At 57.7% G+C, this 57,671-nt stretch carries 51 protein-coding genes (2 of these 51 running past the window's edge); 34 read left to right on the forward strand and 17 right to left on the reverse strand.

Going from position 1 to position 57,671, the window contains the following annotated elements:
* A protein-coding gene (gene uvrA, locus AC07U5_RS07430) for an excinuclease ABC subunit UvrA (protein ID WP_494722653.1) crosses the window boundary here: on the reverse strand, positions 1-2,556 show its 5' portion. The gene continues 366 nt to the left of window position 1, outside the view; 2,556 of the gene's 2,922 nt are visible here — the first part of the coding sequence; its start codon is at positions 2,554-2,556; the stop codon falls past the left edge of the window.
* 322 nt (positions 2,557-2,878) lie between these two features.
* Between uvrA and AC07U5_RS07435 the strand changes: the two genes are divergently transcribed.
* The 3 genes from AC07U5_RS07435 to AC07U5_RS07445 all read left to right on the forward strand — a co-directional run bounded on the left by AC07U5_RS07435 (position 2,879) and on the right by AC07U5_RS07445 (position 4,951).
* A complete protein-coding gene (locus tag AC07U5_RS07435) occupies positions 2,879-3,421 on the forward strand; it encodes a single-stranded DNA-binding protein (RefSeq protein ID WP_062427384.1) in 543 nt (180 codons plus the stop codon).
* Positions 3,422-3,533: 112 nt separating this feature from the next.
* Complete coding sequence (locus tag AC07U5_RS07440) at positions 3,534-3,791, forward strand: RDD family protein (RefSeq protein WP_062427383.1); 258 nt, start codon at positions 3,534-3,536, stop codon at positions 3,789-3,791.
* A gap of 134 nt (positions 3,792-3,925) precedes the next feature.
* Complete coding sequence (locus AC07U5_RS07445; RefSeq protein WP_494722654.1) at positions 3,926-4,951, forward strand: NAD-dependent epimerase/dehydratase family protein; 1,026 nt, start codon at positions 3,926-3,928, stop codon at positions 4,949-4,951.
* Between the two features lie 124 nt (positions 4,952-5,075).
* On the opposite strand, the gene AC07U5_RS07450 is transcribed toward AC07U5_RS07445, so the two are convergent.
* Positions 5,076-5,483 (reverse strand): DUF2000 family protein, encoded by a 408-nt coding sequence (locus AC07U5_RS07450; RefSeq protein ID WP_113274001.1) that lies wholly within the window; start codon positions 5,481-5,483, stop codon positions 5,076-5,078.
* On the opposite strand from AC07U5_RS07450, the gene AC07U5_RS07455 reads away from it, so the two are divergent.
* From AC07U5_RS07455 to lipA, 10 genes are all read left to right on the forward strand, one after another.
* Entirely contained in the window at positions 5,455-6,369 is a 915-nt protein-coding gene (locus AC07U5_RS07455; protein ID WP_494722655.1) for an AraC family transcriptional regulator, read from the forward strand. The two genes, AC07U5_RS07450 and AC07U5_RS07455, sit on opposite strands and share 29 nt — an antisense overlap.
* 112 nt (positions 6,370-6,481) lie before the next feature.
* Positions 6,482-6,799: an FtsB family cell division protein gene (locus AC07U5_RS07460; protein WP_062427380.1), complete on the forward strand. Its 318-nt coding sequence runs from the start codon at positions 6,482-6,484 to the stop codon at positions 6,797-6,799.
* Between the two features lie 151 nt (positions 6,800-6,950).
* A complete protein-coding gene (pdhA, locus tag AC07U5_RS07465; protein WP_062427379.1) occupies positions 6,951-7,997 on the forward strand; it encodes a pyruvate dehydrogenase (acetyl-transferring) E1 component subunit alpha in 1,047 nt (348 codons plus the stop codon).
* A gap of 17 nt (positions 7,998-8,014) precedes the next feature.
* Positions 8,015-9,442 (forward strand): pyruvate dehydrogenase complex E1 component subunit beta, encoded by a 1,428-nt coding sequence (locus AC07U5_RS07470; RefSeq protein WP_062437398.1) that lies wholly within the window; start codon positions 8,015-8,017, stop codon positions 9,440-9,442.
* A gap of 15 nt (positions 9,443-9,457) precedes the next feature.
* Complete coding sequence (locus tag AC07U5_RS07475) at positions 9,458-10,852, forward strand: pyruvate dehydrogenase complex dihydrolipoamide acetyltransferase (RefSeq protein ID WP_494722656.1); 1,395 nt, start codon at positions 9,458-9,460, stop codon at positions 10,850-10,852.
* A gap of 60 nt (positions 10,853-10,912) precedes the next feature.
* Positions 10,913-11,560 carry an SGNH/GDSL hydrolase family protein gene (locus AC07U5_RS07480; RefSeq protein ID WP_494722657.1) on the forward strand — a complete coding sequence of 216 codons (648 nt, stop codon included), beginning with the start codon at positions 10,913-10,915 and terminating at the stop codon, positions 11,558-11,560.
* A 63-nt stretch (positions 11,561-11,623) separates the two neighbouring features.
* Entirely contained in the window at positions 11,624-13,069 is a 1,446-nt protein-coding gene (gene lpdA / locus AC07U5_RS07485) for a dihydrolipoyl dehydrogenase (protein WP_494722658.1), read from the forward strand.
* A 55-nt stretch (positions 13,070-13,124) separates the two neighbouring features.
* Entirely contained in the window at positions 13,125-13,379 is a 255-nt protein-coding gene (locus AC07U5_RS07490) for a GlsB/YeaQ/YmgE family stress response membrane protein (RefSeq protein ID WP_062598429.1), read from the forward strand.
* Between the two features lie 42 nt (positions 13,380-13,421).
* On the forward strand, positions 13,422-13,670 hold the full coding sequence (locus AC07U5_RS07495) for a GlsB/YeaQ/YmgE family stress response membrane protein (protein ID WP_062598428.1): 249 nt from the start codon (positions 13,422-13,424) through the stop codon (positions 13,668-13,670).
* 32 nt (positions 13,671-13,702) lie between these two features.
* Entirely contained in the window at positions 13,703-14,677 is a 975-nt protein-coding gene (lipA, locus tag AC07U5_RS07500) for a lipoyl synthase (RefSeq protein WP_062427372.1), read from the forward strand.
* A 185-nt stretch (positions 14,678-14,862) separates the two neighbouring features.
* Here the strand turns inward: lipA and parE are convergent, their stop codons facing one another.
* On the reverse strand, positions 14,863-16,938 hold the full coding sequence (parE, locus tag AC07U5_RS07505; RefSeq protein ID WP_494722659.1) for a DNA topoisomerase IV subunit B: 2,076 nt from the start codon (positions 16,936-16,938) through the stop codon (positions 14,863-14,865).
* Between the two features lie 183 nt (positions 16,939-17,121).
* Here parE and AC07U5_RS07510 point away from each other — a divergent pair, with 183 nt between their 5' ends.
* The 7 genes from AC07U5_RS07510 to AC07U5_RS07540 all read left to right on the forward strand — a co-directional run bounded on the left by AC07U5_RS07510 (position 17,122) and on the right by AC07U5_RS07540 (position 26,524).
* Entirely contained in the window at positions 17,122-18,003 is an 882-nt protein-coding gene (locus tag AC07U5_RS07510; protein ID WP_494722660.1) for a dienelactone hydrolase family protein, read from the forward strand.
* Between the two features lie 139 nt (positions 18,004-18,142).
* On the forward strand, positions 18,143-18,913 hold the full coding sequence (gene tpiA / locus AC07U5_RS07515; protein WP_153311477.1) for a triose-phosphate isomerase: 771 nt from the start codon (positions 18,143-18,145) through the stop codon (positions 18,911-18,913).
* 118 nt (positions 18,914-19,031) lie between these two features.
* Positions 19,032-19,517 (forward strand): preprotein translocase subunit SecG, encoded by a 486-nt coding sequence (gene secG / locus AC07U5_RS07520; protein WP_113274106.1) that lies wholly within the window; start codon positions 19,032-19,034, stop codon positions 19,515-19,517.
* Positions 19,518-19,761: 244 nt separating this feature from the next.
* Positions 19,762-21,390 carry a CTP synthase gene (gene pyrG, locus AC07U5_RS07525; protein WP_494722661.1) on the forward strand — a complete coding sequence of 543 codons (1,629 nt, stop codon included), beginning with the start codon at positions 19,762-19,764 and terminating at the stop codon, positions 21,388-21,390.
* A 78-nt stretch (positions 21,391-21,468) separates the two neighbouring features.
* Positions 21,469-22,107 (forward strand): VOC family protein, encoded by a 639-nt coding sequence (locus tag AC07U5_RS07530; protein WP_494722662.1) that lies wholly within the window; start codon positions 21,469-21,471, stop codon positions 22,105-22,107.
* A gap of 203 nt (positions 22,108-22,310) precedes the next feature.
* Positions 22,311-23,393 (forward strand): efflux RND transporter periplasmic adaptor subunit, encoded by a 1,083-nt coding sequence (locus AC07U5_RS07535; RefSeq protein ID WP_494722663.1) that lies wholly within the window; start codon positions 22,311-22,313, stop codon positions 23,391-23,393.
* A 2-nt stretch (positions 23,394-23,395) separates the two neighbouring features.
* A complete protein-coding gene (locus AC07U5_RS07540; protein ID WP_494722664.1) occupies positions 23,396-26,524 on the forward strand; it encodes an efflux RND transporter permease subunit in 3,129 nt (1,042 codons plus the stop codon).
* A gap of 172 nt (positions 26,525-26,696) precedes the next feature.
* On the opposite strand, the gene AC07U5_RS07545 is transcribed toward AC07U5_RS07540, so the two are convergent.
* Positions 26,697-28,091: a flagellar biosynthetic protein FliO gene (locus tag AC07U5_RS07545; protein WP_494722665.1), complete on the reverse strand. Its 1,395-nt coding sequence runs from the start codon at positions 28,089-28,091 to the stop codon at positions 26,697-26,699.
* A 512-nt stretch (positions 28,092-28,603) separates the two neighbouring features.
* Here AC07U5_RS07545 and cckA point away from each other — a divergent pair.
* From cckA to AC07U5_RS07575, 6 genes are all read left to right on the forward strand, one after another.
* Positions 28,604-31,213 carry a cell cycle histidine kinase CckA gene (gene cckA, locus AC07U5_RS07550; protein WP_494722666.1) on the forward strand — a complete coding sequence of 870 codons (2,610 nt, stop codon included), beginning with the start codon at positions 28,604-28,606 and terminating at the stop codon, positions 31,211-31,213.
* A gap of 303 nt (positions 31,214-31,516) precedes the next feature.
* Positions 31,517-31,870, forward strand: a complete 354-nt coding sequence (gene clpS / locus AC07U5_RS07555; protein WP_062427364.1) for an ATP-dependent Clp protease adapter ClpS — start codon at positions 31,517-31,519, stop codon at positions 31,868-31,870.
* Between the two features lie 10 nt (positions 31,871-31,880).
* A complete protein-coding gene (gene clpA, locus AC07U5_RS07560) occupies positions 31,881-34,379 on the forward strand; it encodes an ATP-dependent Clp protease ATP-binding subunit ClpA (RefSeq protein ID WP_062427363.1) in 2,499 nt (832 codons plus the stop codon).
* A gap of 299 nt (positions 34,380-34,678) precedes the next feature.
* Positions 34,679-35,434: an AzlC family ABC transporter permease gene (locus AC07U5_RS07565; RefSeq protein WP_062427362.1), complete on the forward strand. Its 756-nt coding sequence runs from the start codon at positions 34,679-34,681 to the stop codon at positions 35,432-35,434.
* Positions 35,431-35,772, forward strand: a complete 342-nt coding sequence (locus AC07U5_RS07570) for an AzlD domain-containing protein (protein ID WP_062598417.1) — start codon at positions 35,431-35,433, stop codon at positions 35,770-35,772. The genes AC07U5_RS07565 and AC07U5_RS07570 overlap by 4 nt, the downstream gene beginning before the upstream one ends.
* Before the next feature lie 59 nt (positions 35,773-35,831).
* Positions 35,832-36,782: a phosphatase PAP2 family protein gene (locus AC07U5_RS07575; protein WP_376784956.1), complete on the forward strand. Its 951-nt coding sequence runs from the start codon at positions 35,832-35,834 to the stop codon at positions 36,780-36,782.
* A gap of 51 nt (positions 36,783-36,833) precedes the next feature.
* Here AC07U5_RS07575 and AC07U5_RS07580 read toward each other — a convergent pair whose 3' ends face one another.
* Positions 36,834-37,103, reverse strand: coding sequence for a DUF982 domain-containing protein (locus AC07U5_RS07580; protein ID WP_111850728.1), 270 nt, complete (start codon positions 37,101-37,103; stop codon positions 36,834-36,836).
* A gap of 189 nt (positions 37,104-37,292) precedes the next feature.
* Here AC07U5_RS07580 and AC07U5_RS07585 point away from each other — a divergent pair, with 189 nt between their 5' ends.
* Positions 37,293-37,541, forward strand: coding sequence for a BON domain-containing protein (locus AC07U5_RS07585; RefSeq protein WP_062427358.1), 249 nt, complete (start codon positions 37,293-37,295; stop codon positions 37,539-37,541).
* A gap of 132 nt (positions 37,542-37,673) precedes the next feature.
* Here AC07U5_RS07585 and AC07U5_RS07590 read toward each other — a convergent pair whose 3' ends face one another.
* Together AC07U5_RS07590 and AC07U5_RS07595 are read right to left on the reverse strand one after the other, a co-directional pair.
* Positions 37,674-38,147, reverse strand: coding sequence for a DUF192 domain-containing protein (locus AC07U5_RS07590; protein ID WP_494722667.1), 474 nt, complete (start codon positions 38,145-38,147; stop codon positions 37,674-37,676).
* Positions 38,147-38,725 (reverse strand): cold-shock protein, encoded by a 579-nt coding sequence (locus AC07U5_RS07595; protein WP_062427356.1) that lies wholly within the window; start codon positions 38,723-38,725, stop codon positions 38,147-38,149. Before AC07U5_RS07595 ends, AC07U5_RS07590 begins: the two co-directional genes overlap by 1 nt.
* 229 nt (positions 38,726-38,954) lie before the next feature.
* Between AC07U5_RS07595 and gloA the strand changes: the two genes are divergently transcribed.
* Both gloA and AC07U5_RS07605 read left to right on the forward strand, forming a co-directional pair.
* Complete coding sequence (gloA, locus tag AC07U5_RS07600; protein ID WP_494722668.1) at positions 38,955-39,395, forward strand: lactoylglutathione lyase; 441 nt, start codon at positions 38,955-38,957, stop codon at positions 39,393-39,395.
* A 145-nt stretch (positions 39,396-39,540) separates the two neighbouring features.
* Positions 39,541-40,749, forward strand: a complete 1,209-nt coding sequence (locus AC07U5_RS07605) for a YcbK family protein (protein ID WP_494723272.1) — start codon at positions 39,541-39,543, stop codon at positions 40,747-40,749.
* 5 nt (positions 40,750-40,754) lie between these two features.
* Here the strand turns inward: AC07U5_RS07605 and AC07U5_RS07610 are convergent, their stop codons facing one another.
* Together AC07U5_RS07610 and AC07U5_RS07615 are read right to left on the reverse strand one after the other, a co-directional pair.
* A complete protein-coding gene (locus AC07U5_RS07610) occupies positions 40,755-41,936 on the reverse strand; it encodes an HPP family protein (protein ID WP_494722669.1) in 1,182 nt (393 codons plus the stop codon).
* A gap of 82 nt (positions 41,937-42,018) precedes the next feature.
* Complete coding sequence (locus tag AC07U5_RS07615) at positions 42,019-42,648, reverse strand: MarC family protein (RefSeq protein WP_062437434.1); 630 nt, start codon at positions 42,646-42,648, stop codon at positions 42,019-42,021.
* A gap of 254 nt (positions 42,649-42,902) precedes the next feature.
* Here AC07U5_RS07615 and gyrA point away from each other — a divergent pair, with 254 nt between their 5' ends.
* The gene (gyrA, locus tag AC07U5_RS07620) at positions 42,903-45,704 is read left to right on the forward strand and encodes a DNA gyrase subunit A (RefSeq protein WP_111850733.1); all 2,802 of its coding nucleotides are present in this window, start codon (positions 42,903-42,905) and stop codon (positions 45,702-45,704) included.
* 124 nt (positions 45,705-45,828) lie between these two features.
* Here gyrA and AC07U5_RS07625 read toward each other — a convergent pair whose 3' ends face one another.
* A complete protein-coding gene (locus tag AC07U5_RS07625; RefSeq protein ID WP_062427349.1) occupies positions 45,829-46,089 on the reverse strand; it encodes a hypothetical protein in 261 nt (86 codons plus the stop codon).
* Between the two features lie 90 nt (positions 46,090-46,179).
* Positions 46,180-47,640, reverse strand: coding sequence for an SPOR domain-containing protein (locus tag AC07U5_RS07630; protein WP_494722670.1), 1,461 nt, complete (start codon positions 47,638-47,640; stop codon positions 46,180-46,182).
* A 269-nt stretch (positions 47,641-47,909) separates the two neighbouring features.
* Between AC07U5_RS07630 and AC07U5_RS07635 the strand changes: the two genes are divergently transcribed.
* From AC07U5_RS07635 to AC07U5_RS07645, 3 genes are all read left to right on the forward strand, one after another.
* Positions 47,910-48,176 carry a hypothetical protein gene (locus tag AC07U5_RS07635; protein ID WP_062437439.1) on the forward strand — a complete coding sequence of 89 codons (267 nt, stop codon included), beginning with the start codon at positions 47,910-47,912 and terminating at the stop codon, positions 48,174-48,176.
* 26 nt (positions 48,177-48,202) lie between these two features.
* Positions 48,203-48,469: a hypothetical protein gene (locus AC07U5_RS07640; protein WP_494722671.1), complete on the forward strand. Its 267-nt coding sequence runs from the start codon at positions 48,203-48,205 to the stop codon at positions 48,467-48,469.
* Positions 48,470-49,127: 658 nt separating this feature from the next.
* Positions 49,128-49,496 (forward strand): hypothetical protein, encoded by a 369-nt coding sequence (locus tag AC07U5_RS07645; protein ID WP_062427346.1) that lies wholly within the window; start codon positions 49,128-49,130, stop codon positions 49,494-49,496.
* Between the two features lie 177 nt (positions 49,497-49,673).
* Here the strand turns inward: AC07U5_RS07645 and AC07U5_RS07650 are convergent, their stop codons facing one another.
* The 6 genes from AC07U5_RS07650 to AC07U5_RS07675 form a co-directional block, all read right to left on the reverse strand.
* On the reverse strand, positions 49,674-50,069 hold the full coding sequence (locus AC07U5_RS07650) for a response regulator (RefSeq protein ID WP_062598408.1): 396 nt from the start codon (positions 50,067-50,069) through the stop codon (positions 49,674-49,676).
* On the reverse strand, positions 50,041-53,469 hold the full coding sequence (locus AC07U5_RS07655) for a CheR family methyltransferase (RefSeq protein WP_062427344.1): 3,429 nt from the start codon (positions 53,467-53,469) through the stop codon (positions 50,041-50,043). The genes AC07U5_RS07650 and AC07U5_RS07655 overlap by 29 nt, the downstream gene beginning before the upstream one ends.
* 2 nt (positions 53,470-53,471) lie before the next feature.
* Complete coding sequence (locus AC07U5_RS07660; RefSeq protein ID WP_494722672.1) at positions 53,472-54,071, reverse strand: PAS domain-containing protein; 600 nt, start codon at positions 54,069-54,071, stop codon at positions 53,472-53,474.
* A gap of 148 nt (positions 54,072-54,219) precedes the next feature.
* Positions 54,220-55,053, reverse strand: a complete 834-nt coding sequence (gene fghA, locus AC07U5_RS07665) for an S-formylglutathione hydrolase (protein ID WP_494722673.1) — start codon at positions 55,051-55,053, stop codon at positions 54,220-54,222.
* Between the two features lie 26 nt (positions 55,054-55,079).
* Positions 55,080-55,754: a DUF1345 domain-containing protein gene (locus tag AC07U5_RS07670; protein WP_111850739.1), complete on the reverse strand. Its 675-nt coding sequence runs from the start codon at positions 55,752-55,754 to the stop codon at positions 55,080-55,082.
* Positions 55,755-55,760: 6 nt separating this feature from the next.
* Positions 55,761-56,207 carry a YaiI/YqxD family protein gene (locus AC07U5_RS07675; protein ID WP_062427341.1) on the reverse strand — a complete coding sequence of 149 codons (447 nt, stop codon included), beginning with the start codon at positions 56,205-56,207 and terminating at the stop codon, positions 55,761-55,763.
* A 162-nt stretch (positions 56,208-56,369) separates the two neighbouring features.
* On the opposite strand from AC07U5_RS07675, the gene AC07U5_RS07680 reads away from it, so the two are divergent.
* Positions 56,370-57,671 carry the 5' portion of a helix-turn-helix transcriptional regulator gene (locus AC07U5_RS07680; protein WP_111850741.1) on the forward strand. It continues 183 nt past the right edge of the window, so 1,302 of the gene's 1,485 nt are visible here — the first part of the coding sequence; it begins with the start codon at positions 56,370-56,372; its stop codon lies off the right edge, out of view.

The following is a 57,671-nucleotide window of genomic DNA, read 5'->3' on the forward strand; positions in this document are numbered from 1 at the left end:
TGACAGCGTATTCGCCTGCTGGCCGACCTTGATGTAGCCGAGCCCAACATCGAAAAGCGATTGCAGCTTGTCGCGCACCGCAGGCACGGCGGCAAAGAACTCGACGCCTTCTTCCACTGTCATGTCCAGCACGTCGGCAATCGACTTGCTCTTGAAGGTCACGTCCAGCGTCTCGCGATTGTAGCGCTTGCCGTGGCAGACATCGCAGGTGACATAGACATCCGGCAGGAAGTGCATCTCGATCTTGATCACGCCATCGCCCTGGCAGGCTTCGCAACGCCCGCCCTTGACGTTGAACGAGAAACGGCCCGGTGCGTATCCACGGGCCTTCGCCTCCGGCAGACCGGCAAACCAGTCACGGATCGGCGTGAAGGCGCCGGTATAGGTGGCCGGGTTGGAGCGTGGTGTACGCCCGATCGGCGACTGGTCGATGTCGATGACCTTGTCGATAAACTCGAAGCCATCGATACGATCGTGTTCCGCCGGAATCTCGCGCGCGCCCATGACGCGGCGTGCGGCGGACTTGTACAGCGTTTCAATGAGGAAGGTGGACTTGCCACCGCCCGACACGCCGGTAACAGCTGTGAAGACGCCGAGCGGTACGGAGGCTGTGACGTTCTTCAGATTGTTGCCACGCGCGCCAACGACCTTTATCTCCTTGCCCTTCTTTGGCTTGCGCCGTTCGGCTGGAACAGGAACGCCCATTTCGCCGGAAAGGTACTTGCCCGTCAGCGAGTTCGGGTTGGCCATCACCTCCTGCGGCGTGCCCTCGGCAATGACCTGGCCGCCATGGATGCCGGCAGCGGGGCCAATATCGACCACGTAGTCGGCCGTGAGAATGGCATCCTCGTCATGCTCGACGACGATGACGGTATTGCCGATATCGCGAAGATGCTTCAGCGTTTCCAGCAGCCGAGCATTATCGCGCTGGTGCAGGCCGATTGAGGGCTCGTCCAATACGTAAAGAACGCCGGTCAGGCCGGAGCCGATCTGCGACGCAAGCCTGATACGCTGGCTCTCACCGCCAGACAGCGTGCCGGAATTGCGTGACAGGCTGAGGTAATCGAGACCGACGTCATTCAGGAAGCGCAGACGTTCGCGGATTTCTTTCAGAATACGAACGGCGATTTCATTCTGCTTGGCGTTCAGCTTCTCCGGCAGGCCTTCGAACCAGTCGCGAGCGACCTTGATCGACATCTGCGTGACTTCGCCGATATGCAGCGTGTTGATTTTGACCGCGAGCGCTTCGGGCTTCAGGCGATAACCGGCGCAGGCCGGGCAGGGGGCTGCCGACATGTAACGCTCGATCTCTTCCCGCGCCCAGGCGCTGTCCGTTTCCTTCCAGCGGCGTTCGAGGTTGGGCACGATGCCTTCGAAATTCTTCACTGTCTTGTAGGAGCGGGCACCGTCCTGATACTGGAACTCGATCTTCTCGTCGGTGCCTTTCAGGATCGCTTTCTTGGCGGAATCCGTCAGGTCGCTCCAGCGGCTGGAGAGCTTGAAGCCGAAGGCTTTGCCGAGCGCTTCCAGCGTTTGGTTGTAATAGGGCGAGGAGGACTTGGCCCACGGCGCAATAGCGCCATCCTTCAGCGTGCGTGCAGGCTCCGGCACGATCAGTGCCTCATCCACTTTCTGCTGCGAGCCCAGACCATCGCAGGTCGGGCAGGCACCGAAAGGGTTGTTGAAGGAGAAAAGGCGCGGCTCGATCTCCGGAATGGTGAAGCCGGAAACGGGGCAGGCGAATTTTTCCGAAAACAGCACCCGCTCATGCGTTTCGTTGAGCGACTTGTTGGCGGAACCGCCGGCGGACGTTTCTTCCGCAGGCAGCGGCTTGTCGGCAAATTCGGCAACGGCCAGACCGTCGGCCAGCTTTAGGCAGGTCTCAAGGCTGTCGGCCAAGCGCGCGGCCATGTCTGGTCGCACTACGGCGCGATCCACCACCACATCAATATCGTGCTTGTACTTCTTGTCGAGGGCAGGAACGTCGGCGATCTCGTAGAACTGGCCATCCACCTTGACGCGCTGGAAGCCCTTCTTCATCAGTTCGGCGAGTTCCTTCTTGTACTCGCCCTTACGACCACGCACGATCGGCGCAAGAATGTAGAGGCGCGTGCCCTCCTCGAAGGCAAGGATGCGGTCGACCATCTGGCTCACGGTCTGGCTCTCGATCGGCAGACCGGTCACGGGCGAATAGGGAACGCCGACGCGCGCGAAGAGAAGGCGCATATAGTCGTAGATTTCCGTTACCGTACCGACGGTTGAGCGCGGGTTGCGCGAGGTCGTTTTCTGCTCGATGGAGATCGCCGGTGACAGACCTTCGATCTGGTCGACATCCGGCTTCTGCATCATCTCCAGAAACTGGCGTGCGTAGGCCGAAAGGCTCTCCACATAGCGCCGCTGTCCCTCGGCATAAATGGTATCGAAAGCCAGCGACGACTTGCCGGAACCGGAAAGGCCCGTCATGACGATCAGCTTATTGCGCGGCAAATCAAGGTCGATGCCCTTGAGATTGTGCTCACGCGCACCGCGGATGGAAATCGTCTTCAATTCACTCATGACAAGGCTCTGGATTTCAGCTGTTTGGACGGATCGGTTCTTATGTCATCATCTGGAACGGCGTGTCGAGACGATTGACGTTCCGGTATGGTCTTGCCCGGCGCGTTCTCGCCTGGGAATGCTTCTGGATATGCTTGACTCACTCATCACGCCTTAATAGAACAAAAAAGGAACATGTTGCAACTATGCCCGTTGGCAAGAACATTCCTTGTGGATTGTCGTTCCACTCGCTGCCCATCGCGGCGGGGGATGGTCTATGGTGCGCGGGACTTTTGAACAGGAAAAATGCCGTTCATGACGTTCGGCAGACAGGAAGATAAATATGGCTGGCAGCGTAAACAAGGTTATTCTGGTCGGAAATGTCGGCGCTGATCCGGAAATTCGCCGCACGCAGGATGGCCGACCAATCGCCAACCTGCGCATTGCGACGTCGGAAAGCTGGCGTGACCGCAATTCGGGCGAGCGCAAGGAAAAGACCGAATGGCACACGGTCGTGGTCTTCAATGAAGGCCTCTGCAAAGTCGTTGAGCAATACGTCAAGAAGGGCGCCAAGCTCTACATCGAAGGCGCGCTGCAGACCCGCAAATGGCAGGACCAGAACGGCAATGACCGTTACTCGACGGAAATCGTTCTCCAGGGCTTCAACTCGACGCTGACCATGCTTGACGGTCGCGGCGAAGGCGGCGGCGGTGGCCGTGGCGGAGACTTTGGTGGCGGTGGCGATTACGCCGGCGGCGGCTCCTATGGTGGGGGCAGCGGTGGCGGTTACGACCAGCAGCCCGCGCGTGGCGGCGGTGCGTCGCGCGGCGGCCAGCCCTCCGGCGGCAACTTCTCCAACGATCTGGACGACGATATCCCGTTCTGATGACGGCGGTTGAGGCACGGGTGTTTCGCGTGCACATGCCGATTGATAAGACAATATGAAGGGGTGGCGGTTACGCTGCCCCTTATTTCTTTAGTCATTGAAGGATACGCATATGCCAGACCAGACATCACCTTCCCCGCAACCCGCCACATGGCGGATCGTCCTGGCCTTCCTCCTCGATTTCTTCACGGCATTCTGGGTGCTGGGCTTCCTCGTCGCGTCGATCCTGGGCGGCCGCACGGAAAACGGCTTCGAGCTGAATGGCCTATCGGCCATCGTCTTCTTCGCCTCCATCGTCGCCTATTTTGTTGTATTCAACAAATATCTCGGTGGCACGATCTGGAAGCGTTTGCTGAAGGCGAAGCGGTGAGCGACAGGGCTGTCTGTCACCCCGAACCAAGTGATCGATAAGAACGAGCGCGTGCGGCCCGGGCTTGATGCGACGTTGGCGGACATGGCATCTTAGGCTCACTATCTTTGGAGCAAATCCAGGCGGGCAGTGGCATGGGCAAAAGAGCCTTCATACTGGGCGGAACGGGCCAGATCGGTCGGTCCGTAGGGTTGCGGCTTTTGAGAGAGGGTTGGACGGTCACCTATGCGAGCCGCCGAGGAAACCTCCCTGACAACGCTCGCAGCTTCGACGCGAACGCCGTTTCTCTAGATCGTGATCAAAACGGTGCTCTGGCACGCGCCATCGGCGATGGTGCCGACGCGGTGATTGACGCAGTGGCGTTTGACGGGAAGCATGCAGACCAATTGCTCGAAATCGAGCATAACGTCGGCCAGTTCGTCATTGTCTCGTCATCAAGCGTCTATCGCGATCATCTCGGTCGAACCCTTGATGAAGCCCGTGAAAACGGTTTTCCAGATTTTCCTGAATACATGACTGAAGATCAGCCCACGGTTGAGCTAGGTCCTGAAACATACTCTACGCGCAAGGTGGCGCTTGAGAGAAGGCTGCTTGATCACGCCAACCGCCCGGTGACAATTTTGCGTCCAGGCGCCATTCACGGCACTCACTCGACGCATCCGCGTGAGTGGTGGTTTGTGAAGCGGATGCTCGATGGGCGGGAAGCCATACCACTCTGCTTTAATGGCAGAAGCAGGTTTCACACGACCGCGGTGTCGAACATTGCGGAGGTCACTGCCCGCGCGCTCGAAAGACCGGAGACGCGCATTCTGAATGTTGCAGATCCATCCGCGCTGCCTGTTCTCGAGATCGGCGCGTTGATCGCGAAGACCATGGAATGGGAAGGAAGACTCATCCCAATTGATATGGGTGACCCTCGTTTCGGATCGCCTGTCGGCTGGACGCCTTGGTCCGTGCCTGCGCCATTCACGTTGAGCACCGAGGCGGCCCAGCGTATCGGCTATACTGCGTCCATGGATTACTCGCAGTCTGTCAAAGAGATATGCGCGTGGCTTAAACAATCTGCCGGCGCAGATTGGAGAATGCAATTTCCTGTTTTGGCACAGTATAACTTTCCTCTTTTCGATTACGATGCCGAGGACCAATTCTTTCGTGCGTGAACCACCCAATTGGTTTTCGGGGGGATTAGAAGGCGGTTGAGATTAGCCAAGACGCCGCCTAATGCGCAGTCCGCTATTTCGGTCAAGCTATTGCTGTCGCGTTCCGTTGAACGACGGAGCGGCATCAGGGATGCATCTTTGCACCCTTGCAAATCTTGTCGACGATCTTCTTATCGGACCGCAACGCGAGACCAACGAGCTTGGCATTGTCCGGAGTGAACCTGGCAAAGACCTCTCGATTGGCCGCATCGTGACCCGTTGCGAACATCTCTTCGATGTAAGCTGATGCCGTGACATTTCGCTCCAGCGTTCGCCGGTGAATGGTTCTCAGTGTCTCTTGGTCAGCGGTCAGAACCACGATTGGCTGGATGGACATCGGATTGTAGACGTTATCCGCGGCATCCCGATATGCTTCGCCGATGATCGCCGGCGCTTGAGCGATGATACCGCTTGTCAGAAAAGCGGTGACGTTTAGCTTTTGCCACGTAGCAAGGTCATCGCGAATGATGATCGCGATTTTGGTGTCGAACATGTCTTACTCCTTTGAAGGTATCGAGGACATCGAGCAACTAGCGGTGCAGCGGGCGCTGGGTCTTGAACGTTCGTGCGTGGAATTTCAGCCCGGCGTGCGCGTGGTGGCGGAAAGTCGAGGGATTGAGCGCACCGAGGTGCGGTTCCACGGCAACGGGTTTACACCGCATCGACACGACACCTACGCATTGGGGCTGACCTTGCACGGCGTGCAAACCTTTCGCTATCGCGGCGTCGAGCGGTTCAGCATGCCCGGAAACGTCATCGTGCTGCATCCAGATGAGGTTCACGATGGGGCTGCTGGAACGGATGCAGGGCTGATCTATCGCATGGTCTACATGCCGCCCGAGTTGATCGGCGCCATCGATGGTTACTCTCGCTCCTTGCCATTCGTGCCGGATCCCGTGGTCGCCAATGCCGAGTTGTCCAATACGCTTGCCTACATTCTGTCGGATCTTGATCACGAACCGGATGATCTTGCCAAGGATGATGCGGTCCAGCGGATCGGGACGATTCTCTCTCGTGAAGCAGGAGCACCTCGCAAGCGGGTTACCAAGGTCGCGCAATCGGCCGTCTTGCAGGCGCGGGATTTTCTTCTCAGCCATAGTGATGAGCCGGTGCGATCCGCGACGCTCGAAGACATCACAGGGCTGGACCGTTATGCCTTGGCGCGACATTTCAGGCAGTTGCTTGGCACCAGTCCGCACCGCTATCTCGTGATGCGCCGACTTGGCCAAGCAAAACAATTGCTGTTGGCGGGAAGCAGTCTGGCAGGCGCGGCAGTCGAATCAGGCTTTGCGGATCAAGCTCATCTCACGCGACACTTTCGCGATGCCTTCGGGATTACGCCGGGACGGTGGTTGGCATTGCAGGATCGCAAAGACTGAAAAGCGTTAACTTGCTTGCCCTGATGCGAGTGTCGAAAACACGGTCAACGGATGGTTAAGCAAATGCGGCTATTGTGATTCCAGTAGCGCGTTTGAAGGCTGTTTTCAGAGTATGTGGACGAAGCATCATAAGAAAAGACGGTTTGGCCGTCTTGTTGTTCCAGCGATCACGGTCGCCTTTCTTTCCTATTTCGGCTATCATTCCATTCATGGCGATTTCGGGCTGGAAGCCATGGAGCGCCTGGAGCGCCAGCGTATTGCCAGAACGGCCGAGCGAGACAAGATTGTCAAGACCCGCGTGGCGCTGGAGCGTCAGGTGGAGTTGATGAGCGATGGGTCGCTCGAGCGGGACATGATCGACGAGATTTCGCGTTATCAGTTGAACATGTCGAAACCGGACGAAATCGTCATCATGAACGGATATATGTGATTAACCTAATTTCGGTTAATCATGGAATTTATTTTTAAATACAGTCGTTTACTTAGAATATGTGCCATGCGTTTATGGCATTGCTGTGGCGACCTTTCTTGCATATGTTACGCGCCGATCCAACCATTCTAATTCAACTAGGGAGGGATGAATGGCGCCGCGCAAAAACGCGTCTGTATCCGGCCGCAAGACAACGGCAAAGACGCCTGCCAAGGAATTCACCGGCAAGAACGCCCCGGATTTCGGTAAGGACGAAGAACTCCACGCGTATCGCGAGATGCTGCTCATCCGCCGCTTCGAGGAAAAGGCCGGCCAGCTTTATGGCATGGGCTTCATCGGCGGTTTCTGTCACCTCTACATCGGCCAGGAAGCCGTTGTCGTTGGTATGCAGATGTCGCAGAAGGAAGGCGATCAGGTGATCACCGCCTATCGTGACCACGGCCATATGCTGGCTGCCGGCATGAGCCCGCGCGGTGTTATGGCGGAACTGACCGGACGTCGCGGCGGCCTTTCCAAGGGTAAGGGCGGCTCGATGCATATGTTCTCCAAGGAGAAGCATTTTTACGGCGGCCACGGCATCGTCGGTGCGCAGGTTTCGCTCGGTACGGGTCTCGCCTTCGCAAACAAGTATCGCGGCAACGACAATGTGTCGGTGACGTATTTCGGTGATGGTGCGGCCAACCAGGGTCAGGTCTATGAGAGCTTCAACATGGCTGCTCTCTGGAAACTGCCCATCATCTACATCGTCGAAAACAACCGTTACGCCATGGGCACCTCGACCAGCCGTGCTACGGCGCAGTCGAACTATTCGCTTCGCGGTTCCGGCTTCGGCATCCCTGGCGTTCAGGTGGACGGCATGGACGTTCGCGCCGTCAAGGCTGCTGCGGACGAAGCTCTCGAGCATTGCCGCTCCGGCAAGGGTCCGATCATTCTGGAAATGCTGACCTACCGCTATCGTGGTCACTCCATGTCCGACCCGGCCAAGTATCGTTCCAAGGACGAAGTGCAGAAGATGCGCTCCGAGCATGACCCGATCGAGCAGGTCAAGGCGCGGCTCATGGAGCAGGGCTGGGCGAGCGAAGACGAGTTGAAGGCGATCGACAAGGATGTCCGTGACATCGTGGCCGACAGCGCCGACTTTGCCCAGAACGATCCAGAGCCGGATGTATCCGAGCTTTACACCGACATTCTGCTCTGATCGGGAAAGGGAAAACAATGCCAGTAGAAATTCTTATGCCCGCCCTTTCCCCCACCATGGAGGAAGGCACGCTTTCCAAGTGGTTGAAGAAAGAGGGTGACAAGGTCACCTCCGGCGACGTGATCGCGGAAATCGAAACCGACAAGGCGACGATGGAAGTGGAAGCCGTGGACGAGGGCGTCATCGGCAAGATCCTGATCGATGCCGGTACCGAAAACGTCAAGGTGAATACGGCAATTGCCGTTCTCCTTCAGGAAGGCGAAAGCGCAGACGACCTGTCGTCTTCCGCCGCACCGAAGAAGGAAGAGCCGAAGGCCGAAGCCGCAGGCTCGGGTTCTGACGCCGCCGGCGGCAAGGCTCGCGAAGCTAGCGAAGAGCCTTCCGCTTCCAAGGAAACGGCAAAGGCACCGGCTGCACCGAAGATCGAAGTTGCCGCTGATCCGGATATTCCGGAAGGTACCGAGTTCGTCAGCCAGACCGTGCGCGAAGCGCTTCGCGATGCCATGGCTGAAGAAATGCGCTCCGACGAAAAAGTCTTCGTCATGGGCGAAGAAGTTGCCGAGTACCAGGGTGCCTACAAGATCACCCAGGGTCTCCTGCAGGAATTCGGCGCGAAGCGCGTGATCGATACGCCGATCACTGAGCACGGCTTTGCCGGTATCGGTGTTGGCGCTGCCATGACCGGCCTGAAGCCGATCGTCGAATTCATGACCTTCAACTTTGCCATGCAGGCGATCGACCAGATCGTCAACTCTGCCGCGAAGACGCTCTATATGTCTGGCGGTCAGATGGGCGCACCGATGGTGTTCCGCGGTCCGTCGGGAGCTGCTGCCCGCGTGGCTGCTCAGCACTCGCAGTGCTATGCAGCATGGTACAGCCACATCCCAGGCCTCAAGGTCGTCATGCCCTACACGGCAGCCGACGCCAAGGGTCTTTTGAAGGCTGCTATCCGCGATCCGAACCCGGTTATCTTCCTCGAAAACGAAATCCTTTACGGTCAGAGCTTCGACGTGCCGAAGCTGGATGATTTCGTCCTGCCGATTGGCAAGGCGCGCATTCACCGCAAGGGCAAGGATGCAACCATCGTTTCCTTCGGTATCGGCATGACCTATGCGGTCAAGGCTGTCGCCGAACTGGAAAAGGAAGGCATCGATGTCGAGCTGATCGACCTTCGCACCATCCGCCCGATGGATCTTCCGACGGTGATCGAATCCGTCAAGAAGACCGGCCGCCTGGTCACTGTCGAAGAAGGCTTCCCGCAGTCATCGGTCGGTGACTTCATCTCCAACCAGGTTCAGCGCGCTGCTTTCGATTATCTCGATGCACCGATCCTGACCATTGCCGGTAAAGACGTTCCAATGCCTTACGCCGCAAACCTGGAGAAGCTGGCTCTGCCAAACGTTGACGAAGTCATCCAGGCTGTCAAAGCCGTCTGCTACAAGTAAGGGGAGGGCGTTTCGATGCCTATCAACATCACCATGCCTGCCCTTTCTCCGACGATGGAAGAGGGCAATCTGGCCAAGTGGCTGGTCAAGGAAGGCGACAAGGTTGCTCCCGGCGACGTGATTGCCGAAATCGAGACCGACAAGGCGACCATGGAAGTGGAAGCCGTGGACGAGGGCACGGTCGCCAAGATCGTGGTTCCGGCCGGCACCGAAGCGGTCAAGGTGAATGCCTTGATCGCCATCCTCGCAGGCGAAGGCGAAGACGTGGCTGAAGCGGCAAAGGGTGGCGATGCTGCTCCTGCCAAATCAGAGGCGAAAGCTGAAGCTCCCAAGCAGGACGCCAAGGCCGAGGCCCCGAAGGAAGAGAAGTCTGAAGCGGCACCCAAGGCTGACAAGCCGGTTGCAGATCAGGCTGCTGCGCCTTCTACGCCAGCACCTGTGTCCAAGTCCGGCGAGCGCCTTTTTGCCTCGCCATTGGCACGCCGCATGGCAAAGGATGCCGGTCTTGATCTTTCCGCTGTGTCCGGCTCCGGCCCGCATGGCCGTATCGTCAAGTCTGACGTCGAAAAGGCAGTTGCTTCCGGTGGCGCGAAGGCTGCGCCTGCCGCGGCACAGGCACCTTCATCGTCTGCTGCTCCGGCTCCGGCCGCTGCCAAGGGTCCGTCGGATGACAGCGTCCTCAAGCTGTTTGCCGAAGGCTCCTACGAGCTTCTGCCGCATGACGGTATGCGTAAGACGATTGCCTCGCGCCTGACCGAGTCGACCCAGACGGTTCCGTCCTACACGGTGTCGATGGAATGCGAACTCGATGCGATGCTGAAGCTTCGTGCGGAGATCAATGCATCCGCACCGGTGAAGAAGACCGAGAAGGGCGAGGTTCCGGCCTTCAAGCTCTCCGTCAACGACTTCATCATCAAGGCTATGGCGCTTGCACTGCGCGATGTTCCGATGGCGAATGCTTCCTGGACGTCAACTGCCCGTGTTCTTCACAAGCACGCCGATGTCGGCGTTGCCGTGTCGATCCCGGATGGCCTGATCACGCCGATCGTCCGCAAGGCCGAGGAGAAGTCGCTTTCGGCTATCTCCAACGAGGTGAAGGATCTCGCCAAGCGCGCCCGCGACAAGAAGCTGAAGCCGGAAGAATACCAGGGCGGCACGACATCCGTGTCGAACCTCGGCATGTTCGGCGTTTCGTCCTTCACGTCGATCGTCAACCTGCCGCAGGCTTCGATCGTCTCGATCGGCGCTGGCGTCGAGAAGCCCGTCGTTCGCGGCGGCAAGATCGAAGTCGGTACGGTGATGACGGCGACCTTCGCCTTCGACCACCGCGTTATCGATGGTGCGCTCGGTGCGGAGCTTGCTTCCGCCTTCAAGCGCTACATCGAAAGCCCGATGTCGATGTTGGTCTGATAAAATGGTCGAGCCGGATGCTGGTGTCAGCCTTCGGCTCTTCTCCTTCTGGAGGCGGATGTGACGAAGACCGTTCTTTGCTATGGCGACAGCCTGACATGGGGATATGACGCCGAGAATCTCGGGCGTCACGCCTTTGACGATCGCTGGCCGAGCGTGCTGCAGAAGGCCCTGGGCAGTGAGGTCAATGTCATTGCCGAGGGATTGAACGGGCGCACCACCGCCTATGACGATCATCTGGCGGATTGCGACCGCAATGGTGCGACGCTGCTTCCGACGATCCTTCACAGCCATGCACCGCTTGATCTCGTGATCATCATGCTCGGTACCAACGACCTGAAGCGCGGTATCGGTGCAGGCTCTGCGGTTGGTGCGGTCAAGGGCGTGGAGCGGCTGGTTAGTCTCATCCGTCATCATGCGTGGTCTTTCGAGGATCATGACGAGCCGGAGATCCTGATCGTTTCGCCGCCGCATATTTGCGAAACGGCAAACGATATGTTTGCGGCCATGTATGCGGGTGCCATCGAGCAGTCGAAGATGATGGGTTCGCTCTATCGCGATCTGGCAGACGAAAAGGGTTGCGCCTTCTTCGATGCGGCCTCCGTTGCGGTGACGACACCGCTCGATGGCGTTCACCTGGACGCTGAAAACACGCGTGCGCTGGGACGTGGGCTTGAGCCCGTGGTGCGCATGCTGCTTGGAATTTGATGTGAATTCGATTGACGCAGCGGCGCAGAAGTCGCCGTCAAAAAGATAAAGGCAGGATATAGAATGGCTCAATCCTACGACGTTATCGTCATTGGCTCCGGTCCAGGTGGTTATATTGCCGCCATTCGCGCAGCTCAGCTGGGCATGAAGGTTGCCGTCGTCGAGCGTGAACATCTCGCGGGCATCTGCTCCAACTGGGGCTGCATCCCCACCAAGGCGTTGCTGCGTACGGCCGATGTGATGCACACGGCCACCCATGCGAAGGATTACGGCCTGACGCTGGAAGGCTCGATCAAGCCGGACGTCAAGGCGATCGTCGCGCGCTCTCGCGGCATCGCTGCCCGCATGAATAATGGCGTCGGCTTCCTGTTCAAGAAGAATAAGGTCGATATTATCTGGGGCGAAGCCAAGATCACCAAGCCGGGTGAGATCGTCGTCGGCAAGTCGACCAAGCCTGTGGTTCAGCCGCAGGGTCCCGTGCCGAAGAACACGCTGGGCGAGGGAACCTACACTGCCAAGCATATCATCGTGGCCACCGGTGCCCGTCCGCGCGCGCTGCCCGGCATCGAGCCAGATGGCAAGCTGATCTGGACCTATTTTGAAGCAATGAAGCCGGAAGAGCTGCCGAAGTCGCTGCTGGTCATGGGTTCGGGCGCGATCGGTATTGAGTTCGCCAGCTTCTATCGCACCATGGGCGTCGAGGTTACCGTTGTGGAAATCATGAGCCAGGTGATGCCGGTCGAGGATGCGGAAATTTCCGCCTTCGCGAAAAAGCAGCTGGAAAAGCAGGGCATCAAGATCCACCTCGAGGCAAAGGTAGCAAAGGTCGAAAAGGGTGCAAACTCGGTTACGGCGACCGTCGAGATGAAGGACGGATCGTCGCAGAAGATCACAGCGGATCGGATGATTTCCGCCGTTGGCGTCCAGGCCAATATCGAGAATATCGGCCTTGAGGCTGCTGGCGTTAAGACCGAGCGCGGCTTCATCGTCATCGATGGCTATGGCAAGACCAATGTTCCTGGCATCTACGCCATTGGTGATGTTGCCGGAGGTCCGCTTCTGGCTCATAAGGCCGAGCACGAAGCCGTCATCTGCGTTGAGAAGATTGCCGGGGTTCCGAATGTTCACCCCATGGACAAGAGCAAGATCCCGGGCTGCACCTATTGCAATCCGCAGGTTGCGTCCGTCGGTCTGACGGAAGCCAAGGCGAAAGAGCAGGGCCGCGAGATCCGCGTGGGTCGTTTCTCGTTTGCTGCCAATGGCAAGGCTGTGGCGCTCGGTGAAGATCAGGGCATGGTCAAAACCATCTTCGACAAGAAGACGGGCGAACTGATCGGTGCACATATGGTAGGTGCGGAAGTGACCGAGCTCATTCAGGGCTTCGTTGTCGCCATGAACCTCGAGACGACCGAAGAAGAACTGATGCACACCATCTTCCCGCATCCGACCCTGTCAGAGTCGATGAAAGAGAGCGTGCTGGACGCTTATGGACGTGTCCTGAACGCTTGATAATTGGCTTGATCGCTCCCACTCTTGAAGGGAGCGACGTCAAAGGAGAGCCGTCATGTCTATTGCAACAGAAGCCTGGATTGTTTTTCTGCTGATCGGTCTGGTGGCCGGTTTCCTCGCCAGCCTCATCGTTGGTGGCGGCGGGTTGATCGGATGCCTTCTGAGCGGTGTGATCGGCGCATTTGTCGGTGGCTATCTGTTCAATGCTCTCGGCATTTCGCTTGGTATTGAAAATGCGCTGGTGGTGCAGATCATCCATGCGACGGTGGGTGCGATCATCGTGACGCTGATTGCCAGGTTGATCGCTTAGCCGACACCGGGTTAAGCGGCGGGTTAAAGAAAGGGATCACGGATGGAAAGTGTAGGCTGGATTGCGGCCATCATCATCGGCGGCCTTGCTGGCTGGCTCGCGGGCAAGCTCATGGATATGCGCTTTGGCATCTTCATGAACATCGTTCTCGGCATTGTCGGCTCGGTGGTGGCAGTGGCTCTGTTGCGTACATTTGATGTCTTTGTGCAAGACAGCCGCCTTGGCTACTTCGTCACGTCTTTCCTGGGCGCAAGCCTTCTGTTATTCCTCGCCAAGCTCGTCAGGCGTTAGAGCCGCTTATAAGCGGTAGAAGCAGGTTTCTTATGGTCACTATTCTCGACAGGATGTCCCAGCCGGAAGAGAAGCGCATTCGCCATCCGGAGAAGGCACACAAGCCGGATACGGAAGTGGCGCGCAAGCCGGAATGGATCCGCGTCAAGGCGCCCACGTCCAAGGGCTACCACGAGACGCGGGAACTGGTACGCAGCCACAAGCTGGTGACAGTGTGCGAAGAGGCTGGCTGTCCAAATATCGGCGAATGCTGGGAAAAGAAGCACGCCACCTTCATGATCATGGGCGAGATCTGCACGCGCGCCTGCGCCTTCTGCAACGTCTCGACCGGCAAGCCCAATCCGCTTGATCTCAATGAGCCGGAAAACGTTGCCAAGGCCGTCAAGCAGATGGGCCTCAGCCACGTCGTCATTACCTCGGTGGACCGCGACGATCTCGCTGACGGTGGTGCCGAGCATTTTGAAAAGGTGATCTGGGCAATCCGCGCTGCGTCTCCCAACACGACCATCGAAATCCTGACGCCAGACTTCCTCAAGAAGCCGGGTGCTCTGGAGCGTGTCGTTGCGGCCAAGCCCGATGTGTTCAACCACAACATGGAAACGGTTCCCGGCAACTATCTGACCGTTCGTCCCGGTGCACGCTACTTCCACTCCGTCCGCCTGCTGCAGCGGGTGAAGGAACTGGACCCCACCATGTTCACCAAGTCCGGTATCATGGTCGGTCTCGGGGAAGAGCGTAACGAAGTGCTGCAGTTGATGGACGATCTTCGCAGCGCCGATGTCGACTTCCTGACCATCGGCCAGTATCTGCAGCCGACGCGCAAGCACCACAAGGTGGAACGCTTCGTAACCCCGGAAGAGTTCAAGTCCTATGAGACGGTTGCCTATACCAAAGGCTTCCTCATGGTCTCTTCCAGCCCGCTGACGCGCTCTTCGCACCATGCCGGCGACGATTTCGAACGTCTTCGCGCCAATCGTGAGAAGAAGCTTCTGGCTGCTGCTGAGTGATTGGTTGGCGCGCTGAAGCGCTTGACCATGAGCTTCGTGAGTTTGCCCCGAAGCTCAATTCGATTTTGACAGTTAAAGCCCGTGCGTCTTATTGGACGCACGGGCTTCACCTTTTTGAAGGTACGCATCGTGATTTCCGAAAATCGAGTCTGATTTTCGGACCGATTCTGTAGCCCCTACACCAATCAGATATCCAGGTTTTCCGCAAAGGCGGCTCTGTCCTGGATGAAGCGGAAACGGGCGTCTGCCTTGGTTCCCATAAGATTGTCGACCGCCTCGCGCGTGCCTTCGAAATCCACGTCGTCGATTTCCACGCGCAGCAATGTGCGCTTGGAGGGATCCATCGTGGTTTCCTTCAGCTGGGCTGGAAGCATTTCGCCAAGACCCTTGAAGCGGCTGATTTCGATCTTGCCACGGCCCTTGAACTCGGTCTCCATCAACTCAGCGCGATGGACGTCGTCACGCGCATAGGCAGACTTCGACCCTTGCGTGATCTTGTAGAGTGGCGGAACGGCAAGATAGAGGTGGCTGCCCCGGATCAGTTCAGGCATTTCCTGATAGAAGAAGGTGATCAGCAGCGAGGCGATATGGGCGCCGTCGACGTCGGCATCGGTCATGATGATGATGCGTTCGTAACGGAGATCCTCGTCACGGTATTTGGTGCGTGTGCCGCAGCCAAGCGCCTGGATAAGATCGGCGATCTGCTGGTTGGCAGAGAGCTTTTCGCGGCTGGCGCTACCGACGTTCAGGATCTTACCGCGTAGCGGCAGGATGGCCTGGTTGGCGCGGTTACGCGCCTGCTTGGCGGAACCACCAGCCGAGTCACCCTCGACGATGAAAAGCTCGGCGCCTTCGGCGGTGTTCTGAGAACAATCGGCCAGCTTGCCCGGCAGGCGAAGCTTGCGCACCGCAGTCTTGCGGTTGACCTCTTTTTCCTTGCGACGGCGCAGACGCTCCTCGCAGCGCTCGATCACCCATTCCAGAAGCTTTGCCGCTTCTGCGGGGTTGCCGGTGAGATAATGATCGAACGGATCGCGCAGCGCGTTTTCGACGATGCGTTGAGCTTCGACGGTCGCGAGTTTGTCCTTGGTCTGGCCGACGAATTCCGGCTCGCGAATGAAGACGGAGAGCATGCCGACGGCCGAGATCATCACGTCATCGGTGGTGATCTCGCGTGCGCGCTTGTTCTGCGTCAGCTCGGCGTAGTTCTTCAAGCCCTTGGTCAAGGCGATGCGAAGACCAGCTTCGTGTGTGCCGCCTTCGGGCGTCGGAATGGTGTTACAATAGGAATGAACCTGGCTGTCGCCGCCATACCACGTGACCGCCCATTCGAGCGCACCGTGTCCGCCGGTCTTTTCCGTTCTCCCTGCGAAGATTTCGCGGGTGACGGTGAAGTCCTTGCCAAGCGTGGCCGAGAGGTAATCCTTCAAGCCGCCGGGAAAATGGAAGACAGCCTTTTCAGGGATTTCGCCGCCTGCGGGCACGAGGCCCGGATCGCAGCTCCAGCGGATTTCAACGCCGCCAAACAGATAGGCCTTGGAGCGCGCCATGCGGAAAATGCGCGCGGCGTCGAATTTGGCATGGTCGCCGAAGATCTGCGCATCCGGATGGAAGCGCACTCGGGTTCCGCGACGGTTATGAACATCGCCCAACTCTTCCAGCGGACCTTGCGGAATGCCGCGCGAGAAGCGCTGGCGGTAGAGCTTGCGATTACGGGCGACTTCCACTTCCAGCACGTCGGACAGCGCGTTGACGACGGACACGCCCACACCATGCAGACCGCCTGAGGTCTCGTAAGCCTTGCCGTCGAACTTTCCGCCCGCATGCAGCTTGGTCATGATGACTTCAAGCGTGGACTTGCCCGGTACCTGTGGATGGTTTTCGACAGGAATACCGCGACCGTTATCGCTCACCGTCAGGAAACCTTCGGTATCGAGATGCACTTCGATGAAGTTGGCATGGCCTGCGACGGCTTCGTCCATCGAGTTATCGATGACTTCGGCGAAGAGGTGGTGCAGGGCTTTCTCGTCGGTACCGCCAATATACATGCCGGGACGCATGCGCACCGGCTCCAGACCTTCCAGAACACGGATAGACGAAGCGCCGTATTCATCGCCCGACGACGTGACGGGTGCGGAAGGGGCTTTCGGCTGCACGGCCGCCTTGGCAACTGGTTCTACAACAGGTGCGGTTTCTCGCGGTTCTGCTTCAGCGCGAGTGGCTGCGGGAAGGCCGGAAAAAAGATCGTTGCTATCGTCCATAGGTCCAGTTCAATCAGATTTTGCCCGGATTTTGTCCATGCGAGCAGACAGGATTCAGACATCGATACCGGTGTCAGGCTACTCTAGCAGGGTACAAAGGGCTTGATGCTTTACCGCGAAGGATTGCGTTGCAGCAGCCCGGATGGCAAGACTTGTGGCGCAAATCAAACGGTTCCTCAAGGCATGTCCACAGCTCTTTTCACCTTTTGTACTCTTTTCTGCCTGTCTGTTGCAGCGATGCCCGCTCACGCTCAGACCAACGGCGGACCACTGAAGCCCTTCAAGGATGATCTGTTCTCAAGTCAGACAGTGCTTTCCACCGGGGATGGCGGTGCCTCGCAGGTGATCGACTACCAGGAAATGCGCGACATCAACGGGCGCGATGAGATTCCTGAGCAGCGGGTGAAACGGCAATATGTCGATCTCGCGCCGAAACGTGTGCAGGAGATGGAGACCATGTCCGTCGGCGGACGGTCCATCGATGTGGGGCGCGTCGGTCCAGCGAACGGGCAGGCCTTCACCGTGATCTTCATCCATGGACGAGGTGGGGACCGCCGGCTTGGAATGAAAGATTATACATTCGGCGGCAACTTCAATCGGCTGAAAAACCTCGCTGTGGAAAACGGCGGGACGTATTATGCGCCCAGCGTGAAAAGTTTTGATCAAAACGGCGTTGCGGATATTGCCGCGCTGATCGCGGACGCCAAGGTGAAATCCGGTGGCAAGCCTGTCATTCTAACCTGTGCGTCCATGGGCAGCTTCATCTGTTACGGCATAAGCCGCGATGCCGCTGCGGTCGCCAATCTCAAGGGGATGGCCATTCTCGGTGGTGCGGTCGATCCCGATTTTCCAAAGAGTGCATTTATCAAGGCTAAGAAGCCCGTCTATTTTACCCATGGAAGTGTGGATAAGGTCTACGCGGCCGATCAGCAGGCCGCGACATTCCGACGGCTTTTGAAGGCCGGTGTTCCCGCCCGCTTCACGCTCTTTGAAACCGGCACGCACGGGACGCCGGTTCGCATGACCGACTGGCGCGCGGTTCTCAATTGGATTTTGACCCGCTAGCTCGGAAAACCATGTCATTCACGAGAGGTCTTGTACGAAATTCACCAAATTTCGAACCAAAACCTTGCTTTTTCGTCCGAATTCCTGTCGCTGTCTCTTTGAGAAGACACTGCCAATAATAAAGAGGAATGATCGCTCAATGACCCCTGATATTCGCCCGCTCGTCGCTGGAAACTGGAAGATGAACGGAACGCGCGCCTCGCTCGATCAGATCAAGGCGATGGCTGAGGGGGTCAAGGGACCGCTTGCAGAAAAGGTCGAGTCGCTGATCTGCCCGCCTTCGACGCTTCTCTATGTTGCGACCGCGCTTTGCGACGACAGCCCGCTCAAGATCGGCGCGCAGGATTGCCACCAGAATGCATCGGGCGCGCATACGGGCGATATTTCCGCCGAGATGATTGCCGACTGCTTCGGCACGCATGTGATTGTCGGACACTCCGAGCGCCGCACCGACCATGCGGAAACGGATCACCTTGTGCGGGCAAAGGCGAGTGCTGCCTATGCGGCCGATCTCATCGCCATCATCTGCATCGGCGAGACGGCGGAGCAGCGCAAGTCCGGCCAGACGCTTGACGTGCTCAAGCGCCAGCTCGATGGATCCTTGCCAGACGAGGCGACCGCCGCCAACACGGTTATCGCTTATGAGCCCGTATGGGCGATCGGCACGGGCCTGACACCGACCGTTGAGGACGTGCGGGAAGCCCATGCCTTCATGCGCGAAGAGCTGGTCAAGCGATTTGGCGGCGAGGGCAGGGGCATGCGCATTCTTTATGGTGGCTCGGTCAAGCCGTCCAACGCCACAGAGCTCATGGCGATCGAGAATGTCGACGGTGCCCTCATCGGCGGCGCGAGCTTGAAAGCCTCCGACTTCCTGTCCATCTATGCAGCTTACGAGAAATTGACGGCCTGATTTTTTAGGAAAAGCAGCCGGGCTTTCGATCCTTGGGGGCTTGGAATACGCTTTCGCCTCATGTAAAGAGCCGCAAACTTCTTCATTGTGCTCCTGATGGGGCATGGAATGGATTGTCATGCAGAACGTACTGATTGTTATTCACCTCATGATCGTGCTGGCGCTTGTCGGCGTGGTCCTGATCCAGCGTTCCGAAGGCGGCGGCCTCGGTATTGGCGGCGGCTCTGGCTTCATGTCCGCGCGCGGCACCGCAAATGCTCTGACCCGCACGACGGCGATCCTTGCGGCTCTGTTCTTCGCGACTTCCCTTGGCCTTGGCCTCCTGACCCGTTACGAATCGCGTCCAACGGACATCCTGGACCGCATTCCGGCACAGCAGGGTCAGGGTAACGGCATCCTCGATACGCTCGGCCCGTCGTCGACGACGCCATCGGCGCCTTCGCAGGCTCCGGCGAATAATGGCGTTCCGTCCACCACGAATGGTGCGAACAACCAGGCGCCTGCGACGACGACCCCAGCCGCACCGGCTGAAGGTGGCGCAGCCTCTCCGGCACCGGCGCAGCAACAGGCTCCCACGAGCGATGGCGTCCCGACCGGCGGTTAATGCCGGTTGACGACTGACACTTCGGCAGGCATGCGCATAGGCTTTTGTTGAAAGACAAGGACTATGCGCTGTCTTATAGCTTTTCAGCGCGTTTCCATGGCTTTCGGCCGTCGCGCCAGAATGCCTGCCGATTTTCTTTTGTTTACATTCCGTCCGTGCTTCCACGCGTCATCAACAGATGATTTCGCGATCAATGAATTTGGGGCTGGCGGAATCATCTATTAAAAGGTAAGCGGTGACTCCCATGGCGCGATATGTATTCATCACAGGCGGCGTGGTATCCTCCCTTGGGAAGGGCATTGCGGCCGCGGCACTCGGAGCGTTGTTGCAATCCCGTGGATATCGGGTGCGGCTTCGCAAACTTGACCCCTACCTCAATGTCGATCCCGGCACCATGAGCCCCACCCAGCACGGTGAGGTTTTCGTGACCGATGACGGAGCAGAGACGGATCTCGATCTTGGCCACTACGAACGCTTTACCGGGCGTTCCGCAACCAAGACCGACAACATCACCACGGGTCGTATCTATAAGAACATCATCGATAAGGAACGCCGCGGCGATTATCTCGGTGCGACGGTTCAGGTCATTCCGCATGTGACCAACGAGATCAAGGATTTCGTTACCGAAGGCAATGACGACTATGATTTCGTCATCTGCGAAATTGGCGGCACGGTTGGCGACATCGAGGCAATGCCTTTTATGGAAGCCATCCGCCAGCTCGGCAACGACCTGCCACGCGGCACGGCGATCTATCTCCACCTGACGCTGATGCCTTACATCCCGGCGGCTGGCGAGCTGAAGACGAAGCCCACACAGCATTCCGTCAAGGAGCTTCAGGCGCTTGGTATCCACCCGGATATCCTGCTGGTTCGTGCGGATCGCGAGATTCCGGAAGCGGAACGCCGCAAGCTCTCGCTGTTCTGCAATGTGCGCCAGTCTGCCGTTATTCAGGCGCTGGATGTTGCGAACATCTATGACGTGCCGACGGCCTACCACAAGGAAGGCCTCGACAATGAAGTGCTGGCCGCCTTTGGCATCGAGCCTGCTCCCAAGCCTCGTCTTGAGCAGTGGGAAGAAGTTTGCAACCGTATTCACACGCCGGAAGGCGAAGTCACGATTGCCATCGTTGGCAAGTATACCGGCCTCAAGGATGCCTACAAGTCGCTCATCGAAGCGCTGCATCACGGCGGTATTGCCAACCGGGTGAAGGTGAAGCTCGAATGGATCGAGTCCGAAGTCTTCGAGAAGGAAGATCCGGCTCCCTATCTCGAGAAGGTCAATGCGATCCTCGTTCCAGGCGGTTTTGGTGAGCGCGGTTCTGAAGGCAAGATCCGTGCAGCTCAGTTTGCTCGCGAACGTCAGGTTCCGTATTTTGGTATCTGCTTCGGCATGCAGATGGCTGTCGTGGAAGCGGCGCGTCATCTGGCTGGTATCGAGAAGGCATCCTCCACCGAATTCGGTCCCACACAGGAGCCCGTCGTTGGTCTCATGACCGAGTGGGTCAAGGGCAACGAGCTTGAGAAGCGCAATTCCAAGGGTGATCTCGGCGGTACCATGCGTCTTGGCGCCTATAAGGCGGCGCTGAAGAAGGGTACCAAGATCGCCGATATCTATGGCTCAACGGACATTTCTGAGCGTCACCGCCACCGCTACGAGGTGAACGTGGAGTATAAGGATCGTCTGGAAAGCTGCGGTCTGGTGTTCTCCGGCATGTCTCCGGATGGCCTTCTGCCGGAAACGGTGGAGTATCCGGATCATCCGTGGTTCATCGGCGTGCAGTATCACCCGGAACTGAAGAGCCGCCCGCTCGATCCGCATCCGCTGTTTGCAAGCTTCATCGAAGCGGCATTGGTTCGGAGCCGTCTGGTTTGATCGGCTGGCTACCACAGGAATAGAGATTGAAAGGCCGCAGCAATGCGGCCTTTTGCTTTTCAAGTGATGGAGTGCGTGATGTTGAAACTGGATCACCTGGCGATTATTGCGCCGTCGCTTGAGGTTGGCGCCGACTATGTGCGCGACGCGCTCGGCATCGACATGCCGAAGGGCGGCAAGCATCCGCAGATGGGAACGCACAATCTGCTGCTGCGGCTTGGTGCGGATGTCTTTCTGGAAGTGATCGCCATCGATACAGAGGCAGAGCGGCCTGAGAGACGACGCTGGTTCGGGCTCGATGATCCGGAGGCCGTTCAGGCGGCGTGGGACGAGGGGCGGCGGCTGCGCACCTGGGTGGCGCGGACCAGCGATTTTGCCAGCGTGCTCGCCCGGCATGGCGATCTGCTGGGACGTCAAGAGAAGGTGTCACGTGGAGATCGTGAATGGCTGTTCGCGGTCGCCGACGATGGATCTCTGCCGTTCGGCGGCATTGCACCTTCGGTGATGGACTGGGGAGCGCGCGGTACTCCCGCGCCATCCATGCCGGATTTTGGTTTTCGGCTGAAGAGTTTCCAGATCGAACATCCCGAGGCGGATCGCGTTCGAGAATTCTATGCTGATCTCGAGATTATCGATCCTCCGACTGTGATCAAGGCCAAGAATTTCCGCTACATCGCGGAGATCGAAACGCCCCGTGGCGTCGTGCTTATCAGTTAGGATCGAGGCCTGTCGCTTTATTTTAGTGGTCAATAATGCGCAAAGCCGGAAAAGTAGTTCCTAATATTAGTATCACATCAGAACAAAAATTCGTGATCCGAGTTTACTGCTGAATTTGAACTCCAGCGCGCGAGATCAGCAGCATGGTCGTCAGAGCCTTCCCTTTTTATGTGCTCCCTTTAATTTACCTGGGGGGCGCAGCGTTGGCGTTGCAGCCCGACATCGTCCGCGCCCAAGACGCGCCTGCCGTTCCCGTCACGGTCTATAAGGCGAAGGTCGAAGAGATCGACAAGGTGATCAACGGTATCGGTACCGTGGACCCATTACAGAGCGTCACGGTCAGACCGCGGATCGACGGGCAAGTGACCGATATCCGGTTCACTGAAGGTCAGATGATTGAAAAAGGAAGCGTCTTGCTGACGCTGGATGACCGTGAGCTTTCATCCGCGCTCACCTCCGCCAAGGCTAAGAAGGCGCAGGACGAGGCACAGTATAATAGTGCCAAGACCGAAGCGCAGCGCTATGCGTCGCTCGCCGAAAAGGGTGTGGCATCCGCCTCGACACTTGAACAGAAGAATGCGTTGAGCGAGCAATATGCCGCGGCAGTCCAGTATGATGATGCCATGATCAAGAGTGCGGAAACGCAGCTCGGCTTCGCAACCGTGATTGCCCCGATCTCCGGACGCACGGGTTTCAAGCAGGTCGACGTGGGTAGCGTGGTCAGCGCAAGCTCGACAGATGGCATCGTGACAATCACCCAGATGGATCCAATTGCCGTGTCCTTTGTCGCGCCTGGCGACAGGTTCGGCGAGATCCGCCAAGCGCTCAGCGAGAAGATTGCGGCGGTCACCCTGATCACGACCGATGGAAGCCGCGTCCTGGCTAAGGGCCAGTTGACGACAATGGACAACTCGGTCGATGCCTCCAACGGCTCCATTCATCTCAAGGCGCTCTTCGACAATGGCAACGGCGCTCTTTGGCCCGGCCTGCCGGTCGCAACCACACTGACAGTCGAGCACAAGAGCGGGGTGGTCGTTCCCGACAAGGCTTTGGCGAGAGGGCGTAACGGGCTTTACGCCTATGTGGTTTCTAAAGACAACAAGGTGGAACAGCGGAACGTGAAGACCGCCTTCGTGACCGGCGCAAGAGCGCTGGTGACGGAGGGGATACAAGAGGGCGAAGACGTCGTCATGGACGGCCAGTCGCGGATCGGCAATGGCGCGACCGTGACCGCTACTCCTTGGACAGGGTCGCCGACGGGCGAACTCGCCGAGAAGGCGAACTGACCATGAAAAACGATCAGGACCAAAACCGTAAGTCCAGTTTCTTCGATTTCTTTATCCTGCATCCGGTGGCGACCGGGCTGCTGATGACCGGCATCTTTCTGGTCGGCGCGATCTGCTATCCATTCATGCCGGTTTCGGCCCTTCCGCAAATCGATTTTCCGACGATCCAAATCGCGGCCAATCTCCCCGGTGCTTCGCCGGAGACGATGGCCTCCAGCGTCGCGCAACCCATTGAGCAGGCGCTCTCACGCGTCAGCGGCATTACCGAAATGACATCGAACAGTTCGCTCGGCACCACATCGATCACTGTGCAGTTCGATCTCGACAAGAATATCGAGACTGCTGCAAGCGATGTGCAGACGGCAATCAGCGAAGCGGCGGGTGAGCTTCCGAAGGATATGACCTCGCTTCCAACGGTACATAAGGCGAACCCCGCCGATGCGCCGATCATGCAGCTTTCGGCGACCTCCGATACGCTGACATTGCCGCAACTCGATGAGTATATCGAACGCAACGTCGCTTCGAAAATCGGTCAGGTCTCAGGCGTGGCCTTCGTCAACATTGGCGGGAAGCAGAAACCGGCCATACGCATCGCCGTCGATCCAGGTCGCCTGGCCCAGGCCGACGTGACGATGGAGGACGTGCGCACTGCCATCGGCAATCTTAGTCTCAGCGCGCCGAAGGGAAACATCGACGACCCGACACGCACCTTTCCGATCTATACGAACGACCAGATTTCCAGCAGCGCCGAATGGAACGACGCCGTCATCGCCTATCGAAACGGCGGGCCGGTGCGCATTCGCGATATAGGGCAGGCGACGGATGGTGCGGAAGACAGCAAGATGGCGCACTGGACCAATGGAGAGCGAGGGATCGCGCTCGACGTTTTTCGTCAACCCGGCGCCAATGTGATTGCGGTGGTCAATGCGGTGAAAGAGCAATTGCCCGCACTTCAGGCCTCGCTGCCGCGTTCGGTCAAGCTGGAACTCGTCACCGACCGGACGACGACGATCAGAGCGTCGGTGACGGATATTCAGTTTACCCTGATGCTGACCATCGGCCTCGTCGTTGTCGTGATCTTCCTTTTCCTGCGAAACCTGCGCGCGACACTCATCCCCGTCGTGACGCTTCCGATTGCTCTGGCCGGATCGCTGGCACCCATGTGGCTCTTGGGCTTCAGTCTGGACAATCTGTCGCTCATGGCGCTGGTGGTCGCGGTTGGCTTCGTGGTGGACGATGCCATCGTCATGTTGGAGAACATCACCCGCCATATCGAAGACGGGGTCGAGCCGAGGCAGGCGGCGCTTCAAGGCACGCGAGAGATCGGTTTCACGATCGTTTCCATCAGTCTCTCGCTGATTGCAGTCCTGATCCCGATCCTGTTGATGGGTGGCATCATCGGGCGCCTGTTTCGGGAATTTGCCGTGACGCTGACTGTCGCGATCGTCATTTCCGCCATCGTGTCGCTGACGTTGACGCCGATGCTGGCATCGAAATTCATCCGCCCCATCGAGAAGGATCAGCGCAGCCGTTTCTATCTGGCGGGAGAGGCATTCTTCGACGGATTGACGGCACTCTATATCCGCAGCCTCAAGCCCGTCATCCGGCACCGCTTTTTGACGCTCTTCGTTTTCCTCGCGACCATTGCGGCAACCGGCTACCTGTTCGTCGTCGCGCCCAAGGGCTTTTTTCCCGAGCAGGATACCGGTTTCATTGCTGGTCTTTCGCAGGCTTCTCCCGACATATCCTTTACCGAGATGGCGAAGCTTCAGGAACGCGTCAGCGAGATCATCATGAAAGATCCCGCCGTCTATAGCGTCTTCATGGATATCGGCGGCGGTAACGGCGGCAATGCGCTCAATCAGGGCCATGTCAACATCACGCTGAAACCTCTGGAGGAACGTGATGTCAGTGCCAAGCAGGTGATCGACCGGTTGGGCACGGCACTCAATGCGCAGCAGGGCATCAAGCTCTTCATGCAGTCGGCACAGGATATCAATATCGGTGCGCGGCCGGCGAAAACGCAATATCAGTTCACACTTCAGGATGCCGATATCGCGGAACTTAGCGACTGGTCGGATAAGATCACCAGCAAGCTTTCCGGGCTGCCGGAACTGCGCGATGTCGGGAGCGATCAGCAAGCTGAAGCGCCCAATCTGACGATCAAGATCGACCGCGCCGCAGCGACGCTCTATGGCGTCCTTCCTTCCACCATCGACGAGACGCTTTACGACGCCTTTGGTCAGCGTCAGGTAGCCTCCTTCTCCAGTCAGACCGACACTTTCCGTGTCATTCTTGAGGTGTTGCCGGATCTACAGCGAGACATCGCCACGCTTGACCGTCTCTCGGTCAGAGCAAGCAATGGAACGCTTGTCCCGCTTTCGGTCGTGGCGAAGTGGACGACGGATGGCACCTCGCCGGTATCGATTGCGCATCAGGGCCAATCGCCGGCTGTGACCATCTCGTTCAACCTGGCGCCCAATGTCGCTCTGGGGAACGCCACTGCCGTCATCGAAAATGCCGTGTCCAACATGCATCCTCCGGGGTCGCTGCAGACATCGTTTTCCGGCAGCGCGAAGGCGTTCAAGGACTCGCTTGGAACCATCCCTCTGCTCATCCTGGCATCGCTCGTCGTCGTCTACATCATTCTCGGCGTGCTCTACGAAAGCCTTATCCATCCGCTGACGATCCTGTCGACCTTGCCTTCGGCGGGCCTTGGCGCGCTTCTGGCTCTGCAGGTGGCCGGCTTCGACTTCGGGCTTGTGGCAATGATCGGGGTCATTCTGTTGATCGGTATTGTCAAAAAGAATGGCATCATGCTCGTCGATTTCGCCATCCAGGCAGAGCGGGAGGAGGGATTGTCGAGCGAAGAGGCGATCGTCAAAGCCGCCCAGATGCGCTTCAGACCGATCCTGATGACGACGATGGCCGCTCTCTTGGGTGGAATACCACTGGCGCTTGGTCACGGGTCCGGTGCTGAACTGCGTCAACCTTTGGGCTATGCGATCGTCGGCGGACTTATGGTCAGCCAGGTCCTGACACTCTATACGACCCCCGTCATCTACCTTTTGCTCGACAGGCTTCGACGCGGAAAGGATATGCCCGCTCGGGGTGAGGTAGCGGCTGCATGACGACCAAGACTGTAAGCAGGTGCAAACCTCAATACATTTTGTGCCGGTCGAAGAATGAGGCGCAATCAGTAGCCACAAGGACGTCAGGAAGGGCGATGAAGATGGATACGCCCGCCGCGACACGATAGCTCTGAGGCTTCCTGTGTCGCGCGGGCGTTGCTTTAAATCGTCACTATCGGTCGCGGGTGACCGACATCTCACCGAAGATGCGAGCCATTTCCTTTTGGACGTCTCGTTCAGCATCCGCAGGGGCTTCCGAAAACTTTGGATCGGGTTGCGGGTCAGGCGTCGTTGTGTCCAGGTTCACCGGCGGCGCCACGGCAAGCGGGCGGGGCAGATCGGTTGTGGCATTAGCGCTCTTGGCAATCTCGGCTTCCAGAAAGCTTTCGAAATCACTGGTCAACTGGTCGCCGAAGACGGGACCATTGTCACTTGGAGCAAGCGGTTCCGGTTTTGCGACAAGCGGCGCCACAGGCGTTGCGGATGCGGTGGTAACGGACGGTGTAGTGCTGTAGGCGGGAAGCACGCGGTCGCGGGCAGCGTCGAGAAAATCGACTGCATTTCGCTCCGCTGTCGCTGGCTCGCTCTGCCCAACCGGCTCTGACTTTTCTTCCAACGTAGGCTCTGCCGTGAGCTTAGGCTCTGCGAATCTTCGGTCATAGGTCGTGGATACGACCGGTGCGACAACCGGAGGAACGCTAGTGGTCTGTGAAGGAAGAGGCGATTGTGGAGCGACAGGCGCTTCGGAGGCCACGGGAGCTTGAGAAGCCGGTGCAGCAGACCGGTTCATGTCCTCATCCTGCTGCATGATGGCGGCGGCAACCAGTGGCGGAACGACTGGAATGGACGGAGCGACGGGCTCGCGGGCCAACGTTCTGGGTGCTGATGGTACGACCGCTTCAGGCGCCTCCCGGCTTGGAGCCGACGCCGAGGGTGCGACAGTCGAAACGGGAGGTGTCGCCGGCGTGGGCTGTGGCTTTCGGGTTGCGGGCTGCGGGGGAACTGGTGGCGCAGCAGGAATGGGTCTGGACGCAACGGCGGGCGCTGGCGAAGGTGAGGCGGCTGGCTGAGGCTTCCCGGGCGCGGTGCTCGCGGTTTGCTTCCTGGGTTCCTCGGGAGCCTCGCTCTTCAGTTCGGGAGCGGTGAATGCGCCTGCAGGGCGAACATCCTCTTGTGGTGCCTGCGCGAGTGTGCGCTGTCGCTCTGCGGATACACTGCGGTCAGCATCACGTGCGATCAGGGCGTCTTCCTGCGGATCGCGCACATCCTTCATGAACGGGATGGCGCCAATACCGCTTTCGATCACGATGTCCGTTGGCCCGCCAATCATCACCAGATGCTCGACATTGTCACGGCGCACGAGAACGAGACGTCGCCTTGCATCGACGGCTGTCGCGTCCAGCACTTGCAGGCGCGGCTGGCGGTTTCGGCCGCCACGGATGAACGGGGCAGAGCCACTGCGTCTGCGAATGAACCACAGGACGATGGCAAGCAGCAGGAGTGCCGCACCCACGCCAACCACTGCAATGATCAGGCGATTGCCATATGTGCCAATGAAATCTTCCATAACGGAGCCGGTCCCTTCAGCCATTTCGTGCAGCGGAAATGTACCCGCATTACATTTGTTCACAGAACGTGACGGGAAAAGACGATTTTTTTTCGCCCTGCACAAGAATTTATCCTGTTCGTCCACGAATTTGCTGCAAGTTTGACGAAAGGGCCCGACTATAGAGCTTGTCTCAAAGCGCACAGGTGGCCGAAATCGTTATTGGTTGTGCATGGGTGGTGCTTATAGATGGACGGAGCTTTTTGATATTTATGCAAATTGCTACAAGGAAATAGAAGCGATTCCGTTCGGCGCGGCTGTTTTCGGCATGTCGCAACAGCTAGTGGTCTGATTTTGACATTTGCTACCGCTGGCAGAAGACTCGAGAGCAAATGTCAAAATCTTCAAGACCACTAGTAAGTTTTTGTTTCTAGTGGAATTTACGAATTTGACATTTGATTCTCGAGATCTCCGCATGCGGGTATCAAATGTCAAAGTCATTCCACTAGCAGAACTGCAAGGGTAAAACCTCGATGACCAAGGTGCGTCAATCCACTGATAACGACTTCCCCTTGGTGGACAGGCGTGGGCGCTCCGCCACCGTGCTTCGTATTCTATTGCTGGCGCTTGTGCTCGTCGCCGCTGCCATTGCTTTCGTGTACTTCAAGGACTCTCTTGAAAACGAGATCGTGCTCGGGATCCTCGGCGTTCTCGCCATGCTTGGGATTTTCTTCCTCGTCTCGTCCGTGATCGGTTTCATCGAGGTCATGCCGCAGTCTCAATCCGACGGGATGGCACGGCGGTTTCTCTCGTCCCATCCTGAAGGGACGTTGATCACCGACACCAAGGGGCGGCTGGTTTATGCCAACGCTACCTATTGCCAGATGACCGGCGCGACCCGTGCGACTGAGATCCAAAGCCTCGAACAGCTTCTGTCGCGAGACCGGGAATCGACCGAGGCACTCTATCGCCTGATCAACGGACTGCGCGAAGGACGGGACGGTTACGAGGAGTTTCGTCTTCTCAAACCTCTGAGCCAGTCGGCCGTCACTCAGCCCGGTCCACGCTGGTTCAGACTTAAGGCACGTTTGCTGAAGGAGGTGAACGGGCAGGATCTGCACGTCTTCCAGATCGCCGACATTACCGCCGAGCGCGAGGACCAGGAGCGTTTCTTCCGCGAATTGCAGAACGCTATCGATTATCTGGACCACGCCCCTGCCGGCTTCTTTGCCGCAGGACGCAAGGGCGATATCGTTTATCTCAACGCCACACTGTCGGAATGGCTGGGCATCGATCTCGCGCAGTTTTCTCCGGGCTCCCTGAATGTTTCCGATATTGTCGCAGGCGAGGGTATGGCGCTGATTGAATCGGTTCAGCCGCAGGCGGGCAGCAACCGAACGGAAATGCTCGATCTCGACATGCGCCGGGTCAACGGCCAGAGCATGCCGGCCCGCCTCGTTCATCAGGTAACAGTGGCGCGCGACGGTGCGCCCGGTGAAACGCGGACGCTGGTTCTCATGCGTCCTAAGGGGCAGGAAAACGCGGAATCCTCGTCCGCAATGCGGTTCACCCGCTTCTTCAATAATACGCCGATGGCGATCGCATCGCTGGATGGCGAGGGACGCATCCTGCGCACCAATGCGCCGTTCCTGAAGCTGTTTTCTGGTGTCGTCAGCCGCGATGACATCGACAGCGCCGTCGCGTTCGAAACCGTGCTGCACGACAATGAGAAGGCCAAGCTCGCGCAGGCGATGAGCGCCGCCAAGGATCGCCAGGGCGATATTCCGCCTTTCGATTCTCGCCATCCGAAGGACGAGACGCGCCACTTCCGTTTCTACGTCAATGCCGTCATCGACCAGAACGACGAGGCACCTGAAGAGGTGGCGATCGTCTATGCGATCGAGGTGACCGAGCAGAAGGCGCTCGAAACCCAGATGGCGCAAACGCAGAAGATGAATGCCGTCGGCACGCTTGCAGGCGGCATCGCGCATGACTTCAACAATGTGCTCACCGCTATTCTGCTGTCGTCAGACCATCTGCTGCTGCAGGCGCGGCCGGCGGATGCAAGCTTTGCAGACCTGATGGAAATCAAGCGCAACGCGAACCGTGCCGCTGTTCTTGTGCGACAGTTGCTGGCGTTCTCCCGCAAGCAGACGATGCGTCCTGCCGTTCTTAATCTGACCGACGTGATCGGCGATCTGCGCATGCTGGTCGACCGGCTGATTTCCGGCACCAACGTCAAGTTGGAAGTGGACTATGGCCGCGATCTCTGGCCGGTGAAAACCGACCTGTCCCAGTTCGAGCAGGTGATGATCAATCTCTGCGTCAACGCTCGCGATGCCATGCCGCAGGGCGGCAAGATCAAGGTGACGACCCGCAACTTGCCATCTGCCGAGGTCGCGGCATTTGGCAAGTCGGAGCTTCCGGCCGAAGACATGGTGATGGTCGAAGTCGCCGATAACGGTACGGGCATTCCACCGGAGATCATGGACAAGATCTTCGAACCCTTCTTCACCACCAAGGAGGTGGGCAAGGGCACGGGACTTGGCCTTTCCATGGTCTATGGCATCGTCAAACAGTCCGGTGGCTTCATCTATCCGGAATCGGAGGTGGGCAAGGGAACGGCGTTCCGCATTCTGTTGCCGCGCCATATCGTCGAGCCGGTACAGCCTGTGCCCGTCGTTCCTGGCGAAGAGGGTCAGACTACGGCTGCAGCAGCCGTTGCTGCCAAACCTGAAGCCAAGGACGAGCCGCTTGATCTGACCGGTAAGTCTGCTGTGGTGCTGCTGGTAGAAGACGAAGAGGCGGTGCGGCGCGGCGGCAAGCGCATGCTGGAAACGCGCGGCTATACTGTCTACGAAGCCGGCTCCGGCACGGAAGCCCTGGAGGTGATGGAAGAGCTGGAAGGAAAGGTCGATATCGTCGTCTCCGACGTCGTCATGCCTGAAATGGACGGCCCGTCCTTGCTGCGTGAATTGCGCAAGTCCTATCCCGATCTCAAATTCATCTTCGTGTCCGGTTATGCCGAAGATGCTTTCGCCAAGAACCTGCCGGCGGAGGCTAAATTCGGCTTCCTGCCCAAGCCATTTTCGCTGAAGCAACTGGCTGTTGCCGTGCGCGAAATGCTCGATAGTGAGGATTGAAGCGCCGCTCTTGCGGCCTTCAATCTGCGGCTTAAACCATCTTCTTGTGACCGCGCGGCGACAAAAGGTCGCGTAACTTTCGCACAACTTCCCCGCTGTAGCGTGAAACATGGGAGAAAGGCTCAGCTTTGAGCCCTACGCCTTCTGTCGTCCTTCTACTTTTCGCCGGACGCCAACAGATTATTGATTGCAGTGCAGCGCGAGGGGCTTAAAATCGACTGAGACAGACCTAAATAAGAAGAGGCGAAATTCTTGCTCGCACCCTTCATTGCTTGCGAGTTTGATTTTGGAGAATGATGAGAAATGATCGTTAAGTCGATCTACATGCAAGGCGACAGCGAAGGGGAGGACGGCGGAACGAACCGCGGCACGTCTGTTATCACCCGCACCAAGCCTAAGACAAAACGACCGAATTTGTACCGTGTTCTTCTCCTGAACGACGATTACACTCCCATGGAGTTCGTCATTCACATTCTGGAGCGTTTTTTCCAGAAGGACAGGGACGCCGCCACTCGCATCATGCTGCATGTCCATCAGCATGGTGTCGGTGAATGCGGGGTCTTTACTTATGAGGTCGCAGAGACAAAAGTAAGCCAGGTCATGGATTTCGCCCGACAGCACCAGCATCCGCTACAGTGCGTCATGGAAAAGAAATGAGGATCGCAACGTGCCAACTTTTTCCCCAAGTCTCGAGAAGGCGCTGCACCAGGCACTGACCTTTGCCAATGAGCGTCACCACGAATATGCGACGCTCGAACATCTGCTTCTCGCTCTGCTCGACGACGTTGATGCAGCGGCCGTCATGGGCGCGTGCAATGTCGATCTCGACACGTTGCGCAAGACGGTGATCGACTATGTCGACAACGAACTTTCCAATCTCGTGACAGGATATGACGAGGATTCCAAGCCAACTTCCGGCTTTCAGCGCGTCATTCAGCGCGCCGTCATTCATGTCCAGTCTTCCGGCCGCGAAGAGGTGACCGGTGCCAACGTGCTGGTTGCGATCTTCGCCGAGCGCGAGAGCCATGCCGCCTACTTCCTGCAGGAGCAGGAAATGACGCGTTACGACGCGGTGAACTACATTTCTCATGGTATCGGCAAACGTCCTGGCTCCTCCCAGACCCGCACGCCGCGTGGTGCTGACGAAGGCGACAATGAACCCAAAGCTGCCCGCAATGGTGGCGCTGAAGAGGATGCGGCTGGCGCCAAGAAGCAGCCGGACGCGCTTAAAGCCTATTGCGTCAACCTTAACGACAAGGCCAGAACCGGTCGTATCGATCCGCTGATCGGTCGTCATGAAGAGGTCAACCGTACCATTCAGGTTCTTTGCCGCCGCTCGAAGAACAACCCGCTTTATGTGGGCGATCCAGGCGTCGGCAAGACGGCGATTGCCGAAGGTTTGGCAAAGCGCATCGTTGAGGGCAAGGTGCCCGAAGCGCTGATCAACGACACGATCTTCTCGCTCGACATGGGCACGCTGCTGGCCGGTACGCGCTATCGCGGTGACTTTGAAGAACGCCTGAAGCAGGTCGTCAAGGAACTGGAAGAATATCCGGGTGCCGTGCTGTTCATCGACGAAATTCACACGGTGATCGGCGCGGGAGCAACGTCCGGCGGCGCCATGGATGCGTCCAACCTTCTGAAGCCTGCTTTGTCTTCCGGCGCCATCCGTTGCATCGGATCGACAACCTATAAGGAATACCGGCAGTTCTTCGAGAAGGACCGCGCGCTTGTTCGTCGCTTCCAGAAGATCGACGTAAACGAGCCATCCATCGATGATGCTATCGAGATCATGAAGGGCCTCAAGCCCTATTTCGAAGAGTATCATCACCTTCGCTACACCAACGACGCCATCAAGGCTGCCGTGGAACTTTCGGCACGCTACATTTCCGACCGCAAGCTTCCCGATAAGGCGATCGACGTGATCGACGAGACCGGTGCTGCTCAGATGCTTCTTCCGGCATCGAAGCGCCGCAAACTGATCACTGAGAAGGAAATCGAAGTCACGATCGCGACCATGGCACGCATTCCGCCGAAAACGGTCTCGAAGGACGACGAGATGGTTCTTGCCAATCTCGAGCAGGAACTGCGCTCTGTGGTCTACGGACAGGACACGGCAATCGAAGCGCTCTCCACGGCCATCAAACTGGCGCGTGCGGGTCTTCGCGAACCCAACAAGCCCATCGGTTCTTATGTCTTCTCCGGTCCAACCGGCGTCGGCAAGACCGAGGTCGCCAAGCAGCTTGCGTCGTCTCTCGGCGTGGAAATGCTGCGCTTCGATATGTCCGAGTATATGGAGCGTCATACGGTCTCGCGCCTGCTCGGTGCACCTCCCGGCTATGTCGGTTTCGACCAGGGCGGTCTTCTGACAGACGGTGTCGATCAGCATCCGCATTCCGTGGTTCTGCTGGATGAAATCGAAAAGGCCCATCCGGACATCTACAACATTCTGTTGCAGGTCATGGACCATGGTTCGCTGACCGACCATAACGGCAAGAAGATTGACTTCCGCAACGTCATTTTGATTATGACGACCAATGCGGGCGCTTCTGAAATGGCGAAGTCTGCGATTGGCTTTGGATCGTCCAAGCGCTCGGGCGAGGATGAAGAGGCATTGAACCGCCTGTTCACTCCGGAATTCCGCAACCGTCTGGATGCGATCATTCCGTTCTCGCCACTGCCGACTGCGGTCATCCACAAGGTGGTTCAGAAGTTCGTCATGCAGCTTGAGACACAGCTATCCGAGCGTAACGTGACCTTCGATCTGCACGACGATGCGGTCGCTTGGCTGGCTGAGAAGGGCTATGATGAAAAGATGGGTGCGCGTCCGCTTGGTCGTGTCATTCAGGAACACATCAAGAAGCCACTGGCGAACGAAATCCTCTTCGGCAAGCTGAAGAAGGGTGGCGTTGTCAGCGTCAGCCTCGACAAGAAGGAAGACGGCACGGATGGCCTCAAGCTCGACGTGTTGCCTGAGACGGCGCCCGTCAAGCCAAAGCCGGAGGCCGAACTGAAGGCCGCGAAGTCTCCTGGCAAATCGAAAGCCAAGACTTCAAAGGCTGAAGAACAGGCTGAGGTTTTGGTGGCAGAGACCGATAAAAAGGACGAGGACGCCAAGCCACGTCGCAAGGGCAACACCGTTCCGAAGGTCCCGAAGAAAAAGTAAAAGGTGTTCGCTGGGACACCTGGATACATGGCGGCGGAGATCACTCTTCGCCGCCTTTTCTTTTGTCCACCTCTGCGTGTCCAAGCGCTTGATTGCGAGGATGTATCGATTTGACTTTTGGGCCGGTGCTCTAAGCGTGTCGTGATCATAAAGCGGCTGCACGCTTTTGCGCGGTATCGCTTTGCGTCATTTTAGACGCGCAGATTTCGAAAAGCGTGCTAGACAAGCGTCGGCTTGTGCCGAAGCGTCTGGTACTTCGGTCAGGCCCCAGCGATTTGTCTATTCTTCCGGAACGACCGATGTCTGCACATGGTGACACCCATTCTCTTCCTCTCTGGTTTGCCAGGGGAATGATGGGAATATTCTCGCTTCCTTCTCTCATTCTCATGACATCCTTTGTCGGGTTCAGTGCCTTTGCTTTGGAATCCGGCGTCACGCGCGGCGAGGCCGTGTTCATGACGCTGACCATCTGGGCCTTGCCGGCCAAGATGATATTAATCGGCTCCATGGTGAGCGGGGCAGGGATGGCCGCCTGTTTTCTGGCGGTGACATTGTCATCGATCCGAATGATGCCGATGGTGGCATCTATCGTGCCGGATATGCGGACAGCGAAGACCCCCACATGGCTGCTGCTGTTTCTCTCCCACTTTGTAGCGATAACGGCCTGGGTCTACGCAACCCAGAACCTGACGAAAGTGCCTCGCGAAGCGCGTGTCGCATGGTTTGCGGGTTTCGGCATCACTCTCACGCTTATCAATACAGCAATCGTCGCAATCTGCTACGGCGTGGTTGCCGCCTTTCCTCCGCTTGTCGCTGGCGTCCTGTTCTTCCTGACGCCGGTTTACTTCATCTCTTCCATATGGGCCTCTGCGCGACACTCGGTCGTCAAGGTGGCCTTCATCATCGGTGTGATCGGCGGACCCTTGTTCGCCTTGATTGAGCCCGAGTTCGATATTCTCTATGCCGGGATCGGTGGAGGAACACTCGCCTATTTGATCGACCGCTTCTGGTTTCGTCGCAAAATTGTCCCATCGTCGACGGAGGGCGAGCCATGACCGATGCCTGGTGGGCACCTTATCTTTTCATCGCGCTTGCTGGCTGGATCGCTACCGATATCTGGCGATGGCTGGGTGTTGTGGCAGGAAACAAGCTGAAGGAAGAATCGGAGGCATTGCATTGGGTGAGGGCAGTTGCCACAGCGCTGGTGATGGCAGTGACAGCGAAACTGATCGTCTTCCCGACGGGGGCACTGTCGCACTCGCCAATGGAGCTTAGAATCGGTGCTGCTGTCATCGGTTTCATTGCGTTTCTGGCAAGCGGTCAACGCGTCATTGTCGGGGTGATTGTTCCGATCGCTGTCCTGGCAAGCGGTCTCCTCATCCTTGGCCTATAGAGGATATTAAGTCTGCCGCCCTAATATCTTGCTCGGTATCTCCAGCAAGGATCTTTCGCTTGTATTTCTTAAGGGCAGAACGCTTTGTCTTCTTCATCATATGCGCGCTGTTTGCCGTCGATCTCGTTTTAGTTGCGGTGAAAGGCATCGGCGTCGATATTGCCGGCTACTGCCTGTCACTGGCAATTGGCGGTGGACTGCTCTGTCTTGGCCAAATCTATCGATGGAGGAAGCGAGAGGAGAGGATGGCTGCCGCATTGATCTCGGCAGGTTTGTTCATCCTGTTTTCCATCTGCGGCTCCGTTTTCAATTACATGTTTCTGCCGATCCAATATCCAACGATCGACCATGCTCTAATTCATATCGACAGCGTGTTTGGATATGAATGGCGCAGAGCTGTAGAACTGGTGGCGCACTTCCCGTTCATCGGGACGGTCCTCTTCATCGTATACGCGACGTCTCTCCCGCAGCTTTTGCTGACGATCATCATCCTGGGCTTCCAGGGAGACTATCGACGGCTCCACCACTTCCTGCTGACGGGCGTGCTCGGCGCTCTCACAGCCATCATGTTCTGGATATTTTTTCCGACTTTCGGTCCAAGTGCCTATCAAGATTTACCCAGATGGGTTCTTGAGGCTATTCCTCTCGCCGTTACGCCCGACTACGGCAAGGAGTTGATCCAACTCGGCGGTGAAGGCCCAACTTATCTCAGTCCAGCCTCCGCCCTCGGCTTGATCGGATTTCCATCGTTTCACATTTTCATGGCGGCCATGTCGGTGTGGTTCGTTCCCCGTTATCGCTTCCTGATAGCGGTTTCCATTACCGTCAATCTGATTATGATTCCGGCTGTGCTGATCCAAGGCGGTCACCACCTGTGTGATGTTTTCGGCGGAGCGCTCGCCTTCGCACTGATCTGCCCGTTTGCTCGTTGGCTCCTTGATCGAATGGAAGCCAATGGCCATGGCCGCGAGCGTCTGTCGTTGGGCGTTGAGACGCAAGTGCCAAACTAAAAAGGGAGCGTTTAAGGCGCTCCCTCAAATTGGATGTCTGCCTGCCATTCTTTAGTGAACGGTCAAGACATGCGCGTGGCTGCTCGCGAGCATAAAGGCTTCTCTGGCCGCTTCCAGGTCGCAACGTCCTGCGACCGCGTCCAGGCATTGTTTTTTGGCTGCTTCGTATTCCGGACCGTGCTCCTCGGGCCAGCGATATGTGAGCATCTCCAGCGCCACGAGCGGGCTATATATTTCCACGGCCGGGCACATGGGTAGATGGACTGCGACAGGCTTGCACCACTGTGCGTGATGGCAAGGTTCTGAGTTGTGAATAAGCATCGCATTCTCCTTTCTCACCGCGCACGAATAACCCCAGCCTCACGCTTCGGTTCCTGATCACGAAAAAAGTGAACACATTAGGGGTATCTTTTCTGTAAGATGAATGGAAAATGAACAAACACATGAACCGGAGATGAACAAACAATCTGTTCGCGCGTTAACACTGCTCTAAATGAAGGAGGCCCGATTATGTTCAATCTGTCTGGAATTCAGGAAAGCTTTTTCGGCGACCGCATGGCTGGCGTTTGCCAGGCCATTACATCTGCTCTGGCCTTCGAATCGGGCCTCGAGAAATCCAACATCTCAGCAACGGCTGAAAACGACGTGATCTATTTGCAGGGGACTGCTGATTCCGTCGAGGCGATCGAAACAGCAATCAGTCTGGCGTCGTCAATTTCGAACTGCCGTATTCTTAGCCATGTAGAGCCAGTCTACTGAGAATCAAGAGCCGGGCCTCAAGCGCCCGGCTTGATCCTGCCGATGTCTGCTCACGCCGGCTGATTGCATGTTCTCGGCCAATTTAGCTTGTCTACTGTGAGTAACAACGCTCAGCGCGATGATCCGAGGGATCTATTTTATCTGCGCTGCCTTCACCGTGTCGCCGACGGCCAATCCCAGCTTTTTCGCAGTGCCGCCATTCAGTTCCAGGACGTAGCGTACCTCTCCGTTTGAACTGATGATGTCTTCAGAATGAGGCACCGCATTCGGGTGGATGTGCGTGATTTTTCCAGCCTTGGAAATGAAGAGCATATCGAGAGGGATGAAGGTATTCTTCATCCACATCATCACATCTCTGTCCTCTTTAAAATCGAACAGCATCCCTCGGTCGTCGCCCATGGATTTGCGAAACATCAGACCCTGCTGGCGTTGACCGTCGCTGCTTGCCACTTCCACAGTGAATGCGTGTGTTTTGCCCGAGGTGCTAACGATTTCGAGCTTCTCGCTGGGAAACGTCTCCTGGGCCACAGCGCCTGCGTAAGACGCCACAAAAAAGAGAAGCGCCACGAAGGCGCTTGCGATGGTACGAATGTCAATACGGTTCATCAGTGCGCCATTCCAATTCTGGCTGGATTGTCGGGATGCACCTCAGCGGCCATCAGGCCCTTGTCGCCATCACCGTAGCGAACCAGAACGACCTGACCCGGGCGGAGTTCCGCAAGGCCGAAGCGGCGCAGCGTTTCCATGTGAATGAAGATGTCTTCCGTGCCTTCGCCGCGCGTCAGGAAGCCGAAGCCCTTGGTGCGGTTGAACCACTTGACGATGGCGCGCTCCAAGCCACTGTGAGGCGTTACCTGAACATGGGTACGCACCGGCGGCATCTGCGAAGGATGAACGGCTGTCGACTGATCCATCGACAGAATGCGGAAGGCCTGATAGCCCCGGTCGCGACGCTGGATGAGTGCAACGATCCGCGTGCCTTCCAGGATGGTCTGGTAGCCGTCGCGGCGCAGGCAGGAGACGTGCAGAAGAACGTCCTGCATGCCGTTATCCGGCACAATGAAACCGAAACCTTTTGCCACGTCGAACCATTTAACGATGCCGGTGATCTCGATCAGGTCAACGGCATCGCCAGAAAAATCTTCGAATTCGGCGATGCTCTTCGACGACATTCTATCAGCCATTTTGCCCAGCCCCTCAATACGCACCACTACCGGTCAACTGATTCCCTACTAAGAGATTAACATTGCAGTAACGGTTGTACGCAAGTCTTAGTTTTCAGTTTCCAGACCGGTTTTTAATGATCAGGGCTTGCTCAAGGCTGACTGGCATCGTCTAAAACGTTTCCGTCTTCGAGCCAAAGGCTTTAGTGTCTGCGCTCAAGCCGAATGCTACACATGAGAGGAATACATAATGCGTTATCTGCACACCATGGTTCGGGTCAAAGACCTGAAGGCGTCGCTCGAATTCTACTCTGATATCTTCGGCTTGCAGGAGATTCGCCGCATCGAAAACGAGAAGGGGCGGTTTACGCTCGTGTTCCTCGCTGCGCGCGACGACGTCAAGGCGGCGACGGAAAACAAGGCGCCTGCTCTTGAGCTGACCTATAACTGGGATACCGAAGATTACACGGGCGGACGCAACTTCGGCCATCTGGCTTATGAGGTGGACGATATCTACGAGATCTGCGCCAAGCTGCAGGCCGCTGGCGTGACCATCAACCGTCCGCCGCGTGACGGGCGTATGGCGTTCGTTCGCTCGCCCGATGGCATCTCCATCGAGATATTGCAGAAGGGCGCAAGCCTGGCACCAGCCGAGCCGTGGATATCTATGGAAAATACCGGCTCCTGGTAAGGCCTGAGGCTTATGCGCATTCTCCGCGCTTCGTCTTGATCGTCCTATGAGCCGCTCATGCTTCGGGCTCGGCGCTGTGCTTTGCTCGAACTCACGGTTTCTGGTGCAGTCGAGGCGCAAGACGCGGAGGTTTTTTCTTTTGAAGATGGAGATGGGTCAGCAGCGACGACGATCGCGCGACGCAGCAGCGGCCGCGTCATCAATCGTTTTTGCGCTTCTGATGCTTTCTGGCTGCGTTTCAGCAAAGCCCGAGGGCAAGGATGTGGCAGCCGTTCTCGATCCCGCAGCGCTCGCGGATGGGGAGGGCGCCGATGGGGCTAAAACCCAGGCCGCGGCGCCTAATGGCGTGCAACCCGCTCAGCCGGGCTATGTCGATCCGAGAATGGTGTCGGCGGCTAACGGCAAGTCGGCAGCCAACACCATGCCAAGCGGGGCGCCACAGGCCCCGCAAGTGACGGCAGCCGGGAACGGTGCGGACCAACCGAATGGCGGCTACGCCATGCAGGCGACCGGGGTTGCCGCCGGATCTCACAGCATTTTCTCCAGCGGCACGACGTCAACGGGCCAAGCGGATATGGACAGTGTCCCGGCATATGCTCCCACGCGGCGGATCGTGCCCGCGTTGAAGAGTGTCTATTCTACGCAAGGCCACGCGCCTGCGGAACCCGTGCCGCAGCCCTCCCAAGATCAATCGTCCAACGCGGTGCCAGGAGCTTACAGTCCTGCGCCCACAAACGCGCTTGCAAGTGGCAAGTCATCAACCAACGAAGAGCCGTCGCAGGGCCCGCAAAACATCCCGATGGCCGCAGCCTTGTTTGCCGGCGTTCCCAAAAAACGTGGGGCGAGCGGACAGGATGCTGCAGCGGCTCTGGGTGGCATGGCACAACCCGCTGTGGCCTCCCTCGGAAAGGCGGCGCCGTCTTTTGATGAAAGTCATCTGGACGACGAGGACGATAAACCGACGGGCTTGATGAAACTTGTATCCATGCCGGGATTGACGCGCATCGCGCCCAATGGGCTCGTCTTGCAGACGAACCAGGTGAACGTAGGCTGCCTGAAGCCCGAGTTGGTACATCGCATCAAGGAGCTTGAATCCCATTATCGCAAGCCGGCAATCATCACCTCCGGCTACCGCCCGCCCAAGGGCGTGACGCATGGCTCCAAGCATTTCACCTGCGAGGCCGTGGACATACAGATCAAGGGCGTATCCAAGTGGGATCTTGCAGACTATCTGCGATCTCTGCCCGGAAGAGGCGGCGTCGGCACCTATTGCCATACGGAATCGGTTCATATGGATATTGGTGAGAGCCGCGACTGGAACTGGCCGTGCCGCAAGACGGGTACCAGCAGCTGACCCTTTCAACGAATTGTGTCAGGGGCACCGGTATCACTGTTCGACGCTACCTTGTCGGCCAGCATTCCCACCAGCACATCTGATTGCGAAATAATCCCCGTCAGCTTCTGATTGGCATCTACGACCGGTAAGTAGTGCAGACCCTGCTCGGCGAAGATGATGATGGCATCCTCGATTGCCGTCGTCGGCAAGATCGTCTGCACCGGGGACGTCATGATATCTTTGACCGTATCGTTGGGTGCCTGTTTGCCTGTTGCAATCAGACGCAGCCTTTGGAGGAAGCCGATGCGCGGATGGCCATGGGTCCAAGTGGCCTTGTCGAGAAAGTCCGTCTGCGTGACGATGCCCACGACTTCCGCCACATCATTCGTCACCGGCAACGCTTTGATATGATGGTTGCGCATCAGGCTATAGGCGTTCTTCAGCGAATCGTCCGGCGCTACACCGATGACGTCGCGCGACATGATATGGGCGCAGTTGAGATGGGTGGCGCGCCGACGATAGGAGCGAAGTTCAGTGCGGCGCAGAATCGTTTCGAGATCGTCACGGTCGATGTCGAGAACCTGGTCAAATTCCTTCAGCACGTCATCCAGGTCCGCAGAGGAAAAGCCAATCCGATCGACGGGCGCTGGATCCTTTGTTCCATGACCTGCCGCTTGCGGACGGATGGCATGGGGGTAGGGCCGCCCAGTGAAATTGTTATAGAGCACCGCAAGCGCCAGGAGCGCCACCGAATTGCCCAGCACTGGCCAGACAATGAACCCATAGCCGAGGTCGTGGATCGCTGGACCACCCAGAACGGCGGTGAGCGCGACGGCCCCGCTCGGCGGGTGGAGGCATCGCAGGGTGATCATCGCACCGATGGAAACGGCAATTGCCAAAGCGGCGGCAAGGAAAGGCTGTGGCACGAGAAGGCCGATGGTGACGCCGATGACTGCGGCAACGGTGTTTCCGCCAAGGATCGACCAGGGCTGCGCAAGTGGGCTGGAGGGAACGGCGAAGAGCAAGACGGCGGAGGCGCCCATGGGCGCGATCAGGGCGGGCAGCGCCAGACCCGCGCCGATGGCGATGTATCCGATCAGGCCTGTGACCAGAATGCCGATCCATGCGCCTGCGGCTGCGCGTAAGCGCTCCTTGTAGCTGACGGGCGTTGCCTCTGGCACGACGAACCGCAACAGGTTTTTCATAGTCTTTCCAAATACAGATGTCCTTTAGAGGCGGCTTCTATGCGGGAATGAAAATCCTGTCATGGGTCGATGTGTTCAGGACTCACATGTTCATGACAGATTTTATTCCGTCGACCACGAACTGCACGGAGAGCGCTGCGAGCAGCACGCCAAGCAGGCGTGTGAGAATGGCGCGGCCGGTATTGCCCAGGAAGCGGTCCAGCCGATCGGCTGCAAGCAGTGCTGCGAAGACGATCAGCATGCTGAAGGCGAGCAGCAATATGAAGAGGGCTTTATCGAAGCCCGTCTCCATCGTGCCGGAGATCAGCACAGTCGCAGAAATCGCGCCTGGCCCGGCGATGAGAGGCAATGCCAATGGAAACACAGCAATGTTCTGGATGTGATCCTGGGTGACAGCGACTTCGGACGTCTTCTCCTTGCGCTCCTGACGCTTCTCGAAAATCATCTCGAAGGAAATCCAGAAAAGTAGCAGGCCACCGGATATTCGGAACGCGCCAAGCGATATGCCGAGCAGTTCGAGGATAGACGCGCCGAAGAGCGCGAACATGGCGAGAATGCCGAAACCAATCAGCGAGCCGCGCAAGGCGACCTGTCCGCGCTGAGCGCGGGTCATGCCGATGGTCAGCGCCAGAAAGACCGGCGCCAGTCCAGGAGGGTCGAGCGTGACGAGCATCGTCGTCAGGGCATTGATAAAGATTTCTGCGCTTGCCATACCGTCCCCGTTCTTATGCCGCCCCCGTTGGTGGCGTTCACAGGTATCTGGCGACCTGTTTTGCGATGATGTTAGGCAAGAGGCAGCGCTATTGGAACCCCGTGCTCCGGCTTTTGCCCTGACGCCTGCAGAAAACTGTGTATCGTCTTGTAAATGACGTAAAAGACTGTTCAAAACCGGCGCAGAAATTGGCGTGCGGACGCCGTTTCCGCTATAAAAATCCATCCGATTCTTAACAGAGAATGTGATCCGTTTTGACTGACCAGAGCCCCCCAGGCGGCGGAAAGCTTCCGCCAGGCATTGAACCAATTTCCATCATGGAGGAAATGCAGCGGTCGTATCTCGATTACGCCATGAGCGTTATCGTTTCGCGAGCGCTGCCGGATGTCCGTGACGGGTTGAAGCCAGTTCATCGCCGTATTCTTTATGGCATGTCCGAACTCGGCATCGACTGGAATAAAAAATACGTCAAATGCGCCCGTGTCACCGGTGACGTGATGGGTAAATACCATCCGCACGGTAACGCTGCGATTTATGATGCCTTGGCCCGTATGGCGCAGGATTGGTCTTTGCGCCTGCCGCTGATCGACGGTCAGGGTAACTTCGGCTCGATCGATGGCGATCCGCCGGCAGCCGAACGCTACACCGAATGCCGCCTGCAGAAGGCCGCGCATTCCCTGCTCGACGATCTGGACAAGGAAACCGTCGATTTCCGCGAGAACTATGACGGCACCTTGCATGAGCCAGTCGTGGTGCCTGCGAAGTTCCCGAACCTTCTGGTCAACGGGGCAGGCGGCATTGCTGTCGGCATGGCGACGAACATCCCACCACATAACCTTTCCGAGGTGATCGAGGGCTGCATCGCGCTGATCGACAGGCCGGAAATCGAGCTGCCGGAACTGATGCAGATCATTCCAGGCCCGGACTTCCCAACCGGCGCGTTTATCATGGGCCGCTCCGGTATCCGCTCGGCCTATGAGACCGGTCGTGGCTCCGTCATCATGCGCGGACGCGCCACCATCGAGCCGATGCGTGGCGACCGCGAGCAGATCATCATCACCGAAGTTCCCTTCCAGGTGAACAAGGCCTCGATGATCGAGAAGATGGCTGAGCTCGTCAAGGAAAAGCGCATCGAAGGCATTTCCGACCTGCGCGACGAATCCGACCGCCAGGGCTATCGCGTCGTCGTTGAGCTGAAGCGGGATGCCAATGCGGAAGTGATCCTCAACCAGCTTTATCGCTATACGCCGCTGCAGACCTCCTTTGGCTGCAACATGGTGGCGCTGAACGGTGGTAAGCCGGAGCAAATGACGCTGCTCGACATGCTGCGCGCCTTCGTCTCCTTCCGTGAAGATGTCGTCAGCCGCCGCACCAAGTACCTGCTTCGCAAGGCGCGCGATCGTGCGCATGTGTTGGTGGGTCTCGCCATCGCCGTCGCCAACATCGATGAAGTCATTCGCGTTATCCGTCAGGCGCCGGACCCGGCCTCTGCCCGTGAAGAGCTGATGACGCGTCGTTGGCCTGCGACCGAAGTGGAAAGCCTGATCCTGCTGATCGACGATCCGCGTCACCGCATCAACGAGGACGGCACTTATAATCTGTCGGAAGAGCAGGCCCGCGCCATCCTGGAACTGCGTCTGGCACGCCTGACTGCTCTCGGACGCGATGAAATCGGTGACGAGCTGAACAAGATCGGTGCCGAGATCAGCGAATATCTCGATATCCTGTCCTCGCGCATCCGCATCCAGCAGATCGTCAAGGACGAGCTTGCTGCCATCCGTGAGGAATTCGGCACGCCGCGCCGCTCGGAGATCATCGAGGGCGGCCCGGACATGGATGATGAAGACCTCATCGCCCGTGAAGACATGGTCGTGACCGTGTCGCATCTCGGCTACATCAAGCGCGTGCCGCTGACGACCTACAAGGCGCAGCGTCGCGGCGGCAAGGGGCGCTCTGGCATGGCAACGCGTGACGAGGACTTCGTCAATCGTCTCTTCGTTGCCAATACCCACACGCCGGTCCTGTTCTTCTCCTCACGTGGCATCGTCTACAAGGAGAAGGTCTGGCGTCTGCCGATCGGCACGCCGCAGTCCAAGGGCAAGGCGCTGATCAACATGCTGCCGCTGGAAGCCGGTGAGCGCATCACCACGATCATGCCGCTGCCCGAAGACGAGACGACGTGGGAAAAGCTCGACGTGATGTTCTCCACCACACGTGGAACGGTTCGTCGCAACAAGCTTTCCGACTTCGTTCAGGTCAACCGCAACGGCAAGATCGCGATGAAGCTGGACGAGGAGGGCGACGAAATCCTCTCCGTCGAGACCTGTACCGACCGTGACGACGTGCTGCTGACGACGGCGCTTGGCCAGTGCATCCGCTTCCCGGTCGATGACGTGCGCGTCTTTGCAGGCCGCAACTCCGTCGGCGTGCGTGGCATCAATATGGGTGAGGGCGACCGGATCATTTCGATGACCATTGTCGGCAGCAGTGATGCCGAGCCTTGGGAGCGCGCAGCCTATCTCAAGCGGTCCGCAGCAGAGCGCCGTGCCGCCGGTGTCGATGAAGAAGACATCGCACTTGTGGGCGAAGAAGTAACGGAAGAGGGCGAACTGAGCGAAGCCCGCTATCAGGAACTCAAGAGCCGCGAGCAGTTCGTTCTGACTGTCTCCGAGAAGGGTTACGGCAAGCGTTCGTCATCCTACGATTTCCGCACCTCGGGACGTGGGGGCAAGGGTATCCGCGCCACCGATACGTCGAAGACCACGGAAATCGGCGCACTCGTTGCGGCCTTCCCCGTCGAGGATACCGACCAGATCATGCTGGTATCCGATGGTGGTCAGCTGATCCGCGTGCCCGTCAACGGTATCCGTATCGCCAGCCGCGCGACCAAGGGCGTCACCATCTTCTCAACCGCCAAGGATGAGAAGGTTGTCTCCGTCGAGCGCATCAACGAGCCGGAAGGTGAAGATGAGGTTGAGGCGCTGATCGAAGGCGCTGAGGATCTGACCAGTGGCGACGCGGCTCCTGCGTCCGACACGGACGGTTCTGCCGAGTAAGCTGTGGGGTGTGGCGCCAGCCGCCACATCCTTTTTCAAACGGTCGCTCTAGGATCGAACCCGTAAATGGAAAAAACCCTGCGAAACGAAGGTTTCGCAGGGTTTCTTTTTGAGCCGCCGTTTCTCAACGAAGACGGAGATGCACAGGCGCCCGGCCGGATGGTCCATCGATATGAAGATGGATCTTGGCCTCAGGCTGGTTGCTGCGCCAGGCACGTGCGCCATGGCAAAGCAGAAGATTGACCAGGTCGCGGGTCTTATGCCGGGATCTGTTGAGTCCAATGTCGGCAATTTTCATTGCCGCTTCGTGGATGGGATGAAGCACCGACGCCGACTGGCTTCTGCCTTTGGGGGCGATGTCCAAGTAGTTTTCATTGATTGCCATCTGTAAAGCCTCGTTACTCAATACAATTCGAGGAGTGGGCAGGCCGTGTTTTACAAAACGCCACGGCCTGTCCTGGAACAGTCTGTTGGCCTACTGGAGCGAAGCCCAGCAGCTGACACCTTTCTTCTTCAGAGCATTGCATGCATTGACTGCATCATTCTGACCGTTGAAGCCGCCAAAACGGGCGCGGTACATCTGGGCGCCGTCCTTGGTGAACGCGACCGTAAATGGCTTGGCGGTACGCAGTGCATTGCCGCCCTTATCCTGCGCAGCCTGAAGCAGGTTGCGTGCGGAATTCTCGTCCGGGGATGCGCCGATCTGGATCACCCAACCCGCGCCGCCAGACGGTGCGGCTGCGCTGGACGGCGACGTGGAGGCGGTCACGATGTTATCAACCTTCGTGGAGTTGGTCACCACGGAACGATCTGGCTTCATGCTGACGGGAGGGACAAGCTTTACCGGAGCGCGAGGACGTGTTGCGACATCCATGGCAGCAACAGCTGCATTGGCCTGCGCTGGCGCGAATGCGGAGACCGGGGCCTCGTCGCCGTAACGCTGCTGCGGAACAGGACCGGCATTTGGAAGACCGGAGGTGGGTGCGGTAGCGGCGACGACAGCGACGGGTTCTTCGATCGGAGCCGAAGGCGTTGCTGCAATCAGGTTGCTATTTCCGCCACGCGAAGCTTTCGGCAGATATTCCGCAACCAGCTTGCGCATGGTGGCGTCACGAGCGGCGCTCGAACGGCCACCGAGAACGACAGCAACGATAGAACGGCCATCGAGCTGCGCTGATGTTGCGAGGTTGCTACCGGCAGCGCGGGTGTAACCGGTCTTGATGCCGTCAACGCCGCGAACCGTACCGACGAGACGATTGTGGTTGCCGATCACCTGCTTACCGAAGGTGAAGGTGCGGGTATTGAAGTAACCATAATATTGCGGGAAGTGCTGGCGCAGCGCGACGCCAAGACGAGCCTGATCGCGCGCCGTCGTCATCTGCGCGGTATTGGGAAGGCCGTTGGCATTGCGATAGGTGGTGCGTGTCATGCCAAGCGCACGAGCCTTTGCCGTCATCATACGTGCGAAACGCTCTTCCGAACCGCCCAGATGCTCGCCGAGTGCCGTTGCCATATCGTTGGCGGAACGGGTGACGAGGGCGAGAATGGCCTGTTCGACAGTGACCGAACCACCGGCGCGCACGCCAAGCTTGGACGGAGGCTCCTTGGCGGCGTTTGCCGAAACCGGAACCTTGGAGTCGAGGGTGATGCGCCCGGCGCTCAACGCTTCGAAAGTGAGGTAAAGCGTCATCATCTTCGTCAACGAAGCGGGATAGCGCAGACCATCAGGATCTTCACCGTAGAGCACCTTACCCGTTTTGGCATCGATGACGATGCCAGCATATTTCGGGTCCGCCTTCGCCACCTGCGTAGCGGAAACAGTGGTTGTCGCCACGGCCGCTGCAAACAGCAGAGCCTTCACAAAAGAGGTCGCGCCTACTGCGCGACCAAGCGCCTCAGATAGTTTTTTCAACACTGTTGAACTCTTCAATCGCATGCCACAGATCCGTCCGACACGCCCCGCCAGACAATTTCACGTTTCGAAATTTAGGTGAATGACGTTACCAAGTGGTTTATGAATCGTATTCGCAAACCATAAAATGCGGCATTTCCGGCATTCGCCTTTTTCAAACAGAGTGAATCTTTTCAGAATCTTAGCGCGACGTGCGATCGCTCGCGAGAGCCAAGGGAAATCTCAGGCGTGTGCGTCACTATTGAATCGCCCGCGTGCCGCTGCTACCTGATGCTGAAATCAAAGGACGAAGAATGGCCTCTCGCGATCGATACTCCCGGAAACTCGAATGCTCGCGCTGCGGGCACAGCGGATTTGCCGAAGCGTCTGAGATAGATGAAAAAGATTCTGCTCACGTGGATTTTCGTATTGATGAGATGCCACGTGGTTTCAGAGCGGAGCGTCCTTCAACGAACCCGGCGGATTACATGATCCGTTGTGCTCAGTGCGGCAATATTTTTCGCTTTCAGCAGAAGACAGCTTACGCGCCCGGCGGCGAGCCTCGCAACAAGCGGGCCTGAGTTGATCTTCATCCTTATAGAGGACCTTGCCCAAGGAGTTCGATGTGAGTCTCGACGCGCAGAGTGATAAAAGGGAGCCGCCGCGCAAGCCGCTCTGGCCATGGCTTCTACTGCTCGTGCTGACGCTGCTTGCCATCTATGGGTATCATTGGTTTACCCAGATGGTTGATGATCTGATCGTCAACATGCCGACGGCCATTGTCGAACTGCTGGACCAGCTTCTTGGCGAGGAGTCCCGTCGCGATCGTCCTTTACCGAACCAAAACTGGCGGGCCGTCGCACCGTCCCCCTAATGCGGGTACAAAAAAGCCCCGCAAATTGGCGGGGCAGGTTGTTCGCTCGGGGAAAGTTGGGCAATGCCCGGGAGCGATGGTGGAAAGCTAACGCTGAAAGAGGGCGCCTGCGAGGTCATATCGCGGCTCATCGGTACGCTTGCCCAAAAAATGTCAGTAAGCGCGACCTATTTCCCAAAAAGAAACCCGCACGAGGCGGGTTGTCAGTCGAGAGGGGAACTAGAGACTGGGAGTCTCAGCCAAATAACGGAGTGCCGCCCGAAAAGTTGCGATGGAAAACAGATTTTCATTCAAACAATCACGTCGCACAGAAGGTGGCGCGCTTCCATCCGGGCAGGCGCCTCGCTTAAAGCAGCGAAGAAAAAAGCCCCACCTTCTAGGCGGGGCGAGGTGTTACCTGATTGGCTCTCAGGACTTGGGAGCTCCCCTGAAATAAGAGGAACGATGACTGGATTAGCGCGGCGACAGTCGCTGCGAAAGGTCAATGCGCCGGAGATCGGTACGCTGCCTCAAAAGAATTGACCGGACATGTTTTGTCCGTGTCGGTCGAGGTCTTGCTATGGGCTTCAGCATTCATCGCGTGTTCAGAGCTTCTATGCCAGATTGATCCTGCGTTGACTGGCAAGCTTCTGTGCCAGTTCACCTGGAGATTTCTGCCATGAAGAAAGTTATGCTTTCGATCCTTGCTGCTGTGCTGACGACTGGCACTCTGTTCGCCAGCGTTCAGACGGCTTCCGCGCAATATTACGACGGGCCTTATCGCTACGAACGCCGCGGCCCTCCGCCTCCGCCATATCGCGACCCTCCACGCAGGCATCGCCATAACGACACGGGCGCCGTCATTGCCGGCGGCATTGCAGCCGGTCTTCTCGGTGGCATCATCAGCGGCGCTATCGCCAATGACAGTGGTCCGCGCTACGTCGAGCCTCCGCCACCACCGCCACCCCGCTGCTGGTTGGAAGATCGCCGGGTACCAAACTCTTATGATGGTGGTTGGCATATGGAGAGTTTCCGGGTCTGCCAGTGACCTGAGGCATGGTCCATGCAAAACTGTGCTGCGGTTTTTTGATAATGACCTGCGATAAAGCAACGAGCTAAGCGCAGGAAGCAAATCTGAAAGACCGCGACATGCTTTGAATTTATCAACGAAAAAGCCGGCTGAAATGCCGGCTTTTTTGCATCGATCTGACAGGAGGAGAACGGTTTACGCGCTTGCTCGAACTTCTTCAGAACTCTTTGGATCAGCGCGGTCCGACAGTTTTTCCAACTCGTTCAACAGTTTTCCAGGCAGGCATGGTTTCTGGCAAAAAGCAGAAGCCTCGTAACGTTGCGCCAATTGCCGACCGTCAGCATGGCCGGAATGGAAAACGAAAGGGATATTGCGTTCGGACAAGACGTCTGCGACGGGGAACACTTCGCCATCGATCAAGCGTACATCGAGGACTGCGCAGGTTGGCGTGTGATCCTTGAGATAGAGCGATGATTGCTCGATGCTGGCAAAAGGCCCTGCGACGTCCCATCCAGCCTCTTCAAAGGTCATTTGGAGGTCCAGGGCAACGAAGATTTCGTCTTCAACGATGAGTACCGATTTGCGTGTCATTTAATACCGAACGTGGCAGAGTCAGAATATGGTGGAGTTCGGAGCCTTCGAGCTTGGTGTCAATCGCGCCTCCCAATTGCCGTGCGGCGCTTGACAGCAGAAGAGTCCCAAATCCTTTTTCCCCGAATGCTACAACGGGCTTTCCTATTGTTTCGTTCCATAGCAGATAAATATTTTCGTTATCTTCGTTCCAGCTCACATTCAGCTTGCCCTGGCTTTGGCCGAGGGCTCCGTATTTCAGCGCGTTCGTCGACCATTCATGCAGGATGAGAGTCAACGGCGTGATGCATTTTGCAGGAATCGGTAGGGATCCTTGCGAGATTTTTATGCCGCCCTTCTGCTCATAGGGTGCAAGGATTGTCTTGACCAGTTCGGCAATCTCGACCGGACCTGTGCGCTTCTGGTTCGATGCAAGCGAATGGGCGTTGCCCAGCGCCAGAATGCGGCCTTCGACATCTGCAACCAGGCTCTGCACCGTGTCATGCTTGCGTGCTGCCATGCGCAGGATGCCGCCGATCATGGCGAAGAGGTTCTTCACCCGGTGGTTCATCTCGTTCAGCATCAACTCGCGCGTTTCGGCAAGCCGATACTCGGCCGTCACATCGACGGTGACACCGATGATCCGCGGGGAATCCGTATCGCCAACGTAACGTCCGAACACCTTGATCCAGCGAGACCCTTGCGCGGAGGCAAGTTCGGTCGTCAGGTCGAAACCGCCATGGTCCTTCTCGGCCTGCTGGAGGGCTTCGAGCACCTGGATCCGATCATCTTGCCGGATTTTCGCAAGGAAATCTTGCTTGCTGAGGTGGTCGCTCTGTGCCTGTAGCAACTCCCTTGTGGACCCACCGAGAAGAAACTCCTGCCGTTCCGGCAGATACTCCCACACGCCGATGCCTGCTGCTTCGACGGCAAGCTCGTGCCGGTTCTGCTCTCGCTGCAACTGGGTTTCTACACTGACCGCATGCGAGATGTCGGTCATGACAATGGTTGCGCCGGTGATGGTGCCATCCGTGGTTTTGTAGGGCAGGATTCTGAGGGTAAATGTCTTTCGCGTTTCTTCGTGCCAGACGGTATCCTGGTAATCCACGCCTTCGTCCATGACATGACGGACATGATCGAGATAGTCCGGGGTCAAGAGGCGCGTGGTGACATCCGAAATCGGGCGACCGCGATCAGATGCCTGCAGCGGGAAGATTTCGGTGGCCGCGCGTGTGAAGGACCGCACACGCAGGTTTCGGTCCAAAACGATGATGGCGAGGTTGGTGGAATCGAAGAAGTTACGAAGATCGGTATTGGCGATCGTCAGCTGCTCGATCTTGTTTTTCAGCTCGTCATTGACCGTGGTGAGCTCTTCGTTCGTCGACTGAAGCTCTTCGTTCATCGACATCATTTCTTCGTTGGAGCTCTTCAGCTCCTCATTCGCTGTCTCAAGCTCTTCGGTTGCGGAGCGAAGGCGATGCTTGGCCGAGCGCAATTCGCGCTCGAGGGCTTCGACATGCCCGTTGCTTGGTTCAAGGCTGATAAGGTCGCTTTCCTCCAGCGGCGTGAACTGCCCGGCATCCTGAAACACCAGGAGGAACCTGTCGTCGTCCACCGGATCGCAGATGATGTCTGTCGTCAGCGAGCCAAATTCGGTGATGACCTCAACCTTGCTGGATATGACACGCTTCTTCGCTGAATGGGCTTGACGCAGCAGAGGTCCGATCTGCTCCTTGACTCCGGGACGGGCAAGCGAGGCAGCGCTGGTCTCGTTGGAGCGGGACACCGGAAAATCGAAAAAGCGGCTCAGCTTGCCGAAGGCTGCCATGATCTGACCTTCCTGGTCCAGAAGCATGCTGGCAGGCACGTATCTTTCAAGCAGACGCGACACGACGGTTTCGTCGTCGCTTCTGGCTGCATCATGCTGAACATCGGAGCCGCCCGGTCGGCGACCCTGATCCTGGCGTCCTCCGGGAAGCGGAATGGGGTAAGTCGGAAGACCCGGCAGTCTTTCGAAAAGCCGCGCCTTCTGGTCGATGCTGGCGAAAACCGTCTCGAACCGACCAACGCTTTCGGAGGGACCAAGGAAGAGAAACCCGCCCGGTCGCAACGCATAGTGGAAGAGCGGCATGATCGTCTTCTGCAGCTTGTCATCAAAATAAATGAGCAGGTTGCGGCAGGAGATCAGGTCGATCTTCGAAAAGGGCGGATCCTTCACAAGGCTGTGGCCGGAGAAACGGATCATGTCCCGGATCTGGCCGACGAAGTTGAACCGGTCCTTGTGCGGAATAATATAGCGCTCGTGCAACGCGGCTGGAATGTCGGCCAGTGCGGCATTCGGATAAGAGCCCGACCGGGCGATCTGCAGCATGCTCTCATCGATATCGGTCGCGAAGATTTGGACATCGCATAGAATCTGTAACTCGCGGGCTGCTTCGGCAAACAGCATGGCGATGGAATAAGCCTCCTCGCCACTCGAACAGCCGGGCACCCAGACGCGCACGCCTCCGTCGCGTGCTTCCTGGCTCTGGAGGAGGGGCCGGATCGCCCGATCGCGCAGAACGTCGAAAAACTCCCGGTCGCGGAAAAATCGCGTGACGTTGATCAGCAGATCGCGAAACAGCGCTTCGCATTCATCCTGATCGCGTTGCAGCCGGTGCAGGTATTCCCTCGCGCGTTCGATGCCGAGAACATGCATTCTGCGTTCGATACGGCGAACGAAGGTGGTCTTCTTGTAGCCGGAAAAATCGTGACCGACTGAGCTTCTCAGCGTCTTGCACAACTCGTCTATATGATCCTCGACCAGCGAAGGCTGCTCATCGGCAAGCACCTTTGTGCGCCGGAAGAAGAAGCCGGCGATGCAGGCAAGAATCTTGTCGGGCGGCTGGATGAAATCCACGAGGCCGGTGCCAGCGGCAGCAAGCGGCATGCCGTCATATTTTGCCGTTTCCGGCTCCTGGGCGACGCACAGGCCGCCATTTTCCTTGACGGCGCGAAGACCTGTGGAACCGTCCGCGCCCGTGCCGGACAGAATAACGCAGGCGGCATTGCCGTTCTGGTCATTGGCGAGCGAGACGAAAAAGTCGTCGATCGGGCGACGCAATCCGCGGGGCTGAGCGAAGTTCGTCAGCTCGAGCGTTCCATTGGAAATGGACAGACCGTGTCCCGGCGGAATGATAAAGACGGTGTCCGGCTGGATACGCTCTCCGCCCTGACATTGTTTCACGGAAAGTGCGGTGTGCCTGCCGATCAATTCTGCCAGCATGCTTTCATGGTGCGGATCGAGATGCTGCACGACGACGAAAGCGAGGCCGGTCGGGACTTCAGCAGAGCTGAACATCTCGCGAAGAGCCTCCAGTCCTCCTGCAGATGATCCGATGCCGACGACGGGCACATCCTGGGCTTCTGCACGTTGGTCCAAACTCAATCCCTCAGGGTCCGACCAGACTGGCTCTGGTCGCTTTTATCAAGCTCGGCCAAGGTCACTTTTGCCTGCGCAATCGTGGTGGCGGAGCTTGCAATCGTTGCCAGGCTGCCTTCGATAATGACATTATGGCCCTCAAGCATGGGCTGAATACGCGTGAGGGTCGTGCCTAGATCAGTGTTGTATTTGTCGAGCAGGTCGGGTCTCGTCCGGCTGATATCGAACTGCGATGCGAATATGTATTGGACGTCGCCGGATGAGGAACTCAGCTTCGACATGAACAGCAAGTTGACGAACGGGCGGCCATCCTTGCGGAAATTGACGATTGGTGTGCGTATCACCGACGAGGTTGGCCGAGACAGGAAGGAGTGAATCTTCGATCGCGCCTCTTCGTTCGAAGCGCGCTCACCGCCTGCGCCTTGCTGTAGCATCCGGCAATTCTTGCCCAGAACATCGGCGTCGTCATAGCCGGTCAGGGTTTTGAAGTGCTGATTGACGAGGACAAGTGCGTTGTCTCCTTTCGCTTCGGCGAGCGCCAGAGCAACTGTTGCGTTATCGAAAAACTCCCTAAGGGGAGGCAGAACAAGTGACTTCGGCATTATCTCATCAACTCAATGTATTGCTTATCTAATTAAGGTAGATTTCTTGTTTTGATAAGGGCAAGGCGCGAGAAAGATCACTCGCATAACGAAAACTTGCCCTCAATCATGCCTTGATGTCGATCACGACCGACGCAATTCTAATGGCTTAGACCAGACGTGCCGCGTGCCACTTCAGGTGATCGTCCATGAAGGTGGAGATGAAATAGTAAGAGTGATCGTAACGGTCGTGAAGGCGTAGCGTGAGGCCGATATCGGTTCCTTTGATGGCCTCCTCGAACAGCCATGGGCGCAAGCCGCTTTCCAGAAAACTGTCTGCTTTTCCCTGGTCGATCAGAAACTCAGGAAAGCGCGCACCATCTTCCACCAGGGCGCAGGCATCGTAGGCACGCCATGCGGCTTGATCTTCGCCGAGATATTTTTCGAGAGCCGGGCGCGACCAGTCCGCAGACGAGGGCGCGACGATCGGCGCGAAGGCGGAGCAGCTCTTGAAGCAGTCCGCATTTTTCAGCGCAATTGTCATCGCGCCATGACCGCCCATCGAGTGGCCGAAAATGCCCTGTCGGCTCATATCGGCGCGGAAATGCTCACCGATCAGCGCCGGGAGTTCTTCGGTGATGTAGCTATACATCTGATAATGCTCGGCCCAGGGCGCCTCTGTGGCATCGAGGTAGAAGCCGGCGCCTTTGCCCATCTGCCAGTTGGTCAATTCGTCGGCGACGTCATTGCCGCGCGGGCTGGTATCCGGGCAGACGATGATGAGGCCGAGCTCTGCGGCGAGCCTTCGATACTCACCCTTTTCCATGACGTTGGCATGGGTGCACGTCAGTCCGGAAAGGTACCAAAGAACGGGGCAGGGCTCGTTGATCGCCTTTGGCGGCACGAAAACGGCGAAGGTCATTTCGCATTTGCATGTTTCGGACTCATGCGCATAGACACCCTGCATGCCGCCAAAAGCCGTGTTCTGAGAAATTACCTTCATGTTCTGCATCCTTTATAAAAGCGGTATCAACCTGCCAGCGACACCGCGGCGTTGACCGCCGCTGCCACCAGCACAGTGTTGAAGAAGAACGACACGATCGAGTGGACGAGCGTGACCTTGCGCATGGCCGTTGTGGTGACGGCAACGTCGGAGGTCTGCGCCGTCATACCGATGACGACGGAGAAATAGAGGAATTCGTAAATACCGGGCGAGGCGGTATCGGGAAAGTCCATGCCGCCCTTCGGCTCCCGCTTTCCGCCATCAGCAGATGGGCGCCAGAACAGGTGGGCATAATGGACCGCGGCCATGGTGTGGATCGTGAGCCACCCCAGAATGACCGATAGAAAGGAAAGTGTCAGAGACAGCGCGGTTTCGCCGGAATGATTGAGCGCCATGAACAGCGACACCACAGCGACGACGACGGCAAACAGCGTGATGAAGATGATGGCGATCGCTGGAAGATCGTCGCGATCGGCATGAGCCTTGAGATGGGCTGCTGTCAGATAGGGAAGCCGGAGGGCGAGCAGGAAGAGGTAGGTCAGAAAAAACGCAACGGCGGCAGATTCGATGGCGAGCTTCGGTATGAGCATGAGCATTGCTGCCAACACCGCGCCCCCTAAGACGGCAGCAATTAGAAATGGCCGATGACGTGCGTAGAGACTGATCTTTGTCTGTTCTTTTGTCTTGGGTGCGATCGCCATGCTCGATTACTTCTTTATCCGGCGGCAAAGCCGGTCAAGGGTTTCCAGGAATTGCGAACGGTCACGTGGGGAGAAGGCGGCATTGTAGCCCTTGCTTTCACCCGTTTCACGCAAATGCGCGCCAAGGTCGCGCATGGCGGTGGCCATGCCGATATTGGCTTGATCGAAAACGCGGCCAGTCGGACCCGTGACCATGGCGCCATTCGCCACGCAGCGACCGGCCAGGGGAACATCCGCGGTAATGACGATATCGCCTTCGCCGGCACGCTCCGCAATCCAGTCGTCAGCCGCGTCGAAACCGTTTGAGACGATGACGTTTTTCACCTTGGGATCGCGGGAGGGTCGCAGCCCTGAATTGGCGACGAAGGTAACGTCGAGATCATGCCGTTCTGCGACTTTCAGTATTTCCGGCTTTACCGGGCACGCATCGGCATCGACATAAATCTGCGGCATTGAAAAGGCTCGTCCTTTTGGATCGTTCGTCGTGCAATCGCTTGGGTGCCCATTTGAGCTTTTTTCCGCCCCTGCGCAACATGTTTGCGCTTGCCCGCGTTTCACCGGACTATCGTCTTCGATCCATTTCACATCATTCATAAACGAAAGAGATTGCCCCTCATGAGCGACATCGAGCAGTCCCCGAAGATCAACCGTCTCGTTCTGCAGCACGTCATTGCGGGCTTGAGTGACGGTCTCATTCTGGTGGAGCCGGATGGCACAATCTCCTGGGCGAACAAATCCGCGCTTGAGATGCACCGGGTCGAGACGCTCGAGGAGCTCGGCACGGACATCGCGGCTTACCGGAAGAACTTCACGCTTCGCTATCGCAACAATCATCTGCTCGACGAGGGGCAGTATCCCCTGGAGCGGCTGGTGGCCGGCGAGGAGGTTGACGATGTGACCGTTGAAATCTCTCCGGCATCCGACCTCGACTTGACGTGGGTTCACACCATCCGGGGTTTGACGATCGAGGATTCGGGTGCGAAGCCGGACGTCACTGTTCTGATCATCCGTGACGAGACGCCGCTTTACGAGGCGGAAGAGCGCTTTGAGAGAGCCTTCAACGCCAACCCGGCGCCGGGCCTGATCTGCCGCATGGAGGACAAGCGCTTCATTCGCGTCAATCAGGGTTTTATGGAGATGACGGGGTTTACCCGAGAAGAGATCATCGGCCGCAGTGTTGAAGAGCTTGGTCTCTTCTCCAATTGCGAAACCGGACAGGACGCGCTTGATCGGCTTGAGGACGGACGCATCATTCGCCACCGGGAGGCGCTGATCCCCATTACGGAGGGTGACCGACTGGTGATCGTTGCTGGCGAGGTGATCGCTGTCGGTGAAGAGCCCTGCATGCTTTTCACATTCGCCGATCTCGACGGGCGCAGAAAAGCGCAGAATGCCTTGCGCCAAAGCGAGGAGCGCTTCTTCAAGTCCTTCCGCCTTTCTCCGGCTCCGACGGCGATTTCGCGGCTCGAAGACTTTGTCTTTACCGAAGTCAACGACGCGTTTCTGGAGCTGTGCGGTCGCAAGGAACAGGAAGTCATCGGCAAGACAGCGAGCGAGTTGAAACTGTGGGATGACGTGAATGCACGCAGAGACGTGGAACGCCGCCTGAAGGGCAATGTGCCGATCCGCGAAGAGCCACTCAGGATGAACCTGAAGGATGGTGGCAGCGCTGAATGCGTTGTCTCTGCTGAACGCGTCGAGATCAACGACCAGCAATGCGTCATCTGGGCGCTTCAGGATGTGACGGAACGTCGCCGCTCCGAGGACGAGTTGATCGAAGCGATCGAAACCGTCATGGCGGATACGTCGTGGTTCAGCCGCACCGTTGTCGAGAGGCTGGCGGGCCTGCGCCAGACATCGAGAGGAACGGCATCAACGGCGTCGCTCAGCGATCTCACCGAGCGCGAGGAAGATATT

The sequence above is a fragment of the Agrobacterium sp. GW821-FHT02D03 genome (genome assembly GCF_059421725.1).

What these genes read in the sequence shown, in the direction of transcription:
- AC07U5_RS07435 (WP_062427384.1), top strand. Translation starts at nt 2,879, where the DNA reads ATGGCTGGCAGCGTAAACAAGGTTATTCTGGTCGGAAATGTCGGCGCT.
- AC07U5_RS07440 (WP_062427383.1), top strand. Translation starts at nt 3,534, where the DNA reads ATGCCAGACCAGACATCACCTTCCCCGCAACCCGCCACATGGCGGATC.
- AC07U5_RS07445 (WP_494722654.1), top strand. Translation starts at nt 3,926, where the DNA reads ATGGGCAAAAGAGCCTTCATACTGGGCGGAACGGGCCAGATCGGTCGG.
- AC07U5_RS07455 (WP_494722655.1), top strand. Translation starts at nt 5,455, where the DNA reads ATGATGATCGCGATTTTGGTGTCGAACATGTCTTACTCCTTTGAAGGT.
- AC07U5_RS07450 (WP_113274001.1), bottom strand. Translation starts at nt 5,483, where the DNA reads ATGTTCGACACCAAAATCGCGATCATCATTCGCGATGACCTTGCTACG.
- AC07U5_RS07460 (WP_062427380.1), top strand. Translation starts at nt 6,482, where the DNA reads ATGTGGACGAAGCATCATAAGAAAAGACGGTTTGGCCGTCTTGTTGTT.
- pdhA (WP_062427379.1), top strand. Translation starts at nt 6,951, where the DNA reads ATGGCGCCGCGCAAAAACGCGTCTGTATCCGGCCGCAAGACAACGGCA.
- AC07U5_RS07470 (WP_062437398.1), top strand. Translation starts at nt 8,015, where the DNA reads ATGCCAGTAGAAATTCTTATGCCCGCCCTTTCCCCCACCATGGAGGAA.
- AC07U5_RS07475 (WP_494722656.1), top strand. Translation starts at nt 9,458, where the DNA reads ATGCCTATCAACATCACCATGCCTGCCCTTTCTCCGACGATGGAAGAG.
- lpdA (WP_494722658.1), top strand. Translation starts at nt 11,624, where the DNA reads ATGGCTCAATCCTACGACGTTATCGTCATTGGCTCCGGTCCAGGTGGT.
- AC07U5_RS07490 (WP_062598429.1), top strand. Translation starts at nt 13,125, where the DNA reads ATGTCTATTGCAACAGAAGCCTGGATTGTTTTTCTGCTGATCGGTCTG.
- AC07U5_RS07495 (WP_062598428.1), top strand. Translation starts at nt 13,422, where the DNA reads ATGGAAAGTGTAGGCTGGATTGCGGCCATCATCATCGGCGGCCTTGCT.
- lipA (WP_062427372.1), top strand. Translation starts at nt 13,703, where the DNA reads ATGGTCACTATTCTCGACAGGATGTCCCAGCCGGAAGAGAAGCGCATT.
- parE (WP_494722659.1), bottom strand. Translation starts at nt 16,938, where the DNA reads ATGGACGATAGCAACGATCTTTTTTCCGGCCTTCCCGCAGCCACTCGC.
- AC07U5_RS07510 (WP_494722660.1), top strand. Translation starts at nt 17,122, where the DNA reads ATGTCCACAGCTCTTTTCACCTTTTGTACTCTTTTCTGCCTGTCTGTT.
- tpiA (WP_153311477.1), top strand. Translation starts at nt 18,143, where the DNA reads ATGACCCCTGATATTCGCCCGCTCGTCGCTGGAAACTGGAAGATGAAC.
- secG (WP_113274106.1), top strand. Translation starts at nt 19,032, where the DNA reads ATGCAGAACGTACTGATTGTTATTCACCTCATGATCGTGCTGGCGCTT.
- pyrG (WP_494722661.1), top strand. Translation starts at nt 19,762, where the DNA reads ATGGCGCGATATGTATTCATCACAGGCGGCGTGGTATCCTCCCTTGGG.
- AC07U5_RS07530 (WP_494722662.1), top strand. Translation starts at nt 21,469, where the DNA reads ATGTTGAAACTGGATCACCTGGCGATTATTGCGCCGTCGCTTGAGGTT.
- AC07U5_RS07540 (WP_494722664.1), top strand. Translation starts at nt 23,396, where the DNA reads ATGAAAAACGATCAGGACCAAAACCGTAAGTCCAGTTTCTTCGATTTC.
- AC07U5_RS07545 (WP_494722665.1), bottom strand. Translation starts at nt 28,091, where the DNA reads ATGGAAGATTTCATTGGCACATATGGCAATCGCCTGATCATTGCAGTG.
- cckA (WP_494722666.1), top strand. Translation starts at nt 28,604, where the DNA reads ATGACCAAGGTGCGTCAATCCACTGATAACGACTTCCCCTTGGTGGAC.
- clpS (WP_062427364.1), top strand. Translation starts at nt 31,517, where the DNA reads ATGATCGTTAAGTCGATCTACATGCAAGGCGACAGCGAAGGGGAGGAC.
- AC07U5_RS07565 (WP_062427362.1), top strand. Translation starts at nt 34,679, where the DNA reads ATGTCTGCACATGGTGACACCCATTCTCTTCCTCTCTGGTTTGCCAGG.
- AC07U5_RS07570 (WP_062598417.1), top strand. Translation starts at nt 35,431, where the DNA reads ATGACCGATGCCTGGTGGGCACCTTATCTTTTCATCGCGCTTGCTGGC.
- AC07U5_RS07580 (WP_111850728.1), bottom strand. Translation starts at nt 37,103, where the DNA reads ATGCTTATTCACAACTCAGAACCTTGCCATCACGCACAGTGGTGCAAG.
- AC07U5_RS07585 (WP_062427358.1), top strand. Translation starts at nt 37,293, where the DNA reads ATGTTCAATCTGTCTGGAATTCAGGAAAGCTTTTTCGGCGACCGCATG.
- AC07U5_RS07590 (WP_494722667.1), bottom strand. Translation starts at nt 38,147, where the DNA reads ATGAACCGTATTGACATTCGTACCATCGCAAGCGCCTTCGTGGCGCTT.
- AC07U5_RS07595 (WP_062427356.1), bottom strand. Translation starts at nt 38,725, where the DNA reads ATGGCTGATAGAATGTCGTCGAAGAGCATCGCCGAATTCGAAGATTTT.
- gloA (WP_494722668.1), top strand. Translation starts at nt 38,955, where the DNA reads ATGCGTTATCTGCACACCATGGTTCGGGTCAAAGACCTGAAGGCGTCG.
- AC07U5_RS07605 (WP_494723272.1), top strand. Translation starts at nt 39,541, where the DNA reads ATGGAGATGGGTCAGCAGCGACGACGATCGCGCGACGCAGCAGCGGCC.
- AC07U5_RS07610 (WP_494722669.1), bottom strand. Translation starts at nt 41,936, where the DNA reads ATGAAAAACCTGTTGCGGTTCGTCGTGCCAGAGGCAACGCCCGTCAGC.
- AC07U5_RS07615 (WP_062437434.1), bottom strand. Translation starts at nt 42,648, where the DNA reads ATGGCAAGCGCAGAAATCTTTATCAATGCCCTGACGACGATGCTCGTC.
- AC07U5_RS07625 (WP_062427349.1), bottom strand. Translation starts at nt 46,089, where the DNA reads ATGGCAATCAATGAAAACTACTTGGACATCGCCCCCAAAGGCAGAAGC.
- AC07U5_RS07630 (WP_494722670.1), bottom strand. Translation starts at nt 47,640, where the DNA reads ATGCGATTGAAGAGTTCAACAGTGTTGAAAAAACTATCTGAGGCGCTT.
- AC07U5_RS07635 (WP_062437439.1), top strand. Translation starts at nt 47,910, where the DNA reads ATGGCCTCTCGCGATCGATACTCCCGGAAACTCGAATGCTCGCGCTGC.
- AC07U5_RS07645 (WP_062427346.1), top strand. Translation starts at nt 49,128, where the DNA reads ATGAAGAAAGTTATGCTTTCGATCCTTGCTGCTGTGCTGACGACTGGC.
- AC07U5_RS07650 (WP_062598408.1), bottom strand. Translation starts at nt 50,069, where the DNA reads ATGACACGCAAATCGGTACTCATCGTTGAAGACGAAATCTTCGTTGCC.
- AC07U5_RS07660 (WP_494722672.1), bottom strand. Translation starts at nt 54,071, where the DNA reads ATGCCGAAGTCACTTGTTCTGCCTCCCCTTAGGGAGTTTTTCGATAAC.
- fghA (WP_494722673.1), bottom strand. Translation starts at nt 55,053, where the DNA reads ATGAAGGTAATTTCTCAGAACACGGCTTTTGGCGGCATGCAGGGTGTC.
- AC07U5_RS07670 (WP_111850739.1), bottom strand. Translation starts at nt 55,754, where the DNA reads ATGGCGATCGCACCCAAGACAAAAGAACAGACAAAGATCAGTCTCTAC.
- AC07U5_RS07675 (WP_062427341.1), bottom strand. Translation starts at nt 56,207, where the DNA reads ATGCCGCAGATTTATGTCGATGCCGATGCGTGCCCGGTAAAGCCGGAA.